Source organism: Paraburkholderia antibiotica (genome assembly GCF_012927125.1).
GTDB classification, from domain to species: Bacteria; Pseudomonadota; Gammaproteobacteria; order Burkholderiales; family Burkholderiaceae; genus Paraburkholderia; species Paraburkholderia antibiotica.
On the sequence record NZ_JABBFZ010000013.1, the window covers coordinates 57,131 to 112,074 of the forward strand.

The 54,944-nt window shown below is 65.1% G+C and carries 60 protein-coding genes (2 of these 60 running past the window's edge); 15 read left to right on the top strand and 45 right to left on the bottom strand.

The genetic code is table 11. From position 1 onward, the window contains the following. Positions 1-187 carry the 5' portion of a MetQ/NlpA family ABC transporter substrate-binding protein gene (locus tag HHL14_RS20500; protein ID WP_169499447.1) on the bottom strand. Its footprint begins 626 nt before the window's first position, so the window shows 187 of its 813 coding nt (coding positions 1-187); it begins with the start codon at positions 185-187; the stop codon falls past the left edge of the window. Between HHL14_RS20500 and HHL14_RS20505 the strand changes: the two genes are divergently transcribed. Beyond that, positions 186-431, top strand: a complete 246-nt coding sequence (locus HHL14_RS20505) for a hypothetical protein (protein ID WP_169499448.1) — start codon at positions 186-188, stop codon at positions 429-431. The two genes, HHL14_RS20500 and HHL14_RS20505, sit on opposite strands and share 2 nt — an antisense overlap. A 59-nt stretch (positions 432-490) precedes the next feature. After that, the gene (locus HHL14_RS20510) at positions 491-781 is read left to right on the top strand and encodes a YciI family protein (RefSeq protein WP_169499449.1); all 291 of its coding nucleotides are present in this window, start codon (positions 491-493) and stop codon (positions 779-781) included. Between the two features lie 250 nt (positions 782-1,031). Here HHL14_RS20510 and HHL14_RS20515 read toward each other — a convergent pair whose 3' ends face one another. The 5 genes from HHL14_RS20515 to HHL14_RS20535 are packed head-to-tail and all read right to left on the bottom strand — an operon-like array spanning position 1,032 to position 5,153. Continuing rightward, positions 1,032-1,649 carry an SCO family protein gene (locus HHL14_RS20515; RefSeq protein WP_169499450.1) on the bottom strand — a complete coding sequence of 206 codons (618 nt, stop codon included), beginning with the start codon at positions 1,647-1,649 and terminating at the stop codon, positions 1,032-1,034. Positions 1,650-1,653: 4 nt separating this feature from the next. Continuing rightward, positions 1,654-2,559 (bottom strand): heme o synthase, encoded by a 906-nt coding sequence (gene cyoE, locus HHL14_RS20520; RefSeq protein WP_169499451.1) that lies wholly within the window; start codon positions 2,557-2,559, stop codon positions 1,654-1,656. Positions 2,560-2,564: 5 nt separating this feature from the next. Beyond that, positions 2,565-3,674 (bottom strand): COX15/CtaA family protein, encoded by a 1,110-nt coding sequence (locus HHL14_RS20525; RefSeq protein ID WP_169499452.1) that lies wholly within the window; start codon positions 3,672-3,674, stop codon positions 2,565-2,567. Positions 3,675-3,697: 23 nt separating this feature from the next. Beyond that, positions 3,698-4,384, bottom strand: coding sequence for an SCO family protein (locus tag HHL14_RS20530; protein WP_169499453.1), 687 nt, complete (start codon positions 4,382-4,384; stop codon positions 3,698-3,700). A 52-nt stretch (positions 4,385-4,436) separates the two neighbouring features. Beyond that, positions 4,437-5,153 carry an SURF1 family protein gene (locus HHL14_RS20535; RefSeq protein ID WP_169499454.1) on the bottom strand — a complete coding sequence of 239 codons (717 nt, stop codon included), beginning with the start codon at positions 5,151-5,153 and terminating at the stop codon, positions 4,437-4,439. Positions 5,154-5,264: 111 nt separating this feature from the next. Between HHL14_RS20535 and HHL14_RS20540 the strand changes: the two genes are divergently transcribed. Next, on the top strand, positions 5,265-5,474 hold the full coding sequence (locus HHL14_RS20540; RefSeq protein ID WP_008921867.1) for a twin transmembrane helix small protein: 210 nt from the start codon (positions 5,265-5,267) through the stop codon (positions 5,472-5,474). A 215-nt stretch (positions 5,475-5,689) separates the two neighbouring features. On the opposite strand, the gene HHL14_RS20545 is transcribed toward HHL14_RS20540, so the two are convergent. The 8 genes from HHL14_RS20545 to HHL14_RS20575 form a co-directional block, all read right to left on the bottom strand. After that, positions 5,690-6,547 carry a cytochrome c oxidase subunit 3 gene (locus HHL14_RS20545; protein WP_169499455.1) on the bottom strand — a complete coding sequence of 286 codons (858 nt, stop codon included), beginning with the start codon at positions 6,545-6,547 and terminating at the stop codon, positions 5,690-5,692. Positions 6,548-6,672: 125 nt separating this feature from the next. Next, positions 6,673-6,882, bottom strand: a complete 210-nt coding sequence (locus HHL14_RS20550; RefSeq protein WP_169499456.1) for a DUF2970 domain-containing protein — start codon at positions 6,880-6,882, stop codon at positions 6,673-6,675. Between the two features lie 48 nt (positions 6,883-6,930). Then, a complete protein-coding gene (locus tag HHL14_RS20555) occupies positions 6,931-7,572 on the bottom strand; it encodes a cytochrome c oxidase assembly protein (protein ID WP_169499457.1) in 642 nt (213 codons plus the stop codon). Positions 7,573-7,614: 42 nt separating this feature from the next. After that, complete coding sequence (locus HHL14_RS33285) at positions 7,615-7,749, bottom strand: cytochrome oxidase small assembly protein (RefSeq protein WP_217710909.1); 135 nt, start codon at positions 7,747-7,749, stop codon at positions 7,615-7,617. Positions 7,750-7,876: 127 nt separating this feature from the next. Then, positions 7,877-9,490, bottom strand: a complete 1,614-nt coding sequence (gene ctaD / locus HHL14_RS20560; protein WP_169499458.1) for a cytochrome c oxidase subunit I — start codon at positions 9,488-9,490, stop codon at positions 7,877-7,879. 44 nt (positions 9,491-9,534) lie between these two features. Continuing rightward, positions 9,535-11,145, bottom strand: a complete 1,611-nt coding sequence (coxB, locus tag HHL14_RS20565) for a cytochrome c oxidase subunit II (RefSeq protein WP_169499459.1) — start codon at positions 11,143-11,145, stop codon at positions 9,535-9,537. Positions 11,146-11,213: 68 nt separating this feature from the next. Next, positions 11,214-11,690 carry a DUF2244 domain-containing protein gene (locus tag HHL14_RS20570; protein WP_169499585.1) on the bottom strand — a complete coding sequence of 159 codons (477 nt, stop codon included), beginning with the start codon at positions 11,688-11,690 and terminating at the stop codon, positions 11,214-11,216. Positions 11,691-12,094: 404 nt separating this feature from the next. Beyond that, positions 12,095-13,060 carry a methyltransferase domain-containing protein gene (locus tag HHL14_RS20575; RefSeq protein ID WP_169499460.1) on the bottom strand — a complete coding sequence of 322 codons (966 nt, stop codon included), beginning with the start codon at positions 13,058-13,060 and terminating at the stop codon, positions 12,095-12,097. Positions 13,061-13,192: 132 nt separating this feature from the next. On the opposite strand from HHL14_RS20575, the gene HHL14_RS20580 reads away from it, so the two are divergent. Continuing rightward, the gene (locus HHL14_RS20580; RefSeq protein WP_329601711.1) at positions 13,193-13,939 is read left to right on the top strand and encodes a ComF family protein; all 747 of its coding nucleotides are present in this window, start codon (positions 13,193-13,195) and stop codon (positions 13,937-13,939) included. A gap of 18 nt (positions 13,940-13,957) precedes the next feature. Continuing rightward, entirely contained in the window at positions 13,958-14,428 is a 471-nt protein-coding gene (trmL, locus tag HHL14_RS20585) for a tRNA (uridine(34)/cytosine(34)/5-carboxymethylaminomethyluridine(34)-2'-O)-methyltransferase TrmL (protein WP_169499462.1), read from the top strand. Here trmL and HHL14_RS20590 read toward each other — a convergent pair. The 5 genes from HHL14_RS20590 to HHL14_RS20610 form a co-directional block, all read right to left on the bottom strand. Next, positions 14,401-14,961, bottom strand: coding sequence for an O-acetyl-ADP-ribose deacetylase (locus HHL14_RS20590; protein WP_169499463.1), 561 nt, complete (start codon positions 14,959-14,961; stop codon positions 14,401-14,403). The two genes, trmL and HHL14_RS20590, sit on opposite strands and share 28 nt — an antisense overlap. A 95-nt stretch (positions 14,962-15,056) precedes the next feature. Continuing rightward, the gene (locus tag HHL14_RS20595) at positions 15,057-16,055 is read right to left on the bottom strand and encodes an NAD(P)H-dependent glycerol-3-phosphate dehydrogenase (protein WP_169499464.1); all 999 of its coding nucleotides are present in this window, start codon (positions 16,053-16,055) and stop codon (positions 15,057-15,059) included. Between the two features lie 19 nt (positions 16,056-16,074). Next, positions 16,075-16,551: a protein-export chaperone SecB gene (gene secB / locus HHL14_RS20600; RefSeq protein WP_169499465.1), complete on the bottom strand. Its 477-nt coding sequence runs from the start codon at positions 16,549-16,551 to the stop codon at positions 16,075-16,077. 145 nt (positions 16,552-16,696) lie between these two features. Then, a complete protein-coding gene (gene grxC / locus HHL14_RS20605) occupies positions 16,697-16,957 on the bottom strand; it encodes a glutaredoxin 3 (protein WP_013088272.1) in 261 nt (86 codons plus the stop codon). Continuing rightward, the gene (locus HHL14_RS20610) at positions 16,954-17,379 is read right to left on the bottom strand and encodes a rhodanese-like domain-containing protein (RefSeq protein ID WP_169499466.1); all 426 of its coding nucleotides are present in this window, start codon (positions 17,377-17,379) and stop codon (positions 16,954-16,956) included. The genes grxC and HHL14_RS20610 overlap by 4 nt, the downstream gene beginning before the upstream one ends. 136 nt (positions 17,380-17,515) lie before the next feature. On the opposite strand from HHL14_RS20610, the gene gpmA reads away from it, so the two are divergent. The 3 genes from gpmA (at position 17,516) to HHL14_RS20625 (ending at position 21,239) form a co-directional block, all read left to right on the top strand. Continuing rightward, positions 17,516-18,262: a 2,3-diphosphoglycerate-dependent phosphoglycerate mutase gene (gpmA, locus tag HHL14_RS20615; protein ID WP_169499467.1), complete on the top strand. Its 747-nt coding sequence runs from the start codon at positions 17,516-17,518 to the stop codon at positions 18,260-18,262. Positions 18,263-18,653: 391 nt separating this feature from the next. Next, entirely contained in the window at positions 18,654-20,237 is a 1,584-nt protein-coding gene (locus HHL14_RS20620; protein ID WP_169499468.1) for a S41 family peptidase, read from the top strand. Positions 20,238-20,480: 243 nt separating this feature from the next. Then, a complete protein-coding gene (locus HHL14_RS20625) occupies positions 20,481-21,239 on the top strand; it encodes a HesA/MoeB/ThiF family protein (protein WP_169499469.1) in 759 nt (252 codons plus the stop codon). Between the two features lie 98 nt (positions 21,240-21,337). Here the strand turns inward: HHL14_RS20625 and ptsP are convergent, their stop codons facing one another. The 7 genes from ptsP to HHL14_RS20660 form a co-directional block, all read right to left on the bottom strand. Next, positions 21,338-23,083, bottom strand: a complete 1,746-nt coding sequence (gene ptsP / locus HHL14_RS20630) for a phosphoenolpyruvate--protein phosphotransferase (RefSeq protein ID WP_169499470.1) — start codon at positions 23,081-23,083, stop codon at positions 21,338-21,340. Positions 23,084-23,449: 366 nt separating this feature from the next. Continuing rightward, complete coding sequence (locus HHL14_RS20635; RefSeq protein WP_167048441.1) at positions 23,450-23,719, bottom strand: HPr family phosphocarrier protein; 270 nt, start codon at positions 23,717-23,719, stop codon at positions 23,450-23,452. A gap of 97 nt (positions 23,720-23,816) precedes the next feature. Continuing rightward, positions 23,817-24,344, bottom strand: coding sequence for a PTS sugar transporter subunit IIA (locus tag HHL14_RS20640; protein ID WP_169499471.1), 528 nt, complete (start codon positions 24,342-24,344; stop codon positions 23,817-23,819). A 375-nt stretch (positions 24,345-24,719) separates the two neighbouring features. Continuing rightward, positions 24,720-25,676, bottom strand: coding sequence for a glutathione synthase (gene gshB, locus HHL14_RS20645; protein ID WP_169499472.1), 957 nt, complete (start codon positions 25,674-25,676; stop codon positions 24,720-24,722). A 104-nt stretch (positions 25,677-25,780) separates the two neighbouring features. Then, positions 25,781-27,070, bottom strand: coding sequence for a glutamate--cysteine ligase (gene gshA / locus HHL14_RS20650; RefSeq protein ID WP_169499473.1), 1,290 nt, complete (start codon positions 27,068-27,070; stop codon positions 25,781-25,783). A gap of 222 nt (positions 27,071-27,292) precedes the next feature. Beyond that, positions 27,293-28,789 (bottom strand): ammonium transporter, encoded by a 1,497-nt coding sequence (locus HHL14_RS20655; RefSeq protein WP_169499474.1) that lies wholly within the window; start codon positions 28,787-28,789, stop codon positions 27,293-27,295. Positions 28,790-28,835: 46 nt separating this feature from the next. Beyond that, entirely contained in the window at positions 28,836-29,174 is a 339-nt protein-coding gene (locus tag HHL14_RS20660) for a P-II family nitrogen regulator (protein ID WP_013088261.1), read from the bottom strand. A 388-nt stretch (positions 29,175-29,562) separates the two neighbouring features. Between HHL14_RS20660 and HHL14_RS20665 the strand changes: the two genes are divergently transcribed. Further along, complete coding sequence (locus HHL14_RS20665) at positions 29,563-29,817, top strand: accessory factor UbiK family protein (protein ID WP_026228952.1); 255 nt, start codon at positions 29,563-29,565, stop codon at positions 29,815-29,817. Between the two features lie 120 nt (positions 29,818-29,937). Then, complete coding sequence (locus tag HHL14_RS20670) at positions 29,938-31,560, top strand: YifB family Mg chelatase-like AAA ATPase (protein ID WP_169499475.1); 1,623 nt, start codon at positions 29,938-29,940, stop codon at positions 31,558-31,560. A gap of 333 nt (positions 31,561-31,893) precedes the next feature. Here HHL14_RS20670 and HHL14_RS20675 read toward each other — a convergent pair whose 3' ends face one another. Next, positions 31,894-32,442 (bottom strand): hypothetical protein, encoded by a 549-nt coding sequence (locus tag HHL14_RS20675; protein WP_169499476.1) that lies wholly within the window; start codon positions 32,440-32,442, stop codon positions 31,894-31,896. Between the two features lie 387 nt (positions 32,443-32,829). Between HHL14_RS20675 and HHL14_RS20680 the strand changes: the two genes are divergently transcribed. After that, a complete protein-coding gene (locus HHL14_RS20680) occupies positions 32,830-33,366 on the top strand; it encodes a TlpA disulfide reductase family protein (RefSeq protein WP_169499477.1) in 537 nt (178 codons plus the stop codon). A 96-nt stretch (positions 33,367-33,462) separates the two neighbouring features. Here the strand turns inward: HHL14_RS20680 and HHL14_RS20685 are convergent, their stop codons facing one another. The 7 genes from HHL14_RS20685 to HHL14_RS20715 form a co-directional block, all read right to left on the bottom strand. Then, on the bottom strand, positions 33,463-34,812 hold the full coding sequence (locus HHL14_RS20685; RefSeq protein ID WP_169499478.1) for a sigma-54-dependent transcriptional regulator: 1,350 nt from the start codon (positions 34,810-34,812) through the stop codon (positions 33,463-33,465). A gap of 31 nt (positions 34,813-34,843) precedes the next feature. Beyond that, positions 34,844-36,844, bottom strand: a complete 2,001-nt coding sequence (locus HHL14_RS20690) for a sensor histidine kinase (RefSeq protein ID WP_407945295.1) — start codon at positions 36,842-36,844, stop codon at positions 34,844-34,846. A gap of 135 nt (positions 36,845-36,979) precedes the next feature. Beyond that, on the bottom strand, positions 36,980-38,260 hold the full coding sequence (locus tag HHL14_RS20695; RefSeq protein WP_169499480.1) for a dicarboxylate/amino acid:cation symporter: 1,281 nt from the start codon (positions 38,258-38,260) through the stop codon (positions 36,980-36,982). A gap of 402 nt (positions 38,261-38,662) precedes the next feature. Continuing rightward, a complete protein-coding gene (ugpQ, locus tag HHL14_RS20700; protein ID WP_169499481.1) occupies positions 38,663-39,415 on the bottom strand; it encodes a glycerophosphodiester phosphodiesterase in 753 nt (250 codons plus the stop codon). A 205-nt stretch (positions 39,416-39,620) separates the two neighbouring features. Then, entirely contained in the window at positions 39,621-40,628 is a 1,008-nt protein-coding gene (gene lipA / locus HHL14_RS20705; RefSeq protein ID WP_169499482.1) for a lipoyl synthase, read from the bottom strand. Between the two features lie 13 nt (positions 40,629-40,641). Next, positions 40,642-41,373: a lipoyl(octanoyl) transferase LipB gene (gene lipB / locus HHL14_RS20710; protein WP_169499483.1), complete on the bottom strand. Its 732-nt coding sequence runs from the start codon at positions 41,371-41,373 to the stop codon at positions 40,642-40,644. A gap of 131 nt (positions 41,374-41,504) precedes the next feature. Continuing rightward, positions 41,505-41,831, bottom strand: coding sequence for a DUF2917 domain-containing protein (locus tag HHL14_RS20715; protein ID WP_169499484.1), 327 nt, complete (start codon positions 41,829-41,831; stop codon positions 41,505-41,507). 98 nt (positions 41,832-41,929) lie between these two features. On the opposite strand from HHL14_RS20715, the gene HHL14_RS20720 reads away from it, so the two are divergent. Next, complete coding sequence (locus HHL14_RS20720; RefSeq protein WP_169499485.1) at positions 41,930-42,943, top strand: transcriptional regulator GcvA; 1,014 nt, start codon at positions 41,930-41,932, stop codon at positions 42,941-42,943. 49 nt (positions 42,944-42,992) lie between these two features. Here HHL14_RS20720 and HHL14_RS20725 read toward each other — a convergent pair whose 3' ends face one another. The 10 genes from HHL14_RS20725 to HHL14_RS20770 all read right to left on the bottom strand — a co-directional run bounded on the left by HHL14_RS20725 (position 42,993) and on the right by HHL14_RS20770 (position 51,901). Further along, positions 42,993-43,265 carry a DUF493 family protein gene (locus HHL14_RS20725; protein ID WP_169499486.1) on the bottom strand — a complete coding sequence of 91 codons (273 nt, stop codon included), beginning with the start codon at positions 43,263-43,265 and terminating at the stop codon, positions 42,993-42,995. Continuing rightward, on the bottom strand, positions 43,234-44,187 hold the full coding sequence (locus tag HHL14_RS20730) for a D-amino acid aminotransferase (RefSeq protein ID WP_169499487.1): 954 nt from the start codon (positions 44,185-44,187) through the stop codon (positions 43,234-43,236). Before HHL14_RS20730 ends, HHL14_RS20725 begins: the two co-directional genes overlap by 32 nt. A gap of 13 nt (positions 44,188-44,200) precedes the next feature. After that, a complete protein-coding gene (locus HHL14_RS20735; protein WP_169499488.1) occupies positions 44,201-45,430 on the bottom strand; it encodes a D-alanyl-D-alanine carboxypeptidase family protein in 1,230 nt (409 codons plus the stop codon). A gap of 321 nt (positions 45,431-45,751) precedes the next feature. Beyond that, positions 45,752-46,393 carry an alpha/beta hydrolase gene (locus HHL14_RS20740; protein ID WP_169499489.1) on the bottom strand — a complete coding sequence of 214 codons (642 nt, stop codon included), beginning with the start codon at positions 46,391-46,393 and terminating at the stop codon, positions 45,752-45,754. Positions 46,394-46,437: 44 nt separating this feature from the next. Then, on the bottom strand, positions 46,438-46,761 hold the full coding sequence (locus tag HHL14_RS20745; protein WP_075295093.1) for a (2Fe-2S) ferredoxin domain-containing protein: 324 nt from the start codon (positions 46,759-46,761) through the stop codon (positions 46,438-46,440). A gap of 255 nt (positions 46,762-47,016) precedes the next feature. Beyond that, positions 47,017-48,174 carry a VanZ family protein gene (locus HHL14_RS20750; protein ID WP_169499490.1) on the bottom strand — a complete coding sequence of 386 codons (1,158 nt, stop codon included), beginning with the start codon at positions 48,172-48,174 and terminating at the stop codon, positions 47,017-47,019. A 49-nt stretch (positions 48,175-48,223) separates the two neighbouring features. Further along, complete coding sequence (locus HHL14_RS20755) at positions 48,224-48,850, bottom strand: ABC-type transport auxiliary lipoprotein family protein (protein ID WP_169499491.1); 627 nt, start codon at positions 48,848-48,850, stop codon at positions 48,224-48,226. Between the two features lie 30 nt (positions 48,851-48,880). Then, positions 48,881-49,861, bottom strand: coding sequence for an MlaD family protein (locus HHL14_RS20760; RefSeq protein WP_169499492.1), 981 nt, complete (start codon positions 49,859-49,861; stop codon positions 48,881-48,883). A gap of 31 nt (positions 49,862-49,892) precedes the next feature. Continuing rightward, complete coding sequence (locus tag HHL14_RS20765) at positions 49,893-50,771, bottom strand: ABC transporter ATP-binding protein (protein ID WP_169499493.1); 879 nt, start codon at positions 50,769-50,771, stop codon at positions 49,893-49,895. Then, entirely contained in the window at positions 50,768-51,901 is a 1,134-nt protein-coding gene (locus HHL14_RS20770; RefSeq protein WP_169499494.1) for an MlaE family ABC transporter permease, read from the bottom strand. The genes HHL14_RS20765 and HHL14_RS20770 overlap by 4 nt, the downstream gene beginning before the upstream one ends. A 126-nt stretch (positions 51,902-52,027) precedes the next feature. Here HHL14_RS20770 and HHL14_RS20775 point away from each other — a divergent pair, with 126 nt between their 5' ends. The 3 genes from HHL14_RS20775 to HHL14_RS20785 all read left to right on the top strand — a co-directional run bounded on the left by HHL14_RS20775 (position 52,028) and on the right by HHL14_RS20785 (position 54,473). Then, positions 52,028-52,999: a biotin--[acetyl-CoA-carboxylase] ligase gene (locus HHL14_RS20775; protein WP_169499495.1), complete on the top strand. Its 972-nt coding sequence runs from the start codon at positions 52,028-52,030 to the stop codon at positions 52,997-52,999. Next, positions 52,996-53,913, top strand: coding sequence for a type III pantothenate kinase (locus HHL14_RS20780; protein WP_169499496.1), 918 nt, complete (start codon positions 52,996-52,998; stop codon positions 53,911-53,913). Before HHL14_RS20775 ends, HHL14_RS20780 begins: the two co-directional genes overlap by 4 nt. A gap of 305 nt (positions 53,914-54,218) precedes the next feature. Next, the gene (locus HHL14_RS20785; RefSeq protein ID WP_169499497.1) at positions 54,219-54,473 is read left to right on the top strand and encodes a hypothetical protein; all 255 of its coding nucleotides are present in this window, start codon (positions 54,219-54,221) and stop codon (positions 54,471-54,473) included. Positions 54,474-54,482: 9 nt separating this feature from the next. Here the strand turns inward: HHL14_RS20785 and rfaE2 are convergent, their stop codons facing one another. Continuing rightward, a protein-coding gene (gene rfaE2, locus HHL14_RS20790) for a D-glycero-beta-D-manno-heptose 1-phosphate adenylyltransferase (RefSeq protein WP_169499498.1) crosses the window boundary here: on the bottom strand, positions 54,483-54,944 show its 3' portion. The gene runs 21 nt beyond the window's last position; only the last 462 of its 483 coding nucleotides appear in the window; its start codon lies beyond the right edge, outside the window; its stop codon occupies positions 54,483-54,485.

Consider the following 54,944-nt stretch of genomic DNA (forward strand, 5'->3'; position numbering starts at 1 on the left):
CGACGACCTTCACGTTCAGGCCTTCACGCTTCGCGACCTTGGTGACGACTTCCCAGATCTGCGCGTCCGGGCCGCCGATGGTGCCCACCTTGATGACCTTGTCGTCGGCGTGCGCGCCGAAGCTGGTCAGGATCGCCGCGCCGGCGACGACGGCGGTAAGGGCTTTGAGGAGGTTTCTGCGCTGCATGTCATTCTCGCTGTTGCTGATCGACTCGATGTCGATGACGTTCCGGCCGATGCCGGAACCGGATAAAAAACTAGCGGCGCACGCGTTCATGCAGGTGCACCGTCGGCCAAGCCCTAAATTGTTTCATATGGCCGGGAAGTTGGGAAATACCCTGATCGCATATGGTTATGCGAGGTTGATCCCGCGCAGCCGGCAAGCACGCTCCACGCGCGTCGGCTTCATGCGACGGCGAAGCCGCGACTAGCCCCATAATTCAAGGCCGAGGGCGCTAGCGGCCCCGTTCATTCGCCAGTGAGAACCACCATGTATGTGATCAATCTTGTCTACACCGCGTCGCTCGAACGCATCGACGATGCGCTCGACGCCCATCGCGCATTTCTCGCGAAGCAGTTCGACGCGGGCATTTTCGTCGCGGCCGGACCGAAAATCCCGCGCGACGGCGGCATCATCCTCGCGGTGCGTATCGAGCGCGACAGGCTCGAGCGAATCCTCGCCAGCGATCCGCTCGCCGAACAGCAGCTCGCGCGTTATGAGGTGACGGAGTTCAAGACGACGCGTCTCGCGCCGGGGCTGAATCTGCCGATCCCGGTTTGAGTGCGGGCGGGTAACGAAGCGGGATTGAAGCGGAATAGGCGTGTGAGCGGTTCGGGTGGACTCGTGCGCCGCTTGATGCAAGCTTAATACGCGCTCGATGCCCGTTGCTTGATGTCCATCGCTGATGCCCGCTTGATACCCGTTACGCGCTTCAGATGTTTTACACGCGCCGCACCATGTCATGACAATGCGGCACCACCACGCGCAGCCACCACAGCGGCTTCACGCTGTGAGGCGTTACGCGGTAGCGTCAATCAAGCAGCAGCTTGAAGTCGTGCACCCACGGCGTCGCACCCTGGCCATCGCGCGCGAACAGGCGCAGCTTGCCGTCCGTGTCGAACACATAGCTCGCGGCCGTGTGATCCATCGTGTAGCTGTCGGGCGTCTTGCCTGGCACCTTCGCGTAGTAGACGCGGAAGTCTTTCGCAACCTTCGCGAGCTGCGCCTCGCTGGCCGGACGCAGACCGACGAAGCTCGGATTGAACGCCGGCACATATTGCGCGAGCAACTGCGGCGTGTCGCGTTCGGGGTCGACGGTGACGAACAGCACCTGCACGCGCTTCGCGTCGTCGGGGCCGAGCTGCTGCAACGCCTGCGACAGTTCGGCCATCGTCGTCGGGCAGACGTCCGGGCAATGCGTATAGCCGAAGAACAGCACGACCACCTTGCCCTTGTAGTCGGCGAGCGTGTGGATCTTGCCGGAGGTGTCGGGCAACGCGAAGTCGCTGGCGAATTGCGTGTTGCCGGTGATATCAAGGTTCGTGAAAGCCGGCGGCTGCTTGCCGCAGCCCGCCACGAGCAGTGTGCCGCCGAGCGCGCAAGCCATCACAGCAGCGCGAGCGACGCGCGCAAAGCGGTTCTTGAGCATGGTGTTACGCGCCGATCACGACGCGCGCGTAATGGTCGATCAACAGCGCGGCGAACAGCAGCGACAGATAGACGATCGAATAACGGAAGGTTCTGCGCGCGAGATCGTCCGAGTATTGCCGGTAGATCTTCCACGCATAGGCGAGAAACACGGCGCCGAGCAGCACCGCGGAGGCGAGATACACGACGCCGCTCATGCCCGAAACGAACGGCATCAGCGTGACCGCGAACAGGATCACCGTGTACAGCAGGATATGCAGACGCGTGTACTTTTCGCCGTGCGTATTCGGCAGCATCGGCAGACCGGCGTTTTCGTAGTCTTTGCGGCGGTACAGCGCGAGCGCCCAGAAATGCGGCGGCGTCCACACGAAGATGATCAGCACCAGAATCCACGCGTCGCCGGGCACATGACCCGTGACCGCGGCCCAACCGAGCGCCGGCGGCATAGCGCCCGACGCGCCGCCGATCACGATGTTCTGCGGCGTGGCCGGCTTCAGCAACAACGTATAGATGACCGCATAACCGACGAACGTGGCGAGCGTAAGCCACATGGTCAGCGGATTGGCGAACGTGTACAGCGTCCACATGCCGAGACCGCCGAGCACGGCCGAGAACAGCAGGATCTGCGGCGTGGTGATTTCGCCGCGCGCCGACGGCCGCCACGAGGTGCGGCGCATCTTCGCGTCGATCTGCTGCTCGACGAGGCAGTTGATCGCGAACGCGGCGCCGGCCAGCAGCCAGATGCCGACCGTGCCACCGATCAGCACGGTCCACGGCACCATGCCGGGCGTCGACAGAAACATGCCGATGACCGCGCAGAACACCGCGAGCTGCGTAACACGCGGCTTGGTCAGGGCGAGATATTGGGAAACCCGGCTACCGGGCGTCTGGGAGAGTGTTGTGCTGTCCATGTGAGTCACGCTGGCGCGGCATCGCGCGCTGGGAGCGTGGCGCGGCCGGGACGGCTATAAGCGGTCCGAAAGTTTAACATAACGAGCAAAAGCAGCAGGATCGCGGCCCCGCCGTTATGGGCGACCGCGATCGGTAACGGCCATTGCAACACGATGTTCGACAACCCCGTGATGAACTGCACCAGCACCACCAGCAGCACACCGTTCGCGGGTCGCCGCAGCGATTCGAAGCGGCGCATTTTCAGCGCGAACCACACCAGATAGGCGATCACGACGAACGCGAACGTGCGATGCGTCCAGTGAATCGCGACCAATGCGTCCTGCGTGATCACGTCGCCGTCGCCGGTCATGCCGAGCGCGCGCCACAGATGGAAGCCGTGCGCGAAGTCCATCGGCGGAATCCATTGGCCGTTGCAGGTCGGGAAGTCGGTACACGCGAGCACCGCGTAGTTCGTGCTGACCCAGCCGCCCAGCGCGATCTGCAGCACCAGCAGCGCGAGACCCGCGAGCGCCGCCGCGCGCCAGCGGGCGGCCTCGGGCTCGTAAGCGGGCAGCGGCGTCAGGCGCGCGGCCAGCCAGCCGAGCGTGCCGAGCAGCGCAAGACCGAGCAGCAGGTGCGTGGTCACGATGACCGGTTGCAGCTTCATCGTCACGGTCCACGCGCCGAACGCGCCCTGCACGAGGATCAGCAGCAGCAGCGAAGTCGGCCACCACGGCGACACGTGCAGCGGACGGCGCTTGATACGCGCGGTCCACGCGATGATCGTCTGCGCGATGATCAGCACGCCGATCGCCATCGCAAAGTAGCGGTGGATCATCTCGATCCACGCCTTCGTCATGCTGACGGGCCCGCTCGGCATCGCCTGATAGGCGGCGGAAATCGCCGCGTGCGCGATGAACGGCGACGACGTACCGTAGCAGCCCGGCCAGTCCGGGCAGCCGAGACCGGAATCGGTGAGGCGCGTGAAGCCGCCGAACATCACGAGGTCGAGCGTGAGAAAGGTGGTGAGCCAGACCAGCTTGCGGAATTTGTTGTCGTCCGCCTTAACCCACACGTAGGACAGCGGCAACAACGCGATACACAGGCCGATCAGGGCCAGTTGCAGTACGAACATCTTTCTTTACCCTGTTTGCAGCATCAGCCGATCCGCGACCATTTGAGCAGCTTGGTCAGATCGCTCTTGATCTTGCTCGGATTGGCGTCTTTCGGGAAACGCATCATCAGATTGCCGTTCGGATCGACCAGGTAAATATGGTCGGTCACCTGGGTGCCGGTGTCGGCGGGCAGCCACGCAGCCACCTGCGTCGGATCGGCGATCAGCATGTCGGTGTCGGGATAGGCGGTTTGTATCACGTCGGCGACCTTATCCGCATCCGTGCGCAGCCACACTTCCATGACGCGCTCGCGTTCCGGCCCCTGGGCTGCGCGGATTTGCCGCATGAAATAGAGCTTGGTCACGCAGGCTTTATCGCACGCGCTGCCGTCGACCGAGATCATCAGCCAGTGGCCGCGCAGCGACGAGAGCTGGAGCGGCTTGCCATCTTCGCCCGTGACCGTCAGCGCTTCGGGAATCGGCCGCTGCGGCTCGATCAGCGTGCCGTAATTGGTGGTGCCGCCGCTCGGCTTGACCACGTAATACATGAAGTACGAGATCGCGATCGGCGCCGCGCAGATCACCGCGAGCAGCAGCAGGATCCAGCGGCCACGCTGCCACGAGCCCGGACCGTTCGGTTGGCCGGGGATCGCTTTTGCCGCGGCGGATTGGCCGGTGGATTTGTCGCTGGATTTGCCGACCTGCGGCGAACGGGGAGTTTGAGTCGACACTACAGAACCTCTTTCGATGATTGGGCGGCTGCCGGCCGCGCCGTAGACTACCTCATGCGCCCGCTGCGTGCTCTTTTCTCGCCGCGCGGCGCGCCGCATACAGACCGAACGCGAGCGCCGCGGCGGCCATGCCCCACCACTGCAGCATGTAGCCGTAATTGCGCTCGACGCCCATGGTCGGCGCCGGCCAGTCGCGCACGAGGCCGTCGCGAGCGTCGCCGGTTTGCTGGATCACGAACGCCTGCAACGGCAGCCCGGTTTCGGCGGCATACGTGGCGACGTCGAGATTCTGACGGATCAGCTGATGCGCGGCCGAGCCGCCCTGCCCGAGCTCGAACGCGCGCGACGCATCCGCTCGCGCAATCCCTTCGATCTCGACTTCGCCCGACGGCGTCGTGTACGGCGCGATGGTCTCGCGGTTGCTCATATTGCGCGGCAGCCAGCCACGATTGACCAGCACGTAGCCGCCGTCGGCCAGTTTAAAAGGCATTACGACGTAAAAGCCGGGCTGGTCGTTATACGGACGATTATCGAGGTACACGACCTTGTCCGCGACGAAACTGCCGCGCGCCTTCACGCGATGAAACTCGACGTCCTTGAGCGCGAGCGGCGCGTCGCGGACGGGCAGCGCGGGCGCATTTTCGAACTGCGTGATGCGCGCTTCGAGCGCTTCCTTCTGATGCGCGCGATCGCGCTGCCAGAAACCGAGCCGCACCGTCACGACCACCACCAGCAGGATCAACAGCGCGGGAATCAGGCGAAACTTCATTGCAAACACTCCGGTACCGCGTTCGACGCCGCCGGGAACCCACGGCGGACGCCCGCGCGCAGTGCGATAATGAATGTCTTGCCGCTGCGCTTTCCGGTTTCAGTTGGTTCCATGCACATTATCGTTCCCATCGCCTTTGCTCTGATCATCGCCAGCATGGTGTCGGCGCTGTATTTCATGATGCACGACAAAGGCAAGACCAAGCGGATGGTCTGGTCGCTCGCCACGCGCGTGGGCCTGTCGATCTCGCTGTTCCTGTTCATCCTGTTCGCACACTGGATGGGCTGGATTCAGTCGACCGGAATTCCCTACGGCCGCTGACGCCGAAGCTGGCAACCAGGCCGACAGCCACGCCGGCCCCATTGCGAACGCCAGCACAAAACTTCCACGCCACCAAACAAAACGCCGCCCCGACAGGTCGAGGGCGGCGCTGCATCCATCCTTTCCTACTGCTCGCACGCGCCGCCCGACAGGGCTTACACGTGCGATCCGCGCCGGCGTTGGCTAGCAGCCAGCAACGCGCGGATCCGACTGCGTTACAGCCAGTACACGACGACGTACAGACCGAGCCACACGACGTCAACAAAGTGCCAGTACCAGGCCGCGCCTTCGAACGCGAAGTGATGCTCCGCCGTGAAGTGGCCGCGGATCAGACGCGCGAGCACCACCGCCAGCATCGTGCCGCCGAGGAACACGTGGAAGCCGTGGAAGCCGGTCAGCAGGAAGAACGTCGAACCGTAGATGCCCGATGCGAGCGTCAGGTTCAGTTCGTTGTACGCGTGGAAGTATTCGAAGCCCTGCAGGAACAGGAAGCACACGCCCAGCACGAGCGTCGCCGCGAGCCACACGATTGCCTTCCGGCGATGGTTGTCGCGCAGCGCATGGTGCGACACCGTCAGCGTCGCGCCCGACGACAGCAGCAGCGCCGTGTTGATCGTCGGCACCGGCCACGGCTGCATCGACTTGTAGGTCGACACCAGATTCGCGGGACCATTGTTCGGCCACACCGCCGAGAAGTCCGGCCAGATCAGCTTGAAGTCGAGGCTGCCGAGCTGATGCAGCGCGATTTCACGCGCGTAGAACAGCGCACCGAAGAACGCGCCGAAGAACATCACTTCGGAGAAGATGAACCAGCTCATGCTCCAGCGATACGAACGGTCGACGTTCTTGCCGTACATGCCGCCTTCCGACTCGGCAATCGCGTCGCCGAACCAGTGCCACAGCGTAAAGAGCAGCCACAGCAAACCGGCGAAGACGCCGATCGGCGCCCAGCTCTGTTCGTTGATCCAGGCCGCAAGCGATCCGAGCATGACCAGCAACCCGGCAGCGGCGCTGATCGGATGCCGCGACGGATGCGGTACGAAATAGTACGGGCTCTCGTTTTGACCGCTCATTCTTGATTCTCCACTTCAGTCCAGTTGTTCCGGAATTCCCGGCTGTATCCTCGGCGGCGCGTCGATACCGCACCGCTTCACTCTAATTCGTGGGCATCGCCCTGCTGCCGCGCCCCGGTACCGCCTCAACCGACCACGAGGCGCACGATCAGAATCAGCACCCCGATCAGGATCGCCGCACCGATCAGCCCACCCGCGATCAGATGCAGCGGGTTCAACTGCTCAGCATCCGCCTCCAGATCGCGGCGCTTGCGCACGCCGAAAAACGACCAGAACACCGCGCGCATCGACTGCCCGAAGGTGCTCTTGCGCGGACCGCCGCCGTTATCGCTCATTTCGCTCCGTCTTCCTTCTCTTGCGCCGCCCGTGCCGTCATATCGGCATCAGGCCGGCTTCGCGGCGGTAGCCGCCGCGGTGTTACCCACGCCGACCGAACCGGTCGCGCTCGCCTTCGGCGCTGCATCGTCCGTGTTCGCCGCGGGCGTGTTCAACTCGAAGAACGTGTACGACAACGTGATCGTCTTCACGTCCTTCGGCAACTTCGGATCGACCACGAACACCACCGGCATCCGCTTCGTCTCATTCGCGTTCAAGGTCTGCTGCGTGAAGCAGAAACACTCGATTTTCCTGAAATACTCGGTCGCCTGTTTCGGCGCGTAGCTCGGAATGGCCTGCGCGCGGATCGTGCGCGACTGTTCGTTGCTGACGTCGTACATGACCGTCGTCACTTCGCCCGGATGCACGTCGAGACTGCGCTGCTCCGGTTTGAAACCCAGCAGGCCGCGCGCGTTCGCATCGAATTCGATCGAGATCGTGCGGCTCATGTCGACCTGCGTATTCTTCGCCTCGCGCGCCGAAACATCGCGCTGCACGAGGTTGTTGACGCCGGTGATCTGGCAGATCGCCCGATACATCGGCACCAGTGCGAAACCGAAACCGAACATCATCAACGCGACGACGAACAGCTTGATCAGCATCGAACGGTTAAAAGAGCGATCGGCCTCGGCCGGCGGTTGCGTCGACATCTGAATCCTCAACAAACCTGCAAACAGACTGCGAAGGCTGTGTTAGCTGAACCAGCACTGCTTGAGAATGACGCTCGCGAAAAACACCGCCGCGATCGCGAACATCACCAGACCGATGCGCCTGTTGCCCGCGCGAATCTGCTCCGGCGTACGTCTTTCCTGTGGATTGCGCGTCATGCTCGACATTCTGAAATATCTCTGACTTCAATGACGGGGCCGCACCTGCACTGCGGCCCCGCGGGAAGCGCCAAGTTCCGGTTGCGGCATGCTACCCCGCCGGAACCGGCACTTCGCCGGATCATTCTTACTCGACGGTCGGCGGATGCTCGAACGTATGGAACGGAGCCGGGCTCGGCACGGTCCACTCGAGGCCCGTTGCGCCATCCCACGGCTTGTCGCCCGCTTCTTCGAGCTCGCCGCCACCACGGTAAGCCGGCAGCGCGACCGCGAACAGGAAGTAGACCTGCGCGAGACCGAAGCCGAATGCGCCGATCGTGATCACCTGGTTCCAGTCGGTGAACTGTGCCGGGTAGTCGGCGTAACGACGCGGCATGCCGGCAAGACCGACGAAGTGCATCGGCAGGAACGCGAGGTTGAAGAAGAACATCGACGCCCAGAAGTGGATCTTGCCGCGCGTTTCGTTGTACATCCAGCCGGTCCACTTCGGCGCCCAGTAGTACCACCCTGAGAACAGCGCGAATAGTGAACCCGCCACTAGCACGTAGTGGAAGTGCGCGACCACGAAATAGGTGCCGTGATACTGGATGTCGAGCGGCGCCATGGCGAGCATCAGACCCGACAGGCCACCGAACGTAAACACGATCAGGAAGCCGACCGCGAACAGCATCGGCGTTTCGAACGACAGCGAACCGCGCCACATCGTCGCGACCCAGTTGAACACCTTCACGCCGGTCGGCACCGCGATCAGCATCGTCGCGTACATGAAGAACAGCTGGCCCGTGACCGGCATGCCGGTGACGAACATGTGGTGCGCCCAGACCATGAACGACAGGATCGCGATCGAGGCCGTCGCGTACACCATCGAGCTATAGCCGAACAGCGGCTTGCGCGAGAACGCCGGGATCACCTGCGAGACGATCCCGAACGCCGGCAAGATCATGATGTACACCTCGGGGTGCCCGAAGAACCAGAAGATGTGCTGGTACATGACCGGGTCGCCGCCGCCTGCCGCGTTGAAGAACGACGTGCCGAAGTGGCGGTCGAACAGCACCATCGTGATCGCGCCCGCGAGAACCGGCATCACGGCGATCAGCAGGTACGCGGTGATCAGCCACGTCCACACGAACATCGGCATCTTCATCAGCGTGAGGCCGGGTGCGCGCATGTTCAGGATCGTCACGACGATGTTGATACCGCCCATGATCGACGACGCCCCCATCAGGTGGACCGCGAAAATCGCGAAGTCCATGCCCGGGCCCATCTGCGTGGAGAGCGGCGCGTACAGCGTCCAGCCCGCGGCGGTCGCGCCGCCCGGCGAGAAGAACGAACCGACCAGCAGGATCGCCGCCACCGGCAGCAGCCAGAAGCTGAAGTTGTTCATCCGCGCGAACGCCATGTCCGATGCGCCGATCTGCAGCGGTACCATCCAGTTCGCGAAGCCGACGAACGCCGGCATGATCGCGCCGAACACCATGATCAGACCGTGCATGGTGGTCAGCTGATTGAAGAACTCGGGACGCATGATCTGCAGACCCGGCTCGAACAGCTCGGCACGGATCATCAGCGCCATCACGCCCCCGGACAGGAACATGGTGAACGAGAAGATCAGGTACAGCGTACCGATGTCCTTGTGGTTGGTTGCGAACAGCCAACGACGCCAGCCATGCGGCGTTTCGTGGGCATGGTCGCCGTGCACGTGCTCGTGGCCCGCGACTACATCGTGTCCGATGCTAGACATGACAATCTCCTAAAGCGAATTCTGCGGTGCTGACCATGAACACGTCAGGCTGCCGGGCTGATCTGAACGCGCCGGGCTTCCTTCGCGTCGGTGCCGCCGGTGATCGTTTCCGGCTTCTTCAAAATAATATGGTCTTCGGCGATGCCGGCTGCCTTCAGCGCGTCGCGAACGGCTTCGGCGCGGGTCTTCGCGAGCTTCGCGTTGAGATCGGCGGAGCCGGTTGCGTCGGTGTAGCCCGACAGCGTGAATTTCGCATCCGGGTGCGCCTTCGCGTAGGCCGCGGCCGCGTCGACCGCTGCTTTCGCGTCGGCCGGCAGCGTGCTCTTGCCGGTATCGAAGTAGACGCTCGCCGGCAGCGTAGCCGCCGCAGCCGCACCGTTATCCGATGCAGCCGGCGCGGACGCCGCTTCCGGAGCCGATGCCGCCGCGCCTGCCGCAGCACCTGCGTCGGCCAGATGATCGCCGCCTTCCGGCAGCTTGCCGTTGCGTGCGTCGGCCACCTGCTTCGGCTGGAGGATGTCGCCGGTGTGGTTGCCCCACGAGTTACGTTCGTACGTGATCACCGAGGCGATTTCGACGTCGTTCAGCGTCGGCGCCCACGAAGGCATCGCGTTCTTGCCCTTCAGCACGAGGCTCACGTGTTGCGCGAGCGGGCCGTTGGCGATCTTGCTGCCGTCGAGCGCCGGGAATGCGCCCGCGCCCTTGCCGGTCGGCTGGTGGCAGACCGCGCAGTTCGCCGCGTAGACCTTGCCGCCGCGCTCCATCAGCTCGGCCATCGTGTACGTCTTGTTCGGATCGTCCTGGCCGGCAGCCATTTTCTTCTTCTGCGCGTCGACCCACTTCGCGTAGTCTTCGGCCGACAGCACGTCGACGACGACCGGCATGAACGCGTGTTCCTTGCCGCACAGCTCGGTACAGAAGCCGCGGAACGTGCCGACGCGGTTAGCCTTGAACCACGTGTCGCGCACGAAGCCCGGAATCGCGTCCTGCTTCACGCCGAAGGCCGGCACGTACCAGGAGTGGACCACGTCGTTCGCGGTGGTGATGATGCGGATTTTCTTGTCGACCGGCACCACGAGCGGGTTGTCGACTTCCTGCAGATAGAGCGTGGAGATCGGCTCGCGACCTTCGGTTTGCGCACGCGGGGTAGCCAGCGTGGACAGGAAGCTGATGCCCTCGCCCGGACCCTTCACGTAGTCGTAGCCCCACTTCCACTGGTAGCCGGTGACCTTGACGGTGAGGTCCGCGTTCGAGGTGTCCTTCATCGCGACGACGGCCTTGGTGGCGGGCAGCGCCATCAGCACGACGATGACGAACGGCACGATCGTCCAGATGATTTCGACGGTGGTGCTTTCGTGGAAATTGGCGGCCTTGTGACCCTTCGATTTGCGGTGAGCAAAGATCGAATAGAACATCACCCCGAACACGCCGACGAAGATCACCGTGCACAGAACCAGCATGAACATGTGGAGGCTGAACAGCTCCTCAGCGATTCTCGTTGCAGGCGGCTGGAGATTGATCGCATTGACGGCGGGGCCGCCGGGAGCATCGCCCACTGCCAGGGCGGCCCCGGCGAAAAGCAGTCCGCTCGTCGCCAGCACGCTCGTGAGCGCTCGCTTGATTGTTTTCATAGCTTCCTTACCCAAATTTTCCATTCAAACCCCTCGACCCCGCTGACAGCGTGTCTCGCGCGCCCCTTGAACGTCGCGTGTCCGGCACCACTTCAACACCGTGCCAGCCACATCCGCAGCTCGCCTGCGAACTGCGCGCGCCGATTCTGCGCGAGATGCTGCCCGATCATGATCGTCTGCCCGCGCGAGACCAGTTTGATCTGATCGCGCGGCGTTGCGCCCGGCTCGATCCGCACCCAGCGCGGATTGAATTCGAACTGCGTAATCTGCTCGGCGCTCACCTGCTCGATCACGAGCCGGTTGGAAAACAACCGGATGCGCTCGTAATCGACAGCATGACGCGCATATATTGCAAACGCGACACCTACCGCCAGCAACTCGATTCCGGTGAACGGCAACACCAGCCAGGCGCCGACCAGAACCAGCATGAAAGCAATTGCCAGCGAGAACAACGCAAGCGACACATACAGACAGACGAACTGCCGCGGCGATATCGAACAGTTGCGCTTCATGGTCCAGTCCTTCAGGACTGGCTCCGAATCCGCCAGCAGATGATCTGAAGCGCCCATCGCTGCCTCCTGCGAATCGTCGCGTCCGGCCTGCCTTCTTCTACTCCGGATGCATCTTGCGGCCGCCGCTTTTGCCAGCAATCCGCCAGCACTTCCGTTGCTGCGAGCGACCGCCCGAACCACTACCGCATCACTTCATGTTGCAGCCTACGCGTTGGGTGTGCCGCCCCAAATGTGGGAACTTCGGGCGACAAACTGACGCATTATAGGCGCGATCCAAAGCATCGACAAGCAAGCCCAGATTGGCCCACAAGCCAGGCGCGACAAGCCTTAGCGCCATTTTTCCTGACCTTCTGCAACTGTTTCGGAGGGCAAATCCCAGGCATAACGGATGTCCTCTTTCCCGCTTTCACAACACGTCGAACGCAGCGTCAACAAGCTGTTGATGACGGCCGCGCAATCTGCTAACCGCGCTTCGCGGAGCCTCGTCCGATGTCCTCGATCCGCACGATCCCATGCCCTTCGGCCGTAGTGCGCGGCACCGCCTTCCATGCGTGACCGTAGATCACTTCGAAGGTCAGCGCGATCGTGCCGTCGGCGCGGCGGCGCGCTTCGAGCGCGGCGAGCAGCGCCTTGTGCAGCCGCCGCGCGACCACCCCGTGCGCCTCCTCACGCTCGAACGGATAGGCGCCCCAGCGGCGCACGTCCGCGAGCAGCGACTCGGATGACTTGTAGGTGATCGTGAGCGTTTCCTGGTCCATCACCGGAATCTCGAAACCGGCTTCGACGAGCATGTCGCCGAGATCATGCATGTCGACGAAGTCGATCACATGCTTGCGCGACGCGACGCCATGCGCGGCCTCGATCTCGGCATAGACACCGCGCAACTCTTTCAGCGTGTCGGGGCCGAGCGTGCTGAACATCAACAGTCCGTTGACCTTCAGCACACGTTGCCATTCGGGAAAGACGAGATCGGGCCGCGAATGCCAGTGCAGCGCCAGATTGGACCAGATGAATTCGAATGCGCCGGCCGCGAACGGCAGCGCGGAGAAGTCGGCCTGCGCGAAACGCGGGCCGCGTGCGCCGAGCGCCTTGCCGAGCGATGCCGGCAGAAAGCGTCGCCAGCTGGTGTCGCCGGCATCGTGACGCAACGCGCGCGTGAGCATGCCGTGCGACAGATCGGAGCCGAACACCGGCGCCTCGGGAAAGCGCTCGCGCAATGCGGGGATGTCCTCGCCCGCGCCGCAACCGGCGTCGAGCACGCTCGTGGGCGTCACCTTGATGTAATCGAGACGCTCGCGCATGCGCTGCGCAATCTCGCGCGGCAGGAACGCAACCTCGTCGAAGGTGGCGGCGCGGCGGTCGAAAATACGCCTGAGGCGCCGTGAATCATTGGCCGGACGGCCAGATTGAGCGGGTGTTGGGGACATGAGTGTCGTGCTGGCGTAGAGCTCGAAGTATACTCGTTCGCTTCCCCGCATTCAGCGTGAACGGCCTCGCGAGGCTTTCCCAGCGTCCCACTCGTGCGATTTCAGTCACTTTCTTCGTCCTGTCGCAATCGGATCACGCGTTTTGCGCGCGATCTGCAGTCGGCTTCGTCGCGCGCGCTGCAGGCCGCGTTGCCAAACCTGTGCGCGTTATGCGGCAATTTGTCGCATAACGTGTTGTGCGACGGTTGCGACGCGGCGTACTGGAACGAGAGCCGCCTGCGTTGCACGGTCTGCGCGGTGCCGCTGCCTTCGTCACGCTGGGCGGCCCATGCGCATTACCGCTGCGCCGATTGCGTGGGCGAGCCGCCGGCGTTCGACGCGAGCTTCGCGCTCGCCGACTATCGCGCGCCACTCGACACGCTCGCGGTCGGCCTCAAGTTCCGCGCCCGCCTGATGCTCGCGCGCGACTTCGCGCAGCGCCTCGCGCGACTCGCGCAGGACGCGTGGCGCGACGACAGCGAGCGGCCGGACGTGATCGCGCCGGTGCCGCTCGCGGGGCGCCGTCTGGCCGAGCGCGGCTACAACCAGGCGTGGCAGATCGCGAGGCCGCTCGCCCGCGCGCTCGGCGTGCGCAGCGACGCGACCTTGCTCGAGCGCACGCTCGACACCGCGCCGCAGTCGAAACTCGATCTCGACGCGCGCCGGCAGAACGTCGGCCATGCGTTTCGCGTCGCCCATGCGGTGCGCGGCCTGCACGTGGGTATCGTCGACGATGTGATGACGAGCGGCGCGACGCTCGAAGCGCTCGCGCATACGCTGAAAGCCGCCGGCGCGCGGCGGGTCACGAATTTCGTCGCTCTGCGCACTCCGAAAAACTAGTTTTTACGTGGTCTCCTTATGTTCAACGTCGTTCTCGTAGAACCCGAAATTCCGCCGAACACCGGCAACGTGATCCGCCTGTGCGCGAACACCGGCGCGCGGCTTCATCTGATCGAGCCGCTCGGCTTCCCGCTCGACGACACCAGGATGCGCCGCGCCGGCCTCGACTATCACGAGTACGCGGAGATGAACGTGCATGCCGATTGGGCCGCGTTCGTCGCAAAAGAAACGCCGGACCCGACGCGTATGTTCGCGTTCACGACGCGCGGCTCGGGCCGTTTTCACGACCACGCGTTCCAACCCGGCGACTGGTTCGTGTTCGGCGCCGAAACGCGCGGTCTACCGGACACGGTGCTCGAACGCTTCCCGAACGAACAGCGCGTGCGACTGCCGATGCGCCCCGGCAATCGAAGCCTGAATCTGTCGAACACGGTGGCGATCGTGGTCTTCGAAGCGTGGCGTCAGGCCGGCTTCGAAGGGGGCAACTGAACGCGGTCGAGTTCGGCCTTGTAGCGCGCGAACATCGCGTCGTCGAAACAGGCGAATGTCACGTGCCGCATATGCGGCGTGCGCGGCAAGGTATCGAGCACGGTCGCGACTGCGATGCGTACAGCATCGTCGGCGGGGAAACGGTAAATGCCGCAACTGATCGCCGGAAAGGCGATGCTCGTGCATCGCGCATCGCGCGCGACTTCGAGCGAACGTTGGTAGCACGAGGCCAGCAGATCGGCTTCGCCATGCGCGCCGCCGCGCCAGACCGGACCCACCGCGTGAATCACGTGCTTTGCCGGCAGACGATAGCCGCCGGTGATTTTTGCGTCGCCGGTCGCGCAGCCGCCGAGCGTTTCGCATTCGCGCAGCAAGTCCTTGCCGGCCGCGCGATGGATCGCGCCATCCACGCCGCCTCCGCCCAATAGCGAGGTATTCGCGGCATTGACGATCGCGTCGACCGCGAGCGTCGTGATGTCGACCACGCGCGCTTCGAGCGAGCAAATTCCGTGACTGAAAGTGAAGGTAGGCATAGGAACCTCGCTGGGCCGGGCTTCGATAACGAAGTGGACACCGAGGCGAAGCAGCCGTTCAACGCAGATAGCGCTAAACGGCTGATAGAAAAGGCTTATTCGGCTTTCGAATCGCGCCGCAGCAGCGCGCTGACCGCATCGCGCGGTGCCACGCCGTCGAACAGCACAGCACACACCGCCTGCGTGATCGGCATCTCGATCGCGTGAGCCCGTGCGATGGCGAGCACGGCCTGCGCGCAACGCACGCCTTCGGCCACGTGACCGAGGCCGCCGAGGATGTCGTCGAGCGTGCGGCCGCTGGCCAGTTGCAGACCCACGGTGCGGTTGCGCGACAGATCGCCGGTTGCCGTCAGAATCAGATCGCCGAGGCCGGTCAGGCCGGTGAAGGTTTCCGCGCGTCCACCGAGCGTCACGCCGAGGCGCGACATTTCAGCGAGCCCTCGCGTGACCAGCGCCGCGCGCGCATTGAGACCGAGCCCGAGACCGTCGGCAATGCCCGTCGCAATGGCCAGCACGTTTTTCACCGCGCCGCCCACTTCGACACCGACGACGTCGTCGCCGGTATAGATACGCATCGCGCCGTGATGGAACGCGGCAACCGTGCGCTCGCGGCATGCCGCCGACGGGCTCGCGACCGTCAACGCGACCGGCAATCCCTGCCCGACTTCGCGCGCGAAGCTCGGCCCGGACAGCACGCCGTTGCTCGCATGCTGCGGCAATTCGGCGGCGACCACCTGATGCGGCAGCAATTGCGAATCGGCTTCGAAACCTTTGCACAGCCACACGATGTGCGCCGGCACCTTGCCCGCGTCGCGCATCGTGCGCAGCAGGCCGCGCAAACCGGCAACCGGCGTCGCGACGACGCACAGCGCGTCGTCGGCGAGCGCGTGATCAAGCGCCGCGCCGAGCGCGGCTTCATAGCGAAGCGCGGACGGCAACGCAACGCCCGCCAGATAGCGGGCGTTTTCATGCGAAGCGGAAAGCTCGGCGACGAGCGCGGCTTCCCGCGCCCACAACACCGTGTCGTGCCTTAAGGCCAGATGGCCGGCAAGGGCGGTGCCCCATGCGCCGGCGCCGAGAACGGCGACCTTCATAGCCGGCACCGCGCGCGCCTTAATGCGTGACGCCGTTTTGCGCCGCGCCGTCCTGCTGGGCCGCGCTCAGTTGCGCGAGACGCTGCTCGTAGAGCGCCTGGAAGTTGATCTCGGCGAGGTGGATCGGCGGGAAGCCTGCGCGGGTGATCGCGTCGGCGATGTTCGAGCGCAGATACGGGAACAGGATGGTCGGGCAGGCGATGCCGACGAGCGGATCGATCTGCTCGGCAGGAATGTTACGAATGTCAAAAATTCCGGCCTGCTTCGCTTCGATCAGGAACGCCACCTTGTCGGCCACCTTGGCCGTGACCGTACCCGTCACGAGGATTTCGAACACGGATTCGGCAAGGCGCTCGGCCTTCACGTCGACTTCGACTTCGACCGACGGCATTTCCTGCTCGAGGAAGATCCCCGGCGAATTCGGCTGCTCGAGCGACATGTCCTTCAGATAGATGCGCTGGATGTTGAAGAACGGCTGGTTATTCTCGTCGGACATGATGGTGTTCCCTGATAGGTATGCGTGACGGCGGCCGATGCGTGCATGGGCCGCCAGATTGTTGCGCCGGCTCGCGCGCTCCACGAAGGAGCAGGCGCGCCGGCTGGTCGAGTGTCTGCCCGCGCGCGCGGCGCGGCAGGCAAACTCAGGCTGCTTCGAGCAGCGGCGTCAGACCACCCGCGCGATCGAGCGCGGACAGATCATCATAGCCGCCGACGTGCGTCTCGCCGATGAACACCTGCGGCACCGTGCGACGACCGGTCCGGGTCATCATCTCTTCGCGACGGGCCGGGTCCTTGTCGATCAGTACTTTCTCAACGTGCTCGACGCCGCGCGACTTTAAAAGACGTTCGGCCATCTGGCAATACGGGCACACCTGCGTGCTGTACATGATCACTTTATTCACTTGGCTGCTCCTTGTTTCACAACCGGCATACCGGCTTTCTGCCAGGCGTCGACGCCGCCCTCGAGAACATGGACTTCCGCGTATCCCGCTTCCTGCACGATACGCGCTGCCTTGTTCGACTGCTGGCCGGTCTGGCACACCAGCAGTACCGGGTTGCTCTTGTTCTTCGCGAGTTGCGCGACCTTCGCCTGCAATTCCGCGAATTCGAAGTGCCGTGCCGACGGCAGATGCCCGCTGGCGTAATCGGCGGACGACCGCAGGTCGATGACCGCCGCGTTGCGCCGGTTGATCAGCTGGGTCGCTTCCGCGGCCGAGAGGCCGCCGCGTCCGCGCCGGGTGATGGTCGGCCACAGTAGCAACCCACCAGAGATGAGGACGATTGCGATCAGTACAAGGTTGGTGTAATCGGTGAAAAACTTCACGGAAGATCCGCCGGAAAGAGAGAAATCGGAAAGGGGAATCCGCGCATTATAAAATAACAGTTTGACGCGATGGCGACGCGCAGTAGAAGCGCCGCACAGCGCCCGACCGCTTCCTTACTACCGACCGGCAATTCTCATGTACAAACTCGTTCTCATCCGCCACGGCGAATCGACGTGGAACAAGGAAAACCGCTTCACCGGCTGGGTCGACGTCGACCTCACCGAGCAGGGCAACCGCGAGGCGCAGCAGGCAGGCGTGCTGCTCAAGGAATCGGGCTACACGTTCGACATCGCGTACACGTCGGTGCTCAAGCGCGCGATCCGCACGCTGTGGCACGTGCAGGACAAGATGGATCTGATGTACCTGCCCGTCGTGCATTCGTGGCGTCTGAACGAACGCCACTACGGCGCGCTGTCGGGTCTGAACAAGGCCGAAACGGCCGCAAAGTTCGGCGACGAACAGGTCCTGGTCTGGCGCCGCAGCTACGACACGCCGCCGCCCGCGCTGGAGCCGACCGACGAGCGCGCGCCGTACAGCGACCCGCGTTACGCAAAGGTGCCGCGCGAGCAACTGCCGCTCACCGAGTGCCTGAAGGACACCGTGGCGCGCGTGCTGCCGCTGTGGAACGAGTCGATCGCGCCGGCCATCAAGTCGGGCCGCAACATTCTGATCGCCGCGCACGGCAACTCGATCCGCGCGCTGGTCAAGTACCTCGACAACATCTCGGACAACGACATCGTCGGCCTCAACATTCCGAACGGCGTGCCGCTCGTCTACGAACTCGACGAAAACCTGAAACCGATCACGCACTACTATCTGGGCGACCAGGACGCGATCGCGAAGGCGCAAGCCGCGGTCGCGAGCCAGGGCAAGGCGGGCTGATCGCCGCGCTGGCCGTGTGTCCCGCGCGGCTAAACGCGCGGGACACACGAAGCCAGCCGGAGCGGAAAGAAATACTGTATTGCGCCGGATGGCCAGAGTCGCGGCCACGGCGCGGTCCACGGCGAGGGTTAGCGCCGCCGCGGATGCCAGCCTCGTGCATCGCCCCTGGGTTAGCGTTGCCTCAGCCTTGCACGGCAAGCATCCTCCTCGCCCCGTCGCGCGTTACGTTGCACTGCTGCGCAGACTCGGGCCGGATCTCGCGAACCAGGACCTTCCCGTACTGTCGAAGCACGATTGTTTGCACCGCGCCCTGAGCAGGCGGGTGTGCAGTTATACTTGTCCGTCCAATCTTTATCGACGCTGCCACGCGCTTCCGACCGCAACAGACTCTATGCGAAAGAACCTGAAAAATATCGGCCTGATTGCCGCGGGCCTTGCTACCGGTGTCTTTGCCACCCTGCAATTCTCCGCCTCGGCCGAGCAACCCGCGAGTGCCGTGGTTGCCCCGCTGCCGCTAGACCAGCTCAGGCTCTTTGCCGAAGTGTTCGGGCAGATCAAGCACGAATACGTCGAACCGGTCGACGACAAAAAGCTCCTCACCGCCGCAATCAAGGGCATGGTGTCGAGCCTCGACCCACACTCGTCGTATCTCGACAAGACCGATTACGAAGAGCTGCAAGAACAAACCAAGGGCCGCTTCGCGGGCCTCGGCATCGAAATTTCGTCGGAAGACGGCCTGATCAAGGTGATTTCGCCGATCGAGGACACGCCTGCGTTCCGCGCCGGCATCCGTCCGGGCGACCTGATCACGCGTATCAACGACAAGCCCGTGCGCGGCATGACGCTCGACCAGGCGGTCAAGCAGATGCGCGGCGAGCCGGGCACCAAGGTCACGCTGACCATCTTCCGCAAGACCGACGACCGCACGTTCCCGCTCACCGTGACGCGCGCGATCATCAAGGTGCAGTCGGTCAAGGGCAAGATCGTGGCGCCGGGCTTCGCGTACGTGCGCATCACGAGCTTCCAGGAACGCACCACGCCCGATCTCGCAGCCAAGCTGCAGGACCTCGCGCGCCAGGAGCCGAACCTGAAGGGCGTGATCCTCGATCTGCGTAACAACGGCGGCGGTCTGCTGCAAAGCGCGGTCGGCGTCGCCGGCGCGTTCCTGCCGCCGAACTCGGTGGTGGTGTCGACCAACGGCCAGATTCCGGATTCGAAGCAGATCTACCGCGATACCTACGACAACTATCGCCTGCAATCCTTCGACAGCGATCCGCTGAAGGACGTCCCGGCGATCTTCAAGACCGTGCCGATGATCGTGCTGACCAACGCCTACTCGGCGTCGGCATCGGAAATCGTCGCGGGCGCGCTGCAGGACCAGCACCGCGCGCTGATCCTCGGTAAGACCACGTTCGGCAAGGGCTCGGTGCAGACCGTGCGTCCGATGACCGCCGACACCGCGCTGCGTCTGACCACCGCGTACTACTACACGCCGAGCGGCCGCTCGATCCAGAACAAGGGTATCCGCCCCGATCTGCCGGTCGATCAATACGCGGACGGCGATCCGGACGACGCGCTCGTGACCCGCGAAGTCGACTACTCGAATCACCTGGCGAACACCCAGGATCCGAACGAGAAGAAGGAAGCGGAGCAGCGCGAGCAGGAGCGCATGGAGCAACTGCGTCAGCTCGAAGAGCAGAATGACAAGAAAACGCCGGAACAGCGCCAGAAGGATCGCGAGCGCAAGCCGGTGGAATTCGGTTCGGCCGACGACTACATGCTGCAGCAGGCGCTCAACAAGCTCGAAGGCAAGCAGGTGCAGGAATCGAAGTCGATCATGGAGCGCCGGCTCGCGCAGAACAAGCCGGCCACGTCGGCTTCCGCGCCGGTCGCGGTGAAACCGACCCAACCGGTACCGGGCGCATCGGGACCGGCACCGGCTTCGGCACCCGCGGCAGCTCCGGCCGGCAAGTAAAGCAGTAAGCCGCGTGTGTGTTCGTAGCTCGAAAGGCTGCGAACACACGCCGCGAGTGCGCCAGCAAAGTCGCCGTATGACCGGCAACGCGCCACGGCAAGCAGTACAACGAGTCACCCAGGTCCGCCCCAACGCAGACCGCAACAACCCACCCTCCCCGCGCGACTAAAATAACAGCGATGCAACGCGCGCCGCGGACCGCCGGTCCGTCTGCCGTTGCGCGACACCATCGCGCGTCCCGCCATGAATGACGATCAACTCCTCCGCTATTCCCGCCATATTCTCGTCGACGAAATCGGCATCGAAGCGCAGCAGCGTTTTATCGACGCTCACGCGATCATCGTCGGCGCGGGCGGCCTTGGCTCGCCGGCCGCGTTGTATCTCGCGGCTGCCGGCGTCGGCCGTCTGACGCTCGTCGATGCCGATACGGTCGATCTGACCAATCTGCAGCGGCAGATCCTGCACGTGAGCGAATCGGTCGGGCGCAAGAAGGTCGAATCCGGGCGTGACATGCTCGCGCGGATCAACCCCGAGGTCGTCGTCGAGGCGGTGGCCGAGCGCGTCGACGATGCGTGGCTCGATCGCGAGGTGCCGCACGCGACGGTCGTGCTCGATTGCACCGATAACTTCGCGACGCGTCACGCGATCAACCGCGCGTGCGTCAGGCATCGCGTGCCGCTGGTGTCGGGCGCGGCGCTGCGTTTCGACGGCCAGATCAGCACCTTCGACTTCCGCGACGACACATCGCCGTGCTACGCGTGCGTGTTTCCCGAAGACCAGCCGTTCGAAGAGGTCGCGTGTTCGACGATGGGCGTGTTCGCGCCGACGGTCGGCATCATCGGTTCGATGCAGGCCGCCGAAGCGTTGAAGGTGATCGGGGAAATCGGCACGCCGCTCACGGGCCGCCTGACGATGCTCGATTCGCTCCGGATGGAATGGAGCACGATGCGCATCGGACGTCAGCCGGATTGTCCAGTATGTGGACACGCGCACCGCTCGTGATGCGGTGTCATGCATGCCGTCCAGCGGACTGCTGAAATAAAAAAACGCCGCACACGTGCGGCGTTTTTTATTCAACGGCCCGGCAAAGCGCCTCGAACTCACACCAGCGCGACCCGCTTGAGCGCCGCCTGCACTTCTTCCGGCTCGAACGATGCGAGCACGTCGGCGACCGGCTTCTCGAGCGTCTTCACATGCGAGCGCAGCACTTCCTGCTTGACCTCCAGCAACTGGCTCGGATGCATCGAAAACTCGGTGAGGCCCATGCCGAGCAGCAGACGCGTCATTGCCGGATCGCCGGCCATCTCGCCACAGACCGACACCGGCACGCCCGCGCGCTTCGCCTCGCGCAGCGTGAACGCGATCAGATGCAGCACCGCCGGATGCAACGGGTCGTACAGATGCGCGACCGCGTTGTCCGCGCGGTCGATCGCGAGCGTGTACTGGATCAGATCGTTGGTACCGATCGACAGGAAATCGAGCCGCTTCAGAAACAGCGGCAACGCGATCGCGGCAGCCGGAATCTCGATCATCGCGCCGACCTGCACGTTCGGATCATAGGCGATGCCCGCATCGTCGAGCTGACGCTTGGCCTCGCGGATCAGGTCGAGCGTCTGGTCGATTTCCTGCGCATGCGCGAGCATCGGAATCAGGATCTTGACCTTGCCGAACGCCGACGCGCGCAGAATGGCGCGCAACTGCGTGAGGAACATCTGCGGTTCGGACAGGCTCCAGCGAATCGCCCGCAGCCCAAGCGCCGGATTCGCGGCGGTTTCGTAGCCATCGCCGGCGCTCATCGAATCGAGCGGCTTGTCGGCGCCGACGTCGATCGTGCGGATCGTCACCGGCAAACCGTTCATCAACTCGACCGCGCGACGATACGCGGCGAACTGCTCCTCTTCTTCAGGCAGCCGATCCTTGTGATTCATGAACAGGAACTCGGTACGGAACAGCCCCACGCCGGTCGCGCCCGACTCGATCGCCGCGCGCGCGTCGTCGGGCAATTCGATGTTCGCGCACAGTTCGATGCGCGTGCCGCACAGCGTTTGCGTCGGCGAAAACTTGAGGCGCTGCAGCTTGCGCTGCTCGAGCTCCTTCTCGCTTTGCCGATACGAGTACTCTTCGAGCACGATCGGCGCAGGATCGACGATCACGATGCCATGATCGCCATCGACGATGATCAGGTCGTCCTGGCGGATCAGCGCGCTCGCGTGCTGCACGCCGACCGCGGCCGGAATGCCCAGGCTGCGCGCGACGATCGCGGTATGCGACGTGCGCCCGCCGAGATCGGTGACGAAGCCCTGGAACGTCTGCGTCTTGAACTGCATCATGTCGGCCGGCGCGATGTCGTGCGCGACCACGATCATTTCATCGCACGCGCCGTGCACGCCGTCCGCGAGATTCGACGCGCCGGCGAGCGCTTTCAGCACGCGCTCGACCACCTGCTCGATGTCGGCTTTGCGCTCGCGCAGGTACTCGTCTTCGATGTCGTCGAAATGGCGCGACAGGCGTTCGAGCTGCTCGGTCAACGCCCATTCGACGTTGTAGCGACGCGTGCGGATCAGGTCGATGGTTTCCTGCACGAGCATCGCGTCGTTCAGGATCATCGTATGGACGTCGATGAACGCGCCCATTTCGCTGGGCGCGTCGGCAGCGAGATCGGCTCGCAGCGTGTTGAGCTCTTCATGCACGCGTTGCTGAGCAGCGCGAAAACGCGCGACCTCCCCTTCGATCTGGGCAGGTTCGATCAGATAGTGGTCGACGTCGAGTGCAGCCGGGGCGATCAGATAGGCCCGCCCGATGGCGATACCGCGTGACACGGGAATTCCATGCAGCGTGAACGACACGCGCACCTCCTCTAGTTGTGTGATGCCGCGGCAAACCGCTGCAATGCTCTCAGACTATAAAGGCCATTATAAATTCCGCGCCTTTTCGAAGTATGTCAGGCCTGTGTGCAACGCAGCACGAATTATCGTAATCAGCGCTCACGCATGGCCGATGACTTCATCATCACAAGTTATTGCGGAGATTTCTTTAAATATTGAAAAACGCCTATCGCCTTACGCGTTCTTTGCCGGCTCTTTCCAGCCTCTTTTCACGTCGATTAACACACAGGTTTTTTTGATATTCAAATGTTAGCGGCGAAAAAAAACCGCGGACTGAGCCACGGCTTTCTTCTATCAATCGAATCGCGAAACGCGTGGACTTATTGCTTATTGCCCTTCGCCGAACTTATCGGCGATCAGCTTCAGCAGCGCGTCCATCGCTTCCTGTTCGTCGCTGCCTTCCGTTTCGATCAGCACCGTACTGCCGATGCCCGCCGCCAGCATCATCACGCCCATGATGCTCTTCGCGTTGATGCGACGGCCATTGCGGCTCATCCAGATTTCCGCCTGATAGTTGCCCGCGAGTTGCGTCAACTTGGCCGACGCGCGCGCGTGCAGCCCCAGCTTGTTCACAATAGTCGTTTCCTGTTGCAGCATGTGATGGTCCGAAAAGCGCGGGTGAATGAAATGGTAAAGGGTGAAACCGAAAACCAGTTGCAAAGCGTTTGAAACCTTGCGCGAAAATCCGGCCGCTTTATAAGCCGGCCGTGTCCGTCTTCTGCGTCAGATCGGCATCGGCCGGCAACGCGGGGATACAGTCGCCAGGCGCCGCGTCGGGAGGCAGCGCCGGCAGGCAATCGCCCGATGCGGCCGGCGGCGCGACGGGCTCCGGCGTCGCCGGACCGATCGCGTGCACGCCCTTGGTCGCGCCGGCGAGCGCCTTGTCGACGAGCGTGTCGAGCGGCGTCGCACGATAACAGACCGCGCGCACCAGCATCGGCAGATTGACACCGCACAGCACGCGTACGTCCGGCACCGTCGCGAGCCGACCGGCGATATTCGCCGGCGTCGCGCCGAACATGTCGGTCAGCACGAGCGCGCCGTTTTCTTCCTTGAGCCGCGCGATTTCCGAATTCGCGAACGCGACGACCTGCGCGGGATCGCAATCCGGCGACACATCGATCACGCCGATGCGAGCCGGCAAACCGCCATAAATGTGGGAAATGCAATCGCGCAACGCGGTGGCGAATGGAGCGTGCGCAATGATCAGAATGCCTGCCATGTCAGCCTTGCTGCAAAAGAACGGCCCCAAAACCGCGGACCGGACGACAGCCCGGTTCGCCAGCGCCCCGGACCGGCCGTGGGTCGCGAGGGCGGGACACATCGTCAAGCGAGCGGCCCGCAGTACTCGCCTGCGTCTACGCTCTCCCTGCCCGCTCATCGGTCCGCGATCCGCGCCAGCGCCCTGTTGCAGCCGATACCGCTGCCGGACGACGCCTCGCGCGGGCGAGCGGGCATTGTATCAGGCTCGTTTTCGCGCCAAACCTCGTGGCCTGCCTGATGCGGACTCACTACGTAGTTTGGGGGCGCGGCCGGTCATTCAAGGCCGCCGTGGCCGCCCGCGCCGACACACGCGGCCGGCGCCCTGTGTCAGATGTCAGGCTGCCGCGCGCTCCAGCGCGTCGATGAACATCGCGGCGACGTCGAAGCCGGTTTGGTCCATGATCTCGCGGAAGCACGTCGGACTCGTGACGTTGACTTCGGTGAGCCAGTCGCCGATCGCGTCGAGCCCAACCAGCAGCAAACCGCGCGCGGCGAGCACCGGCGCGAGCGTATCGGCAATGTTGCGATCCTGTTCGCTCAGCGGCCGCGCGACGCCGAGGCCGCCCGCCGCGAGATTGCCGCGCACCTCATTACCCTGAGGAATCCGCGCGAGCGAATATGGCACCGCTTCGCCGCCGATCAGCAGGATGCGCTTGTCGCCGTCCTTGATCTCGGGGATGAATTTCTGCGCCATCACCGAACGCGCGCCGTCGTGGCTCAGCATTTCGATAATCGAGCCTAGGTTCATGCCGTCCGCCTTCACGCGGAACACGCCCATGCCGCCCATGCCGTCGAGCGGCTTCAGGATCACGTCGCCATGCTGCTCATGGAACGCCCGCAGACGCGTGGCGTCGCGCGTGACCAGCGTCGGCGCGACGAACTGCGCGAATTCGCCGATCGCCAGCTTTTCCGAATGATCGCGAATCGCCTGCGGCTTGTTGAAGATGCGCGCGCCGCCGCGCTCGGCCATCTCGAGCAGCCATGTCGACGTCACGTACTCCATGTCGAACGGCGGGTCCTTGCGCATCACGACCGCGCCGAAACTCTTCAGCGAGCGCGGCGCGGCGGGGTCGGCGGCGAACCAGACGTCGCGATGCAGATCGGCGGTATCGCCGACGATCGCAATGCGCTGCACGTTCGCCTCGACGTCGCCGCCCGTCCACGCGAGCTGCTTCGGCTCGCAGGTGTACACCGAATGACCGCGACGCGCCGCTTCGGCAATCATCGCGTAAGTCGAGTCTTTGTAGATCTTGAAGTGGCTAAGCGGATCAGCGATGAAAAGGATGTCCATGAAAGTCCCGGTGCGCCCTGATGGGCTTGGCATTATTCGTCAATATAGTCTTTGAAGACGGCGATGGCGGCACGCATGCCGCCATCCTGCCGCGCGAAGGTCGGTCAGACCTGGATCGCTTCGGGGTCGGTCTTTTCGAGTTCGACCGATGCGGCGAGCAGCCCGAGCCGCGCCACCACGCCGTACATATAGAAGCGGTTCGGCGGCGCCGCGCCGGGCTTCGCGTGCGCATCGGGCAGCGCCGTGTGCTCGAAACCGAGCGGCACGAAGTGCATGCCCGGCGCGTTCAGGTTCTGGTCGCGCTCGCGGCTGCCATGCACGCGATAAAAGCCGCCCACCACGTAGCGGTCGATCATGTAGACGACCGGCTCGGCGACTTCCTCGCCGACGCGCTCGAACGTGTACACGCCTTCCTGCACGATCACGTCGTGCACTTCGAGGCCGTCTTTGGTCGCCGCCATGCGGGTGCGTTCGCGCTTGGTCAGCGCGGCCACTTCCGACGCGTCGTGCACGGTCATCACGCCCATGCCGTAGGTGCCCGCGTCCGACTTGATGACGACATACGGTTTCTCGGAGATGCCGTACTCGCGATACTTGCGCGCGATCTTCTTCAGCACGCCGTCGATCGCATCGGCCAGCGCTTCTTCGCCCGTGCGCTCCTGGAAGTCGACACCCTCGACGTGCGCGAAGTACGGATTGATCATCCACGGATCGATCTCGACCATCTTCGCGAACTTCTTCGCGACGTCGTCATAACACGAGAAATGCGTCGATTTCCGGCGAACCGCCCAACCCGCATGCAGCGGCGGCAGCAGATACTGCTCGTGCAGATTTTCGAGCACCGGCGGAATGCCGCCCGACAGGTCATTGTTCAGCAGGATCGAGCACGGGTCGAAATTCTTCAGACCAAGGCGGCGCTGCGAGCGCTCGAGCGGTTCGAGCACGAGCTTCTGCCCGTCCGACAGCGCGATCGTGACCGGGCCGTTGATGGTTTCGTCGAGCGTGCCGAAACGTACGTTCAAGCCCGCCTGGCGCATGATCGACGCGAGCCGGGCGACGTTTTCGAGGTAGAACGCGTTGCGCGTGTGGCGCTCCGGAATCACCAGCAGATTCTTCGCGTCCGGACAGATCTTTTCGATCGAGGCCATCGCGGCCTGCACCGCGAGCGGCAACACTTCCTGCGGCAGATTATTGAATGCGCCGGGAAACAGATTGGTGTCGACCGGCGCGAGCTTGAAGCCGGCGTTACGCAGATCGACGGAACAGTAGAACGGCGGCGTGTGCTCCTGCCATTCGAGCCGGAACCAACGTTCGATAGCGGGCGTGGCGTCGAGGATCTTCCGCTCGAGATCGAGCAGCGGGCCGTTTAACGCCGTAACTAGGTGCGGAACCATTGATCACTCGCAAACTGGAGAAAAAAGATTGTAGAGCAAATGCTTTGCTCATTTGGGGACGGTTTCTCCATTCGCAAGCACACTCGAATACCTTCTCCCTATCAGGATGATAGGTGGGGGAAATTACCGTTTCCAATCGAATCAGCAAGAAAAAAGCCCGCCATGAAGGCGGGCAAATCGCTGCGCTTGAAAATCGTCGGGATACTCGAGCGGCGTTTTCCGTTATTCGACGTGTTCGCCGTGCAGACTCACGTCGAGGCCTTCGCGCTCCTGCTCTTCGGTCACGCGGATGCCCATCACCATGTCGATGATCTTCAGCAACACGAAGCTCACCACGCCGCTGTAGATCAGCGTCGTCAGCACGCCCTTGGCCTGCAGGATCACGCTGCCGTCCGCGCCGCCGATGTCCTTGACCGCGAACACGCCGGTCAGCAGCGCGCCGACGATACCGCCGATGCAGTGCACGCCGAACGCGTCGAGCGAATCGTCGTAGCCGAGCTTGTGCTTGAGCCACGTCGCCGACCAGAAGCACACCACGCCCGCAACGACGCCGATCACCAGCGCGCCGAGCGTGCCGACGAAGCCCGACGCCGGCGTCACCGCCACCAGACCCGCAACCGCGCCCGACACGATGCCGAGCACCGACGGCTTACCCTTGGCCGCCCATTCGGCGAACATCCATGCGAGCGCCGCGGCGGCGGTCGCCACTTGCGTCGCGAACATCGCGAAGCCGGCACGGCCGTCTGCTGCAACAGCGGAACCCGCGTTGAAGCCGAACCAGCCGACCCACAGCATCGCGCCACCGATCAGCGTGAGCGTCAGGTTATGCGGCGCCATCGCTTCGCGGCCATAGCCGATCCGCTTGCCGAGCACCAGACAGCAGACCAGACCCGCGATACCCGCGTTGATGTGCACCACCGTGCCGCCCGCGAAGTCGAGAATGCCCGCGCTAGCCAGCCAGCCGGTCGGTTCCCACACCATGTGCGCGATCGGCGCGTAGACGATGATCGACCACAGCGACATGAACACCAGCATCGCGGAGAACTTCATGCGGTCAGCGAACGCACCGGTGATCAGCGCCGGCGTGATGATCGCGAAGGTCATCTGATAGACAAAGTAGACCGTTTCGGGGATCGTCGGCGCGAGGTGGCTGACGGTCAGCGTGGTCGCCTTGTCGCCCTTGATGTACGTCATGCCGGCCATGAACACCCGCGAGAAGCCGCCGATGAACGAGCCGCCCGGCGTGAACGCGAGGCTGTAGCCGATCACGGTCCAGATGATCGTCACGAGACAGGTGATCGCGAAGCTTTGCATCAGCGTCGCGAGCACGTTCTTCTTGCGCACCATGCCGCCGTAGAACAGCGCGAGGCCGGGGATCGTCATGAACAGCACGAGCGCGGTGGAGGTCAGCATCCACGCGGTGTCGCCGGAATTGATCTTCGACGAATCCACCGAGAACGGTGCGGTCGGCGCAGCCGGCGCGGCAGCGGCGGCCGCGGCCGATGCATCGGCGGCCGGGGCGCTCGCGGCCGGTGCGGCGGAAGCGTCGGCGGCCGGGGCGGAAGCGGCCGGTGCCGAGGCGTCGGGCGCCGGGGCGCTCGCCATGGTATCGGGCGCCGAGGCGGCGGCGGGCGCGGAAGCGTCGTCCGCGAGGGCGGCACCGATACCGCCCGCGAGCAGCGAGCCGGCCATCAGCAGGGACATCAATAGTTTGCGCATCTTCGTTTTCCTCTTGTCGCTATTCGTGTCGCTGTGCTTTGGTTTTTTACAGCGCGTCTGCGCCGGTTTCGCCGGTGCGGATCCGGACCACCTGCTCGATCGGCGTGACGAAAATCTTGCCGTCGCCGATCTTGCCGGTGCGCGCGGCGCGTTCGAGCGCCTCGATCGCCTGATCGACGATGTCGTCCGACACGGCCGCCTCGATCTTCACCTTCGGCAGAAAATCGACCACGTATTCGGCCCCGCGATACAGCTCCGTGTGGCCCTTCTGCCGCCCGAAGCCTTTGACTTCCGTAACCGTGATGCCCGACACGCCGATTGCCGACAAGGCTTCGCGTGCTTCATCGAGCTTGAACGGCTTGATGATTGCGGTAATGAGCTTCATGAAATCCCTCGCTAATGCGTTGCTGATCCGTTGCTAACCCGTTGCGTACCCGTGACTGCGGTCTCCTGCGCTGCCGGTAAAAGTGCTCTGGCAGAGCGCGCGGGGCAGTAACAGCAACTCCTATGCCATGTTGTGTCAGACTGCGCGTCGCGCGCGTGTCGCAAGCCGCCCGGACGGCCTTGTCCGAACGGCCAGCGGCGCGGCCGGCGGTGGCGCGGCGGGGGGATCGTTGCTAGAGTGTTCGAACGTTATGAATGCGACGGCGCGCACCAAACGCGCTCACGCGACCGCGGCGGACCACGCGCGGCGCACCAGGATTGCCCATTCGCCGCAACAGGGCACGGGCGCAATGAAACATGCACATTTTTTGTGCACCAAGGGGAACACCATGAAACAACCGAACGACGTTTTTAACGACTTCCAGGCTCGCGTCAGCGATCTGTTCAAGAATTCGCCGGCCAAGGATGTCGAGCGCAACGTCAAGGCGATGCTGTCGCAAGGCTTCTCGAAGCTCGATCTGGTCACGCGCGAGGAATTCGATACGCAGACCCAGGTGCTGGTGCGCACCCGCGCGCGCCTCGAAGAGCTCGAGCGCCGGGTCGCCGAACTCGAACAGAAGCTCCCGCTCACGCAAACGCCGTAACCCCCGCGCGCAGCCTTCGCGCTGCGCAGTGCTGCACCTCACCGGCAAGCGAGCCGTGACGTCATCAGCGTTTTAGGGGATTTGCGCTCGCCTCGAGCGCACCGTCCGACGGGAGAAAACATGTCGCTTGCCGTGGTGCGCAGTCGCGCGCCGGCCGCTGGCCGCGCGCCCGAAGTCACTGTCGAGGTTCACCTCGCCAACGGACTTCCATCCTTTTCGATTGTCGGCCTGCCCGATCTGGAAGTACGCGAGAGCCGCGAGCGCGTGCGCGCGGCGCTGCAAAACTGCGGCTTTGATTTCCCGGTGCGGCGCATCACCGTCAATCTCGCCCCTGCCGATCTGCCGAAAGAGTCCGGCCGTTTCGACCTGCCGATCGCGCTCGGCATTCTCGCCGCAAGCGGGCAGATTCCGGCCGAGTCGCTGCTTGATCGCGAGTTTGCCGGCGAGCTGTCGCTGACCGGCGCGCTGCGGCCGATGCGCGGCGCGTTCGCGATGGCGTGCGGCACCGCGCGCGGCGGCACGGCGGGCGGCGGTGCCGAAGGGTCGTCCGGGTCTGTCGAGTCTTCCGCCTCGCAGTCCGCGTCTGCGTCCGCGGACGACACCGCGCGGCCACCGTTACGCACTCCACAGCTTTATCTGCCTGCCGCGAGCGCGGCGGAAGCGGCGCTCGTGCCGGGCGTCGACGTCTACGGCGCCGCCGATCTGCCGTCGCTATGCGCTCACCTCGCGGATGCGCCGGACGCGCGCCTGCGTCCAGTCAGCGCGCCCGAACTCGGCGCGCAAGCCACCACGCCGATGCCCGACATGGCCGACGTGATCGGCCAGCGCGCGGCGCGGCGCGCGCTCGAAGTCGCCGCGGCCGGCGGCCATCACGTATTGCTGATCGGGCCGCCCGGCGCCGGCAAGTCGATGCTCGCCGCGCGTCTGCCCGGCCTGCTGCCGCCCATGACCGACGACGAAGCGCTCGCCTCCGCCGCGTTACTGTCCGCGAGCCGGATCGGTTTCAAGCCGACGCAGTGGCGCCAGCGACCGTTTCGCGCGCCGCATCATTCGTCGAGCGCGGCGGCGCTGGTCGGTGGACGCAATCCGCCGCAGCCGGGAGAAATCACGCTCGCGCATCTGGGCGTGCTGTTCCTCGACGAACTGCCCGAATTCGATCGCGTCGTGCTCGAAACGCTGCGCGAGCCGCTCGAAGCGGGCCGCATCACGATCTCGCGCGCCGCGCTGCAAGCGGATTTCCCGGCCGCGTGCCAATTGATCGCCGCGATGAACCCGTGCCCCTGCGGCTGGCGTGGCGATCCGGGCGGTCGTTGCCGCTGCACGCCAGAGATCGCGGCGCGCTATCTGCGCAAGCTGTCGGGGCCGCTGCTCGATCGCATCGATATCCAGCTCGAAATTCCGGCGCTGACGCCGGCTGAGCTCGCGGCTCGCTCGGCCACCGCCAGCGAGGCGAGCGCGACGATCGCGGCGCGCGTCGGCAGCGCGCGCGATCGCCAATTGACCAGGCAGGGCAAGACCAACCGGGAACTGGACGGACGGGAAGTCGACGATGTATGTCGCCCGGATGCGGCGGGCGAAGCGCTGCTGCGTGAAGCAGGCGAACGTTTTGGCTGGTCGGCGCGGGCTTACTACCGCGTGCTGAAGGTCGCGCGCACCATCGCCGATCTCGCTGGCGCCGCGATGCCGAGCGCCGCACAGGTCGCCGAGGCGATTCAGTACCGCCGCGCGTTTGGCTCGTTATGAGGAGAAAAATCTACTGTCAAGACTTGACTTATACACAAGTTCGCGAACTCGACAGATTTTGAAACAACTGAAAAGCATGTCGACAAGCCCCCCAGAAAGCCTTTGATTTCATTGATATTTTTAAAAATCACCGCGCTTGGGAATCCTGATGGAAAGGCCGCCAGCCGGGCTTTTGCGGCAAATCAAGCCAAGTTCTCAACAAAGTTATCCACAGGAAACGCGCCCAAGTGAAAAACTTCAACGTAAACCGAGGATTAGCGAACAAAGCTGCGAAGGAACTTTCACTGCACGCGACACTCTGACGCGACCCACGGTCGGCCAAAACTACCGTCGTCAATACAACTGGAACGACGAAAAAAACTGGTCGACCTGATCCTGCGACAACGCCTGATCGGTGATGATCGCCGCCTGGTAGACATGCCGCCCGTGCGCGACGAGTCGCGCGTAGACGGTGCGCTGCTCGTGTTTGGGTCCCGCCGCCCCGCTGAGCTTCATTTCGAGACCGGGCGTCTTGCCGCCCGCGGCGAGCGGGATTTGCACCTCGTGCGCGTCGGGTGCCGCGCCGACGTTGCGCGCGAGACCCGAGCGCAGGAAATCGAGCGCCGCGCGCTGAGTGGCGTCGCTGTCGTCGGGCAACATCACGGTGCCGACCGCGAACACCGCGTTGCCGGCTTCGGCGGTCTGCATCGCCATCTGCATCGGCGTACCGGCGATCTGCACCGCGCGCTGGTCGTTGCCCGGCTTGGCCGGGAAATCAACGGTGTAGCCGTTGTCGTTGTTCATCACGGTGCGCCAGTCGAACGTCGGCGAGCATGCGGCCAGCGCGACACCAAGCGCGAGCGCCGCGGCGACCGTGCCGAGTACCGCGCGGGTGCGGGCCATGGGCGCGAAAGCGCGGCGAGCAGCGGGTGAAGCGGGTGAATGAAGAACGACATCGCCCGTTCGGCGAACTGCCGGGCGACCGATTAGCGAAAAACGGGACAAAACGCGGGCAAGGAAACGGTGGACGCTACAAGCAATTTGGAGCATGGGACGGGAGATCAGGCTGACGGGGCGTAAAGCGTCATTATCCGCTGATCCGGCACCGAGGCCGGTCGCGCCGCGCTGCCACTCCCGGCTCTTCCGCCACTTCCGCCACTTCCGCCACTTCCAGCCCTTCCGGCGCAACCCACCCCAATGGCGCTACAATAGCCAAGCTATTCAGCACCGGCTCCAAGCCCGACCGACCCATCGTTCCGCGCCCCTCGCGCGACTCCCGAGGTTCCGTTCATGAGTTCCAATCCGTCCACCGCCACCCGGCGCACGAACCCGCTTCGCTACCTGATCGCGGCTGTCGTGGCGATCGCCATTGCCATCGCCGGTTACTTCGCGTTTGCGGGCCAGCAGCGCGTGCCCGACGCGACCTTCACGCTGCTGTCGGGCCAGAAGCTCACGACCGCGGACCTCAAAGGCAAGGTCTATCTGATCAATTTCTGGGCGACGAGCTGCGACACCTGCATGAAGGAAATGCCGCAGATGGTCGACACCTATAACCGCTTCAAGGGCCAAGGCCTCGAATTCGTCGCGGTGGCAATGAACTACGACGCGCCGATGTACGTGACCAACTACACGGCCACGCGTCAGTTGCCGTTCAAGGTCGCGATGGACGACGGCTCGGCCGCGAAGCAGTTCGGCAACGTCCAGCTCACGCCGACCACCTTCGTCGTCGATAAGAACGGCAAGATCCTGAAACGCTATGTCGGCGAGCCGCAGTTCGCGGAACTCGACCAGTTGCTCGCCAAGGCGCTCAAAGCGGACTCGGTCTGATGCCTACGAGGCCGCCCGGCCTCACCTGATCCACCCGATCGATCCATACAATCCTCACGCGCCGGCACATCTTCCCGCCGCCGGCGCGCCCGCCTCTCACCGCTCCCCTTCCCCTTTGGCCGCCAGGCCATATCGCTTGATCTTTTCGTAGAGCGTCGCCTTGCCGAGCTGCAGCCGGTCCGCCGCGACCGCGACGACCCCACCCGCCTGCTCCAGCGCCTCGGCGATCATCGCGCGTTCGACCTGTTCAACGCGCTCCTTGAGCGGCTGCGGCGCCGCGCCATCGTCGGCGAAGGACAGCACCGGTTCGTCGGCGATGCCGAGCACGAAGCGGTCGGCGGCATTGCGCAGCTCGCGCACGTTGCCCGGCCAGTCGCGCTGCATCAGGCCCGTGCGCTGGCGATCGGTGAGGATCGGCGCCGGCCGCTGGTAGCGCACGGCCGCGTCGAGCAGGAAGTGTTCGAACAGCGGCACGATATCTTCGCGACGCTCGCCCAACGGCGGCAGCGCGATCGTCACCACGTTGAGCCGGTACAGCAGATCGCGCCGGAACGAGCCGTCCGCGACGTGCTCGGCCATATCGCCCTTCGCCGCCGCGACCACGCGGCAATTGACGCGAATCGGCTGATTCGAGCCGAGCCGTTCGAGCACGCCGTCCTGCAGCACGCGCAGCAGCTTGACCTGCAGCGCGAGCGGCATGCTTTCGATTTCGTCGAGAAACAGCGTGCCGCCCGACGCATGTTCGAGCTTGCCGATCCGCCGTTTCGCCGCGCCGGTGAACGCGCCCGGCTCGTAGCCGAACATCTCCGATTCGAACATCGGCTCGGGCAGCGCGCCGCAGTTCACCGCGATAAACGGCTTGTCGCGCCGCGGCGACAGTTCGTGCAGGCTGCGCGCAATCAGCTCCTTGCCCGCGCCGGTGTCGCCGTTGATCAGCACCGACGCATCGGTCGGCGCGACGTTCGCGATCAACCGCCGCACCTGCTCGATCGCCGGACTGCGGCCGATGATGCGCGGCGCGACCGTGTTCTGCTCCGCCAGCTCGCGGCGCAGCGCGAGGTTTTCGAGCACCAGCTTGCGGCGCTCCAGCGCGCGTCGCACGGTTTCGATCAGGCGCTCGGAGGCGAACGGCTTTTCGATGAAGTCGTACGCGCCGTCGCGCATCGCCTGCACCGCCATCGAGATATCGCCGTGACCGGTGACCAGAATCACCGGCACATCGGGCGCGCGCTCGTGGCACTGCGCGAGCAGATCGAGGCCGCTCGCGCCGGGCAGCCGGATATCGCTGACGATCACGCCGGAAAAATCCGCGCTGATGAGTTTGGCGGCCGCCTCCACCGACGCATGGCCGATCACGTCGAAGCCCGCCAGTTGCAGGCTTTGCACGCTCGCGCGCCGCACCAGTTCGTCGTCTTCGATATACAGCACTTGCAGGCCGTCGGTCATTGCGTGTTCCGGATGATTCCTGGGGATGAATTCAGGAGCCCGCGGTCAGCGAGTCCTGCGAGGGGTTCGTCTGCACGCGCGCGCGGCGCAGCGTCAACACGAATAATGCACCGCCATCCGCCGCGTTGCGCGCGACCAGCGAACCGCCGCAATCGCGCGCGATCGACGACGAAATCGCGAGGCCAAGGCCCAGCCCCTGGCCCATCTCCTTGGTCGTGAAGAACGGCTCGAACAGACGCGGCAACACGTCGTCGGGAATGCCGGGGCCATTGTCGACGACCGCGATCGACAGGTTCGCGTCGTCGGCCTCGACCTCGACCACGATGCGCGGCGGATTCAGGCCCGCGGTCGCGTCGAGCGCGTTGCCGAGCAGGTTGATCAGCACCTGTTCGAGCCGCAGGTCGTCGCAATGCGCGACCAGTTCGGGATGATCGTCGGCGAGGTCGAGCAGCGTGCGGGCGCCGCTTTGCGCATCGACCAGCACCCACTCGAGCTCGACACCCTGCAAGCGCTTCTGCAGCAGCGCGACGACGTTGCGCAGCGCGCGCACGATCAGCGCGCGCGCACTACGCGGTCGCGCCCGGCCGACGAACAGCTTCAGCTGATTGGTGATCTTGCCCATCCGCTCGGTGAGCGATGCGATCGCTTCGAGATTCTCGCGCGCCGACACCTGATCGCCGCGTTCGAGCAGCACGCGCGTGTTGTCGGAGAAACCACGCAGCGCGGCGAGCGGCTGATTCAGTTCGTGCGTGATGCCGGCCGCCATCTGCCCGAGCGCGGCGAGCTTGCTCGCCTGGATCAGCTCGTCGTGAGCGGCGCGCAGTTCCTGTTCGGCGCGCGTGCGCTCCGCCACTTCCTTCTGCAACTGCTCGTTCGCCTCCGACAGATCCGCGGTGCGCTCGGCGACGCGCTGGTTCAGCTCCGCGTAGGCCTTTTGCAGCAATGCGCGGCTGCGCATCACTTCGCGCACGCGCGCACGGCGCATGCGCCAGTAGAACGCGAGCAGCACCAGCGACAGGTAGCCGAAACCGGTCGCGATGGTCGCCTTGCGCGCGTCGGCGTCGACCGGATCGACCGGCGACATCGTGATCAGATGCCAGTCCGGCTCGCCCATGCGGCGCCGCGACGCGAGGTAGCGCGGCGCGGAATGGCCACCGCCGATGCGCAGAATCTGCGCGTCGCCTTCGAGCGTGCGCTCGATCGTCACCGGCAGCGGCGCGATCGGCTGCTGCGCGTACTGGCGCGCCTGGTAGATCGAATCGGCGATCTGGCCGGGCAGCGGCCGGATCGTGTGGTACTTCCACGCCGGCACCGAGGACAGAAAGATCACGCCGTGGTCGTCGGTGACGACGAGCGGCTCGGACGCATCCGTGCCCGGAAACCACTCGAGGTCGAGCTTCACGACCGCGACGCCGACGATCTTGCCGTCGCGCCGCACCGGCTGCGAAATGTAGTAGCCCGGTGCCTGCGAAATCGTGCCGATGCCGAAGAAGCGGCCGACGCCGCCATTCATCGCATCGAGAAAATACGGTCTGAACTGGTAGCCCGCGCCGACGAAACTGCCCGGTCCGCGCCAGTTGCTGGCGGCGACACAGTAGCCGTCGAGCGCGATGATGTAGGTCACCGTCGCGCGCGCGTGACGGTTGAGGTCTTCGAGATAGAGATTCGCGCGTGTGACGTTGGCCGGATTCGGATCGATCAGCACGTCCTGCACGATCGGATGCTCGCCGAGCAGATAAGGCAGCGATTCGTAGCGTTCGAGCGTGCCTTTGAGCGCGCTCGCGGTGCGCTCGGCGCGCACGGCCGCATTGCGCCGCAACGTATCGACGCCGCTCTTCCACGCGAGGCTGTAGGTGAGCCAGCATGCCGCCGCGAGCCCGGCTGCGAGCGCGAACAGGATCAGCAGGCGGCGCGTCACGTTGGCGAAGTCCGATCGGTGGGGATCGGACATTGTGGCATAAGGCGGGACGCCGTCGCGGCCGGCGAAGCCAGGCGCTTCGTCGCGCGCTTCGCCACCGCTTGCGCCGGGCATTTCGCGAGGCGCGCCAGGTGCGCCGGTGATGCCAGCGGTGTCAGGTAGAGGAGACGCCCCGGAAGGACGCGCGGACGCCGGTTTCATACGCAGGCGTCCGCGTTCATTACGACAGGAATTGGCCTGAGCCGGGACTCAAACGCCGGCCGGCTCTTTGACCGACACGTCGCCGCTCAGCACCGCTTTCAGCTTGCTGCGATCGAGCTCCTTTTCCCATGCCGACACGACGACCGTCGCGACGCCGTTGCCGACGATGTTGGTCAGCGCGCGGCACTCGCTCATGAAGCGGTCGATACCGAGAATCAGCACCATCCCCGACAGCGGAATCGTCGGCACCACCGCCAGCGTCGCGGCCAGCGTGATGAAGCCCGCGCCGGTCACGCCGCTCGCACCCTTCGAGGTCAGCATCGTCACCGCGAGCAGCGTCAGCTGCTGGGTCCACGTGAGGTCGGTGTTGGTCGCCTGGGCGATGAACAGCACGGCCATCGTCATGTAGATGTTGGTGCCGTCGAGGTTGAACGAGTAACCGGTCGGCACCACGAGGCCCACCACCGAGCGCGAGCAGCCGAGCTTTTCGAGCTTCTGCATCAGCTGCGGCAGCGCGGCTTCGGACGAGCTCGTGCCGAGCACGATCAGCATCTCTTCCTTGATGTACGCGATGAAGCGCAGGATGTTGAAGCCCACCACCTTCGCGATCGCACCGAGCACGACCACCACGAACACGATCGAGGTCAGATAGAACGTGCCGATCAGCTTGAGCATCGGCAGCAGCGAGCCGACCCCGTACTTGCCGATCGTGAAGGCCATCGCGCCGAACGCGCCGATCGGCGCGAGCTTCGTGATGATGCGCACCATGCCGAACAGCACGTGCGAAATCCCTTCGATGAAGTTCGTCACGACCTTGCCCTTCTCACCGGCCGTCGCGAGCACCGAGCCGAACAGCAGCGCGATCAGCAGGATCTGCAGGATTTCGCCCTGCGCGAACGCCGACGAAATCGTGTCCGGGATGATGTGCATGAAGAAGTCGACCGTGCTCTGGCCGTGCGCCTTGGCCGCGTACGACGCGACCGCGCGGCTGTCGAGCGAAGCCGGATCGACGTTGAAGCCGGCGCCCGGACGCAGCAGGTGCGTCGCGAACAGGCCGAGCACCAGCGCGAAGGTCGACACGATCTCGAAGTACAGCAGCGCCTTGCCGCCGACGCGCCCGACCTTCTTCATGTCCTCCATGCCGGCGATGCCGGTCACCACCGTGCAGAAGATGATCGGCCCGATCACCATCTTGATCAGCTTGATGAAGCCGTCGCCGAGCGGCTTCATGTCGATGGCGAAGTTCGGGGAAAAATGCCCCAGTACGATGCCGATGATGATCGCCACGATCACCTGGACGTACAGCACTTTATGGATAGGTTTCTTCACGATGGTTCCTGCGAGGGGGATGAGCTCATGACCCGTCGCGATGCGAGGCGCGCGAACGATACGTCGTCGCGCGGGCGCGCGCTGGCGGGCCGCTACAAGACGACGAATTCAGAAATACCGGGAAGGGAAATCGGACATCGTTGTCTCCTTGCTTTTTTGTCGGGCCGTGGCGGCCGCGCGCTCTACTTTGCAAGGTCGATGCCAGATCGATATCGGGCGGGAAGTCTTGATTCTTATGGACTTTTTAGCGCTGTCCGGCGCGCCTCGTCCGGGATTCCGGAAATCCGGACGAGGCGCGTCGGGGAATCCGGAATTCATTACGGGTAAATTTACGGGAAAACCCGCAAGGGTTTCTCCGCTGGCCGTGTAGCCGAACGTGCAGCGGACCCGGCCTGGTCCAGCCTAGTCCAGCAGATCGAGCCGGTCCGTGCAGATCATGTCGACGCCCCATTGCTGGAGCACTTGCGCGCGCGCCGGCTCGTTCACCGTGTAGGCGAGCACCCGCAGCCCGGCCGCGCGGATCTGCGCGACCAGCGGCTCGCTCAGATAGCGATGACTCGCGTGCAGCGATACGCAGTCGAGTTCGCGCACGATGCGCAGCCAGTCCGCCGGCACCTGCTCGAACAGCATGCCACGCGGCAGCGACGGCGCGGCGTCGCGCGCGGCGGCGAGCGCCTCAAACGAAAACGACGACAGGAGCGGCGGCGTCTGGCCTTGCCACAAGCTCAGCGCGCCTTGCGCGACCAGCGTACCGGTGATGACTTCGCGGCCCGGACACGGCTTGATCTCGATGTTCGCGGCGATGCCGTCGCGCGCGCAGCGCCCAGCCGCGTCGGCGAGCGTGGGCAGCCGTGTTCCGGCGAACTCCGCGCCGCGCCATGCGCCAGCGTCCAGCGTGGCGAGTTGCTGCCACGTGTGCGCGGCGGCCGGGCCGTGGCCATTGGTCGTGCGATCGAGCGTGTCGTCGTGCAGCAGGAAGAGCGCGTTGTCGGCCGAGAGCTTCGCGTCGAATTCGACCATCCGGTAGCCGTAGCGCACGCAGGCGTCGAAACCGGCCAGCGTGTTTTCCGGCGCCAGCGTGCCGCCGCAGCGATGCGCGATCAGCCGCGGATAAGGCCAGGGTGCGGATGCACCGTTGTCGATCCCAGTTGCCACGTGTCGGTTCCTTCGTGATGAGCGGCTGATTTGTGAGCGGTTTCGTGCGTGCCCGGCGCGTAGTATCGCGCGTCGGGCGCGGCGCTGCGAGTGCCGCGGGCGCTGCAGCACTGAGCGAACGCCAAACCCGCAGCCCAACAAAAAACCCGCACGACGGCGGGCTTTTCGATTCCTTCCAGCTAGCGTGAAACGCTGCGCAAGCGCGTCAAACCACGCCGGCTCCATGCGCCTGCAAGTCGGCGTGATAGCTCGAACGCACCATCGCGCCCACCGCCGCATGCGTGAAGCCCATCTTGTAGGCCTCTTCCTCGTACATCTTGAAGGTGTCCGGATGCACGTACGCACGCACCGGCAGATGGTGCTCCGACGGCTGCAGATACTGGCCGATCGTCAGCATGTCGACGTCGTGCTCGCGCAGATCGCGCATCACCTGCAGGATTTCCTCTTCGGTTTCGCCGAGGCCGACCATCAGGCCGGACTTGGTCGCGACGTGCGGATGCAGCGCCTTGAAGTCCTTCAGCAGCTTCAGCGAATGCGCGTAGTCCGAACCCGGGCGCGCTTCCTTGTACAGACGCGGCACCGTTTCGAGGTTGTGGTTCATCACGTCGGGCGGCGCTGCGTTCAGGATGCCGAGCGCGCGGTCGAGCCGGCCGCGGAAGTCCGGCGTCAGGATTTCGATGCGCGTGTCCGGCGACTGCTCGCGCGTCTGCCGGATACATTCGACGAAGTGCGCCGCGCCACCGTCGCGCAGATCGTCACGGTCGACGCTGGTAATCACGACGTACTTCAGCTTCAACGCGGCGATGGTGCGCGCGAGGTTGGCCGGTTCGTCGGCGTCGAGCGGATCGGGACGGCCGTGGCCGACGTCGCAGAACGGGCAGCGGCGCGTGCACTTGTCGCCCATGATCATGAAGGTCGCGGTACCCTTGCCGAAGCATTCGCCGATGTTCGGGCAGCTCGCCTCTTCACAAACCGTATGAAGATTGTGTTCGCGCAGGATCTGCTTGATTTCGTAGAAGCGCGAATTGCCGGTCGCCGCCTTCACGCGGATCCAGTCCGGCTTCTTCAGCTTTTCGATCGGGATGACCTTGATCGGGATGCGCGCGGTTTTGGCTTGCGCTTTCTGCTTCGCGGTGGCGTCGTAGGCGGCGGGGGCCGGCACGCCTTCGGGCGCGGGAGTAGCTGCTGCGGGATTCGCGGTTACGTCAGTCATTCGTTCGATCCAGTCAGGCGGTGAGCGCACCGGCCTGCGGTTGGGCGACGGCCGCGGGATTGCCGTCGAGGTTTGCGGTGAGGCGTGCTGCAAGGGTACGGGCCACGTCGTCCCAGCCAGCGACGACGCCGAGCGTCGCCATATCGACTGTTTCGAGCCCCGCGTAGCCGCATGGATTGATCGCGAGAAACGGCTGCAGGTCCATGTTCACATTCAGACTCACGCCGTGATAACTGCAGCCGTTGCGGATTTTCAGGCCGAGCGCCGCGATCTTGGCGCCGGCATGCGGCCCGGCATCGGGCCCGGGCGCCACGTAGATGCCGGGGGCACCCGCCTTACGTTCTCCGGCGAGATTATACGCCGCCAAGGTATCGATCACGGCCTGCTCGATCCGCGTAACCAGCTCGCGCACCATCAGCTTGCGCCGGCGCAGGTCGAGCAGCAGATACGCGACCACCTGGCCCGGCCCGTGATAGGTGATCTGCCCGCCCCGGTCGACCTTGACGAGCGGAATCGCGCTGTCGGCGGCGAGCAGGTGGGCCGGATCGCCGGCCTGGCCGAGCGTGAAGACGGGGGGATGTTCGACGAGCCAGATTTCGTCGGGCGTGTCGGCAGTGCGCGCATCGGTGAACGCGCGCATCGCGTCGAAACTGGCCTGATAGGGTTCGCGGCCGAGCCAGCGCAGCGTGGGCGGCTCACTGGCGATGGCGGGCGGGGAAGGCGGAGAAACCGGGGTGGCACACATGATCCCGGCAGTTTACCGAAATCCGGGCAGGCGCGCCCGCGCTGGACGCCCTACACGGGGTGACAAACAGGGGCCGGCAAACACGCGAGATCTCGCGCCGCTTGCCGGCCCCGTAGCGCGTCAGTTACGCGTCAAACCGTGCGCCAGCCGCCGCGCACGCGCATCACGAAGCGCTCGCCGATACGCGCGAGCCAGTTCAGCGCCCGCTCGTCGCAGCGTGTCGGCACCGAGAACGTGATCTTCGAGAACTGCGCGCCCTCGGCGCTCAGCCAGAGCCGCTCGCCGCGCCGCAGATGCAGCGTGTTGCCCGGCTGCAGGAAGTAGTCGTGCGTATCGTCGCTGCGGGTGACCCATACCGCGCCGCCGCGTACAGTCAGCTTCGTGCTGCGCGCGACCTTCAGCGGCAGGGTGTCGCCGGTGCGGATTTCATATGCAATGCTAGAGGAAATTTCTCGCATGATGTCCTCGCCAAAAATCGTCTGATGGCTAGAATCGTAGGTGTAGCAAGGACTTAGGCAAAACGATCAATTTTCACGTCTATGTGAGAAATATTGCGATGGACCTACGCCAACTCCCCGCCTTGAACACGCTGAAAGCGTTCGAAGCCGCTGCCCGCCACGAAAGTTTCTCGCGCGCCGCCGACGAGCTGTTCGTCACGCACGGCGCCGTCAGCCACCAGATTCGCGCGCTCGAAGCCGAACTCGGCTTGTCGCTGTTCGCGCGCGACGGCAAGCGCGTGCGCCTCACCGAAACCGGCCGGCGCTACGCCGCCCAGGTGCGCGCCGCGCTGATGGAGCTCGCCGACGCGACCCGCGCGATCCGCGCCGGCGACCGCGAGCGGCGCCTCGTCGTGTCGATGCTGACGTCGTTCGCGGCGCGCTGGGTGACGCCGCGCATCGGCAGCTTTATCGAGGCGCATCCGCAGTGGGACCTGGAGCTGCTGTCCACCAATGCGCTGACCGATTTCGCGCGCGACGACGTCGACCTCGCGATCCGTTTCGGCTTCGGTAAATATCCGGGGCTGCATTCGGAGCTGCTGCTGGAGGAGATTTTCTTTCCGGCCTGCTCGCCGAACTTCAACGGCGGCAAGCTGCCGCAAAAGCCGACCGATCTGGCCAACGTGCCACTGCTGCGCTCCGACGACGAGTTATGGCGGCCGTGGTTCGACGTCGCCGGCCTGAACGACTGGCCGGAACCCAAGCGCGGCGTGCTGTACCAGGATTCGTCGAACCTGCTGCAGGCGGCCGTCGACGGTCAGGGGGTCGCGCTCACGCGCCGTTCGCTCGCGATGCCCGAAATCGCGGCTGGCCGGCTGGTACGTCTGTTCGACGTGGATGGGCCGAGCCCGTGGCAATACTATTTCGTCTGCCCGCCGCAGATGCTCGAGACCGCGCGGGTCAAGGCGTTTCGCGAGTGGCTGTTCGACGAGATGGGATGTTTCAGGCAACTGTTCGAGCAAGCCTGCACGGCGAGATCGGCGGGATCGGCGGGATCGGCGAATAGCGCACGGGCGGCGGCGGGAATGACAGCGAAGGAAACGACGGCGGACGCATTGCGCGTCACGCCGTGAGATGAAGCGGGGAAAAACGGCCGTCGGGGGGACTACACGACCGTTACAGTTACAGCACGACCTTGACCATCGGATGGCCGGTCAGCGCACGATAGATGTCGTCGAGATGCGCGCGGCTGGTAGCGCGCACGTGGATGGTCAGCCCCGTATAGGTACCGCTGCTCGACGGCCGCGTCTCGACCCGCGACGGGTCGACTTCGCTATCGAACTGGCGCACCACTTCGACGATCGTCGCGGCAAACTCGGGATGCGATTTGCCCATGATCTTGATCGGGAAATCGCAGGGAAACTCAAACAGTGAGTCGTTGTTCTCGGGATTCATTCTCTACTCCTTCTTCTGCCTCGCCGGCCTTGGCTTGCTGATACGCCGCATACAGCGCCGCAAACACCGCGCCCGGCCTGCCCGCGCCAACCGGCTCGTCGTCGAGCCGCGTGACCGGCAACACTTCCTTGGTGGCCGAACTGACGATGATTTCGTCAGCCGCGCGCACTTCGGCCTCGCTAATCTCGCGCGCTTCGAAACGGATCCCGCAGCCGGCCGTCAATTCCTCGATCAGACCGTAGCGAATCCCTTCGAGAATCTTGTGGCTGCGCGGCGGCGCGGCCACCACGCCATCCTTCACGATCCACACATTCGACGACGACCCTTCGGTCAGCCAGCCGTCGCGGAACTGGATCGTTTCGAACGCGTCGTTTTCGGCCGCGTATTGCGCCATCAGCACGTTGCCGAGCAGCGACACCGACTTGATATCGCAATTGAGCCAGCGACGATCCTCGGCGCTCACGCAGCGCACGCCCTGCGCGCGCTGCGTGGCATCCGGCAGATTCAGCGCGGTGACCATCACGAACACGGTCGGCTTCGCGTTGGCCGGAAACGCATGACCGCGCTTCGCGACGCCGCGCGTGACCTGGATGTAAGCGATCGCGTCCTGATCGGCGCGCAACGCACCGTCCGTTTCGTTGGCCTCGACCACCCGCTCGATCAGCTCGCGCCAGCCGGCGTCGTCGAGCGGATTGGCGATGCCGATCTTGCCGACCGAGCGCGCGAGGCGCGCCAGATGCTGCGTCAGCCGGAACGCGGTGCGGCGGCCGCTCGCGTGAGCGTAGAGCGGGGCGACCTCGTAGATGCCGTCGCCGAAAATAAAGCCGCGGTCGAGCACCGGCACGCGCGCTTCGGACAACGGCACCAGCTCGCCGTTCAGATAAACAATCGGGTCCTGCGACACCTCGGAAACAGCGGTCATTACGACGTCGCCCTTATTTTTTCTTGTTGAACATCAGCATCAGCGAATCCCACACGCGGCCGACCACGCCCGCCTGCGGCACCGGCTGCAGCGCGATCACCGGGAACTGCGCGAGCACCTTGCCGTCGGCGACGAGCTTCGCGGTGCCGACCTGCTGGCCGTTGGCGATCGGCGCGATCAGCGGATCGGTCAGTTCGATCTGCGGCTTCGCCTTGTCGCCCGCGCCCTTCGGCAGCGTGATGTACTGGTCGCTCTTCACGCCGACCTGCACGCTGTCCGCCGCACCCTTGTAGACACGCGGCGTGGCCACGACCTGATTCGCCTTGTACAGACGCGTGGTGTCGTACGCGGTGTAGCCGTAGTTCAGCATCTTCAGGCTGTCCTGCACGCGATCGTGCTCCTTGGTCTCGCCCATCATCACCGAGACGAGGCGGCGCGACGCGTCGGTCGTGCCCGGCAGCGAACGCTTCGCGCTCGCGATCAGGCAGTAGCCGGCGGCTTGCGTGTGACCGGTCTTCAGACCGTCGACGGTCGGGTCGATCCACAGCAGGCGGTTGCGGTTCGGCTGCTTGATCTTGTTGTACGTGAATTCCTTGACCGAGAAGATGTTGTAGTACTCGGGATAGTCGCGGATCAGGCGCGCCGACAGCACCGCGAGGTCGCCCGCGGTGGTGTAGTGCTGCGGGTCGGGCATGCCGTTCACGTCGGCGAAATGGGTGTGCTTCATGCCGAGGCGCTGCGCCTCGGTGTTCATCATGTTGACGAACTGCGCCTCGCTGCCGCCGACCAGTTCCGCGAGCGCGATCGCCGCGTCGTTGCCCGACTGCACGATCATGCCGTACACGAGGTCGTGCACGGTGACCGGCTTGTTCGCCTCGATGAACATACGCGACTCGTCGGTGCGCACGCGCCGCACCGCTTCGCTCGGCATCACGGTCTGGTCCATCGTGATCTTCTTCGTGTCGAGCGCTTCGAACACGAGATACGCGGTCATCAGCTTGGTCAGCGAGGCCGGCTCGACGCGTTCGTCGGCATTACCGGACGCGAGTACCTGGTTGCTGGTGGCGTCGACGAGCACCCACGAGCGCGCGTTCACCGCGGGCGGCGGCACCTGCGCGAACGCGCTCGTCGCGACGAGCGTGGCGGGCAGCACGAGGCCGACGGTGATGGCGCGATTCAGCGAGGTGGGAACGAAGGAAGCGACTGACGGGAATGACGTGCGGCCAGAGGAGGAGAAACGCATAGGGTCGATTCGTACAGAAAAATACGTTGCGCGACAGCGCACGGTTGGGGGAGCCGGTCGGCGGGCATCTGGCCGTAAAACGGCGCGGCGCCCGTTGGACTTCCGGCGGCGCAATCGGTTCGCGAGCGCAGCGCTTCACACCGGCCGCGCTCTCGCGCGAAAACGACTCCGCGGCGCGCGAATCTGCCGGATGGGCGGCGCTGCGCCCAAAAAAAGAGCGCCCATTATACGCGCGCCGCCAGGTCAGCTTCGCGCGTGGGGCGGCGATTCACGCGCGTTTGCGCGTACCTGGGCCGCGTCAAACGCGGGCTGCGCGTGCTTTTAGCGCCACGCGTCGACGATGATCCGCTTCAGCACGTGCAGCTTGCGATGCAGAAAATGCTCGGCGCCCGGAATCACCACGACCGGCAATTCCTGCGGCCGCGCCCAGTCGTAGACGGACTGAATGGGCACGGTTTCGTCGACTTCGCCGTGAATCACGAGCGTGCTGTCGGGCACCGGCGCGACGTCCCAGCGGCTCGCCGCGGTGCCGACGAACACGATGCGCTCGATCTCCTGCCCTTCCTCGCGCAGCTTCGCGGCGACGTGCGACAGCACCACGGTGCCGAACGAAAAGCCCGCGAGCACGAGCGGCAGCGCGCCGTATTCTTCCTCGCGCATGTGCTCGAGCACCGCGCGCAGATCGTCACGCTCGCCGACGCCCTCATCGTGCTCGCCCTCGGTCTGGCCGACGCCGCGAAAATTCGAGCGATAGGTGACGTAATTCAGCTGCACCAATGTGCGCGCGAGCGTCTGCGCGACCTTGTTGTCCATCGTGCCGCCAAAGAGCGGGTGCGGATGCGCGACGAGCGCGATGCCGCGCGGCGCGGCGCCGTTCTCGCGCACGCTGTCGGGCAGATCCAGCGCGACCTCGATCTTGCCGACCGGGCCGTCGATCAGATACTTCTTCGTGTTGACGTTCATGACAGTGCCTGTGGATCGCTTCGTGATTCGCTTTGTGGTTCGCGTTATTGATCGATCTTCAGACGCTCGACGATCTTGCCGTTGGCGAGATGCGAGTCGACGATCTCGTCGATGTCGCTCTCGTCGACGTAGGTGTACCAGACGCCTTCCGGATACACGACCAACACCGGCCCGAGCTCGCAGCGATCGAGGCAGCCGGCCTTGTTGATGCGCACCTGACCCGGACCGGCGAGACCGAGCTGCTTCACGCGTTTTTTCGCGTATTCCTGCATCGACTGCGCGTTGCAGTTCGCGCAGCTCGGGCGCTCGGCGCCGGGCTCGCGCTGATTCAGACAGAAAAAGACGTGGTGCTTGTAGAAGGAATCCATGATGTCCGGGGGAGGCTGAAAGGGAGTGCAAGGACGCCGTCAGCGCGCGCGATGCGCCGGGCGCTAGTCGTGTGGACGATTATAACGAGCAGGCCAGGTGCACGCCGGAGCCTGGCTGGGCATGGCGGGACGGGTCGCAGCGGTATTGCATCGATATCGGACCGGCATTGCAGCGGTATTGCACTGGCATTGCACCGCGATGGCCGCGCGATTGCAGCGACGTTGCAGCGAGGTTGTCACCACGCCGCCGTGCCGTTACACCGCCCCCGCACGCCGCTTCAACCACGCGCGCTCGACCGCGAACGCGAGCCACACCAGCGCCGCATACGGCCACATCCACGCGAGCCAGTGCGCGAGGCCGTTGAAATGCAGATAACGCCCCTGCCGCCAGTCGGCGAGCACGGCATCGAAATAGGGATTCACCGGCAGCAGATTGACGAACACCAGCGCAACGACGAGCGCGCCGCCCGCGAGCGCCGCGCGCAATCGCCGCCGCAGCGGCAAGGCAAGCAACGCGGCGACGGTGCCGCAGGCGAGGCCGAGCAGCGCGCCGGGCGTCGCCCAGTCGAACGCGAGGCCGGATTGCGATTGCAGAAAGGTCGCGCCGGCTTTCACAGCCAGCGTCGCGACGACGAACAGCAGCAGCAGACGCACACGCGGCGCATGACGGCGCGCCGGCAGCGACGCGAGCGCAAGCGCCGCGAACAGGTTCAGCGTGGTGATCAGCGCTTCCCACGTGTCGTCGGGCAACCATGCGGCGACCGCCGCCGGCCATGCGCCGACGTGCCACGCCGACGGCGTCCATGCGAGCAGCGCGTCCTGGCTGGGCGGATCGAAATGCAGCCACAGCGCGCGCGGCCAGTTGCCGAGCCCGAACAGACGCGGCGCCGGATACATCGTCGCGAACGGCCACGCGGCGACGAGGCACGCGAGCACCGCATGGCCGCGCTCGAACCACAGCAGCCGCAAGCGCCGCAGCAAGCCGCGATCGAGCAGCGCACCAGTCGCGGGCGACATCATCGCCGCGCCGAGCAGCGCGCCGAGCGTATTGGCGGCGAGATCGAGATTCGACGCGACGCGCGTCGGCAGATAAGTCTGCACGGCTTCCATCGTGCCCGACAGCAGGCCGCCCAGCACGAACGCGAGCGCGACGGCCAGCGTGCCGCGCCAACGCGGATACACCGCGAGCACCACCAGCGCGCCGAACGGCATATAGCCGAGAACGTTGGTGACGACGTCGAACGCCGTCAGGTACTGCGGCATCGGATCGAACAGATAGGCAAACGGCGCGATGCCGAGCGAGCGCCAGCCCGAAAACGGATACCACGAACCGTAGACGATCAGCACCGTGTACAGCAGCAGCGCCTGACGGGCCAGCGTCGACGGTCGACGCAACCAGGGACGCTCGCTCATGCAGCGCTCCGCCGCAGGCGCCGCCCACACCGCCCGCCCCGCCCGGGCTTCATCGCGCGGCGGCCAGCGCCTGCGAGCCGAGCCACGCGCCGATCTGCGCGACGAGGTCGTCGCTGGCGATGGCGAGCGCACGCGCGCCACCGGCCGCATCCGCCGACTGGGCCGGCGCGCGCGCGACGAACGAACGCTGGCCGATCACCTTGCCGTCCTTCATCAGCGTCGCGCGCGCGGCGATCGCGCCGTGGCTGTCCGCCTGGCTGTCGAAGACCTGCTCGAACTCGGTCAGATCGACGCGCAACACCGGCGCGGCCACCCCGTCGGCGCCGGTCAGCACGGTGCCGCGTTCGCTCAGCGCATTGCGCAGCCGCTGCGTCAGCAATTGCGCCGGCATCATCGTCCAGTGGCTGTTCGCGTAGGCAGCCGTTTGCTGCGCGTCCGCGTAGCTCAGCCGATAAACCAGCCGGTCGGATTCGAGCACGGCCGGCGCCGTAACCTCGAGCACCTTGACGGCCGGCAGCGGCGCCGCGGCGGCGCTTTGCGGCGGCGGCCCGAAGTCGTAGCGGACATCCGACACCACCGCGGACGTGCCCGCGCAGCCCGCCGCCAGCACGCCGAACGCGAGCAGCGCCGCGAGCGCGGCACGCGAGGACAACAGTCGGTGAATCGAGCGTGACATGGAGATCTTCCTCTGTTCTAGCCTGCGAATTTAGTGGGCCGCTGGGGTCGCCTGAGCAGCGGGAGCGGCCGGCCACGTGAAGCCGGTCTCGCCCGGACCCGGCGCCGGGCGCGGCGCGCCGAACAGCACGCTGCGCGGATTGCTGCTGAAGGTATCGGCGGCGCGGTCGATCGATTGCGCGGCCGAGCGCACGTCTTCGGTCAGCGAGTTCACGCGCGGCAGCGTCTCGTAGCCGACCCGCGCGGACAGATCCTGCAGCGACGTGTTCATCTGGGTGAGCGCGTCGCCCGCCTGCTGCGCGGCCGTGCCAACCTTGTTCAGATTGCGCTCGAACGGCCCGTCCGGGCGGTTCAGGCTGGTGATCATCTGGTTGGTCGACGCCAGCGTGCGGTTCAGCTGGTCGACCGTGCCGGGCAGCTTGCCGGCCACGGGTGCCATCTGCCGCGTCAGCGCCGCGACGCCCGACGCCGCCTGCGCGATGTCCGCCGCCGTCTCGTGCAGTTGCGCGACCATTTCCGGCGACAGCATGTCGTTGACGTTGTCGGTGACTTTTTCGAGCTTGCGCAGCAGCACGTCGCCGCGTTGCTGCAACTGGTCGAGCAGGCCCGGGCGCATCGGCAGTTGCGCGACCTGCTGCGCCGACGAGGGCAACGGCGTCGTATCGCGACCGGTGTCGTCGAGCTGGATGAACGCGATGCCGGTCACGCCCTGCAGGCCGAGGCTGCCGAACGTCGAACGGGTGATCGGTGCGTGCTCGTCGACCATGATGCGAATCATGATCTGCCCCGGGTGGGTCGGATCGAATTTGATCGACTGCACCTTGCCGACGTCGAGCCCGCGAAAACGTACCGCCGCGTCCGCGTAGAGCCCGGTCACGTTGGTCCGCGCGATCAGGTCGTACGGCACCCGCACCGTGCGGTCGACGTTGAACAGAAAGGCCGCGAGCGCGATCGCCGCGGTCAGCACGACCGTGAACAGCCCGGCCCAGAATGCATGCGCTTTGTTTTCCATTGTCAGGTTTCCTGGTTCACAGCGGCCTGGTTCATAGCGGTAACTCCGACGACGCCGGCTCGAGCGCCGCCTGCGGCAGCTTCGCGCGGCGCTCCGGCGGCAGTGCCTGCAACGCGCGACGCCCGCGCAGGCCGAGGAAATATTCGCGGATGAACGGATGATCGACGCCCGCCGCCTCTTCGACCGGCGCGTTGACGAGCACCTTGCGATCGGCCAGCACCGCGACGCGCGTCGAGATTGCGACCATCGTGTCGAGATCGTGCGTGATCATCACGACCGTCAGGCCGAGCGCGCGATGCAGCGCGGAGATCAGTTCGACGAATTCGTCGGAGGCCTGCGGGTCGAGGCCGGCGGTCGGTTCGTCGAGGAACAGCAGTTCGGGTTCGAGCGCGATCGCGCGGGCGATGCCGACCCGCTTGATCATCCCGCCCGACAGCGCCGACGGCATCTTCGACGCGTGCTTGCACGGCAGCCCGACCATTTCGAGCTTCAGCATCACGATGTCGCGCAGCAGGTCTTCAGGCACGCGGCCGAGTTCGCGCACCGGCTGCGCGACGTTGTCGAACACCGACAGCGACGAGAACAGCGCGCCGCGCTGGAACAGCATGCCGGAGCGGCTGCGCATCAGCAGCGCGGTTTCGGGCGAGATGGTCGACAGGTCCTCGCCGAACAGCTTGATGGTGCCCGACGACGGCCGTTCGAGGCCGAGAATCTGCCGCACCAGGGTGGTCTTGCCTGAGCCCGAGCCACCGACGATCGACACGATCTCGCCGCGCCGCACGTCGAGGCTCAGATGCTGATGCACGATGTTGCGGCCATAGCGCTTGGTGATGTCGATCACCTCGATCACGGGTTCCGCGATCGACGGCACCGGCTGGCCGCGCACGGCTTCGGTGAGTGGCGCGATCATCCGAGCCCCACGTTCTGAAAGAGGATCGCGAACACCGCGTCCGCGAGAATCACGACGGTGATCGAGGTCACCACCGAGGTCGTCGTGCCTTCGCCGAGACTCTGCGAATTGGCCTTGATGCGAAAGCCGAAATGGCAGCCGGCGATCGCGATCAGCATGCCGAACACCACGCCCTTGCCGAGACCGATCCACAGGTTCGCGATCGGCACCACGACCGGCAGTTGTCGCGCGAAAAAGCTCATGTCGATGCCGAGCACGATCTTCGCGGCGAGCGCGCCGCCCGTCAGCGAAATGACGTTGGTCCACATCACCAGCAGCGGCATCGCGATGCCGAGCGCGATCACGCGCGGCAGGATCAGCCGCAGACCGTGCGGGATGCCCATCACGCGCATCGCGTCGAGTTCCTCGGTCACGCGCATCACGCCGATCTGCGCGGTGATGGCCGAACCGGAGCGGCCCGCCACCAGAATCGCCGACAGCACCGGCCCGAGTTCGCGGATCACCGCGAGACCGAGAATATTGACGATGAACTGGTTCGCGCCAAACATGCGCAACTGCTGCGCGGACAGATAGCTCAGCACGATGCCGATCAGGAACGCGACGAGCGCGGTGATCGGCAACGCGCGGGCGCCGGCGTTGTAGACGTTCGCGGAGATCTCGGTCCACGGCGTCTGGCGCGGATTGCGCACGATCGCGATCAGGTCGAGCACGACGCGCCCGAGCATCGCGATGCCGCCGTGCATATGCTCGATGAACGAGAAGAGGCTAAGACCAAAGCTCGTGAACGGGTCGACGCGCGTGACCGGCTCTGCGCTCTCGCGCACCGTGTCGAGCAATGCGATGCGCTCGAAGATGTCGCGCTGCGTGTCCGTGAGCGCGGTGCCGGGTGGCATCTGGCGACCCCACACGCGCCACAGCGCCTGGCCGCCGACGTGGTCCATCCTGTCGATGCGCGACAGATCCCACTCGCCGATGCCCTGCGCGCCGGTCAACGAACGCAATTGCGGAATCACCCGACCGGTGTCGCGGTCGCGCGCAAGCGCGAGCGCCGTCCACTGGCCCGAGAGACGGACGATCTTGCCTTGGCTGCCAGCCGCGACTTCAAGGCCGGGCGGAGTGTCGTAGTTCAAGGATCGTGTGAATCTGGTTATCGGATTAAGGGCCATTGTAACGAAGCCTCGGCTTGCGGTCCGCACTGTTCCGCAGTCGTTCGCGCGCGAAGCCCGTTCGGGTGCGCGCTCGCTACAATAGGCGACATGAATGCCTCCAAGACTCCCGCTTCCCCGTCCGCAACGGCTGCCGCAACGGCTGCCGCAGCGGCTTCCATTGCGACTGCCGCTGCTGCGTCGAACCCGGCCCCGGCCGACTGGCGTATCGATCGCGAGCGCGCGGTCAAACTGTTCGGCGCGCAGGCCCATGACTGGCCGATCGAAATCGTCGAGGAAACCGGCTCGACCAATGCCGACCTGATGGCCCGCGTGAAAGCCCTGCCGCGCCGCGCCGACGCGTTGCCGCGGCCGCTCGTGCGGGTCGCGTATCTGCAGACCGCCGGGCGCGGCCGCCGTGGCCGTCCGTGGTATGCGGAACCGGGCAACGCGCTGCTGTTTTCGGTGGCTTGCGTGCTGCCGCGTCCGCTCGAAGGACTCGCCGGGCTGAGCCTCGCGGTCGGCGTCGCGCTGGTCGACGGGCTGCGCTCGCTGCCGGTCGCCGGCCCCGGCCAGATCGCGCTGAAGTGGCCGAACGACGTGCTGCTCGAAGGCGACAAGCTGGCCGGCATCCTGATCGAAACCGCGTGGAGCACCGACGACGCGAGCGCGGTCGTGATCGGTATCGGCACCAACGTGAAGGGCGCCGACGAACTCGCGGCGAAGGTCGGCGCGCTGAACGCCGCCACGCCGCCGCAGGCGCGCGGCACGCTGCCGACCGCGTTGCAGCGCGCGCTGCCGAACGCGAATCTGACCGATACGCTCGCCGCCGAACTGAACGCGCTCGAACCGGTGTTGCAGCGCTTCGGCGCCGAGGGCTTCGCGCCGTTCCAGCCGCGCTGGAATGCGGTGCATGCGTACGCGGGCCGCGACGTCGTGCTGCTCGAACAGGGCGAGGAACTCGCGCGCGGCGTGGCCGCCGGCGTCGACGAACGCGGCCAGTTGCTGCTCGATACGAGCGCCGGCCGCCAGAGTATCGCGACCGGCGACGTGTCGCTGCGCCTCGCCGACGGTGCCGCATGACGCAGCACGCGCCTTATCTGCTGATCGACGCGGGCAATAGCCGGATCAAGTGGGCGCTGGTGCGGCCGGATGGCACGCAGATCGCGAGCGGCGCGCTCGCGCATGTTGGTCTTGCCGGGCCGGGGCTTGCCGAGCGGGGTCATGCCGGCGCCGATTCGCGGACTGGTTTGCCGCCTGACTCACTGTCCGCCTCACCGCCTGACTCACGGCCCGGCTTGCAACCCGGCTGGGCCGACTGGCCGACGCCGCGCGGCGCGTGGCTGTCGAACGTCGCCGGCGCCGAGGTCGCGACACGGATCGCCGCGCTCATCGACGCGCACTGGCCGCAACTGCCGCTCACGACGATCCGCGCGAGCACAACGCAATGCGGCGTGACCAATTGCTATACGACACCGCACGCGCTCGGCAGCGATCGCTGGGCCGGCATGATCGGCGCGCACGCGGCGTTTCCCGGCGAACATCTGCTGCTGGCGACCTTCGGCACCGCGACGACACTCGAAGCGTTGCGCGCGGATGGCGCGTTTATCGGTGGATTGATCGCGCCGGGCTGGACGCTGATGATGCGCTCGCTCGGCGAGCACACGGCCCAGTTGCCGACGCTCGATGCCGCCCGGGCACGCGGCCTGCTCGACGCCGACGCCTCCACCGAAGCCCATCGGCGCGGCCCGTTCTTCGCGACCGATACGCCGCGCTCGCTGTCGGCGGGATGCACGCTCGCGCAGGCGGGATTGATCGAGCGGATGTGGCGCGATCTGCAGGACGAGTGGCAGGTGCCGGTGCGCCTCGTGGTCAGCGGCGGCGCCGCCGACGAAGTGGCGAGTGCGCTGAAAGTGCCGCATACTCGCCACGATTCGCTGGTGCTGTCGGGGCTCGCGCTGATTGCCGCGGAGGATGCGGCACGGCAGGGTGTCTGATCGGAGAGCACTGACCGAGTGCCCGCGCGACGCTTGCCGGGTGCCTGCGCTTTTCGGTTCGGAAGCCCTTTCCGCGCTATTGCGCGATGTTCATCGCGACGTCGTCGTGCGCTGTCTGTCGCCGCGCCTTTCCGGACCTCGCGATGGTTGGACTGCATCGAGATTCGCGGCCGACGGATGCATGATGCGCCTCCGATACGCGCACCGGCATCGTCGTGGCGGCCCGCTTCGAAATCAACTGCCAACGCCCCGACTCGGCCAACCCGCTCCCCGCTCAACTTCTTTCTGGATTGGAACTACCCACGATGCTTCGCTGGCCGATTGCCATTCTGATTCTTGCCAACGTGCTGGCTTTCGCCGTGCTGCGCGGCGCCTTCGGCCCGACACCCACCGCCGGCGGCCGGGAGCCGAATCATCTGAACCGGCAGATTCGCCCCGAGTCGGTGAAAGTACAGCCGGTCAGCGCCGCCGATGCGGCCGATCAGGCGGTGGTCGGCGGACCGGCGCCCGTCGCACCGATTTCGACGTCGGAGTTGCCGCCGGAATCGCCGCAGCAGTGAGTTGTGACATCAGCCCTGCGTACGCACCTTCTTCAATAGAGCAGTCGTCGAGCGATCATGCTCGAACGCAATCGCGAGCGCTTTACCGCCCCAACCGCGCACGAGCGCCGATTCGGGCAGCGCGTCCATGTCGTAATCGCCGCCCTTCACGAGCACGTCCGGCCGCAGCGCCGAGATCAGTTCGACCGGCGTTTTCTCGCCGAAACCCACCACGTAGTCGACGCTTTCGAGCGCCGCCAGCAAGGCCATCCGGTCGGCTTCGGTATTGATCGGTCGATCGTCACCCTTGCCGAGCATCCGCACCGATGCATCGCTGTTCACACCAACGATCAGACAGGCGCCCAACGCTTTCGCATCGGCGAGATACGTGACGTGCCCGCGATGCAGGATATCGAACACACCGTTCGTGAAGACGACCGGTCCACGCAGCGAAGGACGCAGTTTCGCCAGGGCATCGCGCGTCAGAATCTT

What these genes read in the sequence shown, in the direction of transcription:
- HHL14_RS20505 (WP_169499448.1), top strand. Translation starts at nt 186, where the DNA reads ATGTCATTCTCGCTGTTGCTGATCGACTCGATGTCGATGACGTTCCGG.
- HHL14_RS20510 (WP_169499449.1), top strand. Translation starts at nt 491, where the DNA reads ATGTATGTGATCAATCTTGTCTACACCGCGTCGCTCGAACGCATCGAC.
- HHL14_RS20515 (WP_169499450.1), bottom strand. Translation starts at nt 1,649, where the DNA reads ATGCTCAAGAACCGCTTTGCGCGCGTCGCTCGCGCTGCTGTGATGGCT.
- cyoE (WP_169499451.1), bottom strand. Translation starts at nt 2,559, where the DNA reads ATGGACAGCACAACACTCTCCCAGACGCCCGGTAGCCGGGTTTCCCAA.
- HHL14_RS20525 (WP_169499452.1), bottom strand. Translation starts at nt 3,674, where the DNA reads ATGTTCGTACTGCAACTGGCCCTGATCGGCCTGTGTATCGCGTTGTTG.
- HHL14_RS20535 (WP_169499454.1), bottom strand. Translation starts at nt 5,153, where the DNA reads ATGAAGTTTCGCCTGATTCCCGCGCTGTTGATCCTGCTGGTGGTGGTC.
- HHL14_RS20540 (WP_008921867.1), top strand. Translation starts at nt 5,265, where the DNA reads ATGCACATTATCGTTCCCATCGCCTTTGCTCTGATCATCGCCAGCATG.
- HHL14_RS20545 (WP_169499455.1), bottom strand. Translation starts at nt 6,547, where the DNA reads ATGAGCGGTCAAAACGAGAGCCCGTACTATTTCGTACCGCATCCGTCG.
- HHL14_RS20550 (WP_169499456.1), bottom strand. Translation starts at nt 6,882, where the DNA reads ATGAGCGATAACGGCGGCGGTCCGCGCAAGAGCACCTTCGGGCAGTCG.
- HHL14_RS20555 (WP_169499457.1), bottom strand. Translation starts at nt 7,572, where the DNA reads ATGTCGACGCAACCGCCGGCCGAGGCCGATCGCTCTTTTAACCGTTCG.
- HHL14_RS33285 (WP_217710909.1), bottom strand. Translation starts at nt 7,749, where the DNA reads ATGACGCGCAATCCACAGGAAAGACGTACGCCGGAGCAGATTCGCGCG.
- ctaD (WP_169499458.1), bottom strand. Translation starts at nt 9,490, where the DNA reads ATGTCTAGCATCGGACACGATGTAGTCGCGGGCCACGAGCACGTGCAC.
- coxB (WP_169499459.1), bottom strand. Translation starts at nt 11,145, where the DNA reads ATGGAAAATTTGGGTAAGGAAGCTATGAAAACAATCAAGCGAGCGCTC.
- HHL14_RS20570 (WP_169499585.1), bottom strand. Translation starts at nt 11,690, where the DNA reads ATGGGCGCTTCAGATCATCTGCTGGCGGATTCGGAGCCAGTCCTGAAG.
- HHL14_RS20575 (WP_169499460.1), bottom strand. Translation starts at nt 13,060, where the DNA reads ATGTCCCCAACACCCGCTCAATCTGGCCGTCCGGCCAATGATTCACGG.
- trmL (WP_169499462.1), top strand. Translation starts at nt 13,958, where the DNA reads ATGTTCAACGTCGTTCTCGTAGAACCCGAAATTCCGCCGAACACCGGC.
- HHL14_RS20590 (WP_169499463.1), bottom strand. Translation starts at nt 14,961, where the DNA reads ATGCCTACCTTCACTTTCAGTCACGGAATTTGCTCGCTCGAAGCGCGC.
- HHL14_RS20595 (WP_169499464.1), bottom strand. Translation starts at nt 16,055, where the DNA reads ATGAAGGTCGCCGTTCTCGGCGCCGGCGCATGGGGCACCGCCCTTGCC.
- secB (WP_169499465.1), bottom strand. Translation starts at nt 16,551, where the DNA reads ATGTCCGACGAGAATAACCAGCCGTTCTTCAACATCCAGCGCATCTAT.
- gpmA (WP_169499467.1), top strand. Translation starts at nt 17,516, where the DNA reads ATGTACAAACTCGTTCTCATCCGCCACGGCGAATCGACGTGGAACAAG.
- HHL14_RS20620 (WP_169499468.1), top strand. Translation starts at nt 18,654, where the DNA reads ATGCGAAAGAACCTGAAAAATATCGGCCTGATTGCCGCGGGCCTTGCT.
- HHL14_RS20625 (WP_169499469.1), top strand. Translation starts at nt 20,481, where the DNA reads ATGAATGACGATCAACTCCTCCGCTATTCCCGCCATATTCTCGTCGAC.
- HHL14_RS20635 (WP_167048441.1), bottom strand. Translation starts at nt 23,719, where the DNA reads ATGCTGCAACAGGAAACGACTATTGTGAACAAGCTGGGGCTGCACGCG.
- HHL14_RS20640 (WP_169499471.1), bottom strand. Translation starts at nt 24,344, where the DNA reads ATGGCAGGCATTCTGATCATTGCGCACGCTCCATTCGCCACCGCGTTG.
- gshB (WP_169499472.1), bottom strand. Translation starts at nt 25,676, where the DNA reads ATGGACATCCTTTTCATCGCTGATCCGCTTAGCCACTTCAAGATCTAC.
- gshA (WP_169499473.1), bottom strand. Translation starts at nt 27,070, where the DNA reads ATGGTTCCGCACCTAGTTACGGCGTTAAACGGCCCGCTGCTCGATCTC.
- HHL14_RS20655 (WP_169499474.1), bottom strand. Translation starts at nt 28,789, where the DNA reads ATGCGCAAACTATTGATGTCCCTGCTGATGGCCGGCTCGCTGCTCGCG.
- HHL14_RS20660 (WP_013088261.1), bottom strand. Translation starts at nt 29,174, where the DNA reads ATGAAGCTCATTACCGCAATCATCAAGCCGTTCAAGCTCGATGAAGCA.
- HHL14_RS20665 (WP_026228952.1), top strand. Translation starts at nt 29,563, where the DNA reads ATGAAACAACCGAACGACGTTTTTAACGACTTCCAGGCTCGCGTCAGC.
- HHL14_RS20670 (WP_169499475.1), top strand. Translation starts at nt 29,938, where the DNA reads ATGTCGCTTGCCGTGGTGCGCAGTCGCGCGCCGGCCGCTGGCCGCGCG.
- HHL14_RS20675 (WP_169499476.1), bottom strand. Translation starts at nt 32,442, where the DNA reads ATGGCCCGCACCCGCGCGGTACTCGGCACGGTCGCCGCGGCGCTCGCG.
- HHL14_RS20680 (WP_169499477.1), top strand. Translation starts at nt 32,830, where the DNA reads ATGAGTTCCAATCCGTCCACCGCCACCCGGCGCACGAACCCGCTTCGC.
- HHL14_RS20685 (WP_169499478.1), bottom strand. Translation starts at nt 34,812, where the DNA reads ATGACCGACGGCCTGCAAGTGCTGTATATCGAAGACGACGAACTGGTG.
- HHL14_RS20690 (WP_407945295.1), bottom strand. Translation starts at nt 36,844, where the DNA reads ATGCCCGGCGCAAGCGGTGGCGAAGCGCGCGACGAAGCGCCTGGCTTC.
- lipA (WP_169499482.1), bottom strand. Translation starts at nt 40,628, where the DNA reads ATGACTGACGTAACCGCGAATCCCGCAGCAGCTACTCCCGCGCCCGAA.
- lipB (WP_169499483.1), bottom strand. Translation starts at nt 41,373, where the DNA reads ATGTGTGCCACCCCGGTTTCTCCGCCTTCCCCGCCCGCCATCGCCAGT.
- HHL14_RS20715 (WP_169499484.1), bottom strand. Translation starts at nt 41,831, where the DNA reads ATGCGAGAAATTTCCTCTAGCATTGCATATGAAATCCGCACCGGCGAC.
- HHL14_RS20720 (WP_169499485.1), top strand. Translation starts at nt 41,930, where the DNA reads ATGGACCTACGCCAACTCCCCGCCTTGAACACGCTGAAAGCGTTCGAA.
- HHL14_RS20725 (WP_169499486.1), bottom strand. Translation starts at nt 43,265, where the DNA reads ATGAATCCCGAGAACAACGACTCACTGTTTGAGTTTCCCTGCGATTTC.
- HHL14_RS20730 (WP_169499487.1), bottom strand. Translation starts at nt 44,187, where the DNA reads ATGACCGCTGTTTCCGAGGTGTCGCAGGACCCGATTGTTTATCTGAAC.
- HHL14_RS20735 (WP_169499488.1), bottom strand. Translation starts at nt 45,430, where the DNA reads ATGCGTTTCTCCTCCTCTGGCCGCACGTCATTCCCGTCAGTCGCTTCC.
- HHL14_RS20740 (WP_169499489.1), bottom strand. Translation starts at nt 46,393, where the DNA reads ATGAACGTCAACACGAAGAAGTATCTGATCGACGGCCCGGTCGGCAAG.
- HHL14_RS20745 (WP_075295093.1), bottom strand. Translation starts at nt 46,761, where the DNA reads ATGGATTCCTTCTACAAGCACCACGTCTTTTTCTGTCTGAATCAGCGC.
- HHL14_RS20750 (WP_169499490.1), bottom strand. Translation starts at nt 48,174, where the DNA reads ATGAGCGAGCGTCCCTGGTTGCGTCGACCGTCGACGCTGGCCCGTCAG.
- HHL14_RS20755 (WP_169499491.1), bottom strand. Translation starts at nt 48,850, where the DNA reads ATGTCACGCTCGATTCACCGACTGTTGTCCTCGCGTGCCGCGCTCGCG.
- HHL14_RS20760 (WP_169499492.1), bottom strand. Translation starts at nt 49,861, where the DNA reads ATGGAAAACAAAGCGCATGCATTCTGGGCCGGGCTGTTCACGGTCGTG.
- HHL14_RS20765 (WP_169499493.1), bottom strand. Translation starts at nt 50,771, where the DNA reads ATGATCGCGCCACTCACCGAAGCCGTGCGCGGCCAGCCGGTGCCGTCG.
- HHL14_RS20775 (WP_169499495.1), top strand. Translation starts at nt 52,028, where the DNA reads ATGAATGCCTCCAAGACTCCCGCTTCCCCGTCCGCAACGGCTGCCGCA.
- HHL14_RS20780 (WP_169499496.1), top strand. Translation starts at nt 52,996, where the DNA reads ATGACGCAGCACGCGCCTTATCTGCTGATCGACGCGGGCAATAGCCGG.
- HHL14_RS20785 (WP_169499497.1), top strand. Translation starts at nt 54,219, where the DNA reads ATGCTTCGCTGGCCGATTGCCATTCTGATTCTTGCCAACGTGCTGGCT.